At 72.8% G+C, this 53080-nt stretch carries 45 protein-coding genes and 1 pseudogene; 23 read left to right on the top strand and 23 right to left on the bottom strand.

Translation table 11 applies throughout. The features are described 5' to 3' along the window. Positions 1–82: 82 nt before the first annotated feature. The 4 genes from ACFWB8_RS22495 to ACFWB8_RS22510 form a co-directional block, all read right to left on the bottom strand. Positions 83–1321 (bottom strand): branched-chain amino acid ABC transporter substrate-binding protein, encoded by a 1239-nt coding sequence (locus tag ACFWB8_RS22495; RefSeq protein ID WP_385229798.1) that lies wholly within the window; start codon positions 1319–1321, stop codon positions 83–85. A gap of 542 nt (positions 1322–1863) precedes the next feature. Beyond that, positions 1864–2262 (bottom strand): hypothetical protein, encoded by a 399-nt coding sequence (locus ACFWB8_RS22500; protein ID WP_385229801.1) that lies wholly within the window; start codon positions 2260–2262, stop codon positions 1864–1866. A gap of 236 nt (positions 2263–2498) precedes the next feature. Beyond that, complete coding sequence (locus ACFWB8_RS22505) at positions 2499–2969, bottom strand: PaaI family thioesterase (protein ID WP_385229804.1); 471 nt, start codon at positions 2967–2969, stop codon at positions 2499–2501. Positions 2970–3023: 54 nt separating this feature from the next. Continuing rightward, positions 3024–5291, bottom strand: a complete 2268-nt coding sequence (locus ACFWB8_RS22510) for an FdhF/YdeP family oxidoreductase (RefSeq protein WP_385229807.1) — start codon at positions 5289–5291, stop codon at positions 3024–3026. A gap of 124 nt (positions 5292–5415) precedes the next feature. Here ACFWB8_RS22510 and polA point away from each other — a divergent pair, with 124 nt between their 5' ends. After that, positions 5416–8136, top strand: a complete 2721-nt coding sequence (gene polA / locus ACFWB8_RS22515; RefSeq protein WP_385229810.1) for a DNA polymerase I — start codon at positions 5416–5418, stop codon at positions 8134–8136. A gap of 68 nt (positions 8137–8204) precedes the next feature. Here polA and ACFWB8_RS22520 read toward each other — a convergent pair whose 3' ends face one another. Beyond that, on the bottom strand, positions 8205–9062 hold the full coding sequence (locus tag ACFWB8_RS22520; RefSeq protein WP_385229813.1) for a DUF4184 family protein: 858 nt from the start codon (positions 9060–9062) through the stop codon (positions 8205–8207). Positions 9063–9235: 173 nt separating this feature from the next. Between ACFWB8_RS22520 and ACFWB8_RS22525 the strand changes: the two genes are divergently transcribed. Continuing rightward, entirely contained in the window at positions 9236–9376 is a 141-nt protein-coding gene (locus ACFWB8_RS22525) for an SPW_0924 family protein (RefSeq protein ID WP_385229816.1), read from the top strand. Between the two features lie 13 nt (positions 9377–9389). Then, the gene (locus tag ACFWB8_RS22530) at positions 9390–10403 is read left to right on the top strand and encodes a DUF3068 domain-containing protein (protein WP_385229819.1); all 1014 of its coding nucleotides are present in this window, start codon (positions 9390–9392) and stop codon (positions 10401–10403) included. Here ACFWB8_RS22530 and ACFWB8_RS22535 read toward each other — a convergent pair. Then, a complete protein-coding gene (locus ACFWB8_RS22535) occupies positions 10393–13002 on the bottom strand; it encodes an ATP-dependent RNA helicase (protein ID WP_385229822.1) in 2610 nt (869 codons plus the stop codon). The two genes, ACFWB8_RS22530 and ACFWB8_RS22535, sit on opposite strands and share 11 nt — an antisense overlap. 4 nt (positions 13003–13006) lie before the next feature. Continuing rightward, positions 13007–13855, bottom strand: coding sequence for a class I SAM-dependent methyltransferase (locus ACFWB8_RS22540; RefSeq protein ID WP_385229825.1), 849 nt, complete (start codon positions 13853–13855; stop codon positions 13007–13009). A gap of 411 nt (positions 13856–14266) precedes the next feature. On the opposite strand from ACFWB8_RS22540, the gene rpsA reads away from it, so the two are divergent. The 4 genes from rpsA (at position 14267) to ACFWB8_RS22560 (ending at position 18098) form a co-directional block, all read left to right on the top strand. Further along, a complete protein-coding gene (rpsA, locus tag ACFWB8_RS22545; protein WP_385229828.1) occupies positions 14267–15778 on the top strand; it encodes a 30S ribosomal protein S1 in 1512 nt (503 codons plus the stop codon). A gap of 226 nt (positions 15779–16004) precedes the next feature. Then, positions 16005–16943 carry a PAC2 family protein gene (locus tag ACFWB8_RS22550; protein WP_385229831.1) on the top strand — a complete coding sequence of 313 codons (939 nt, stop codon included), beginning with the start codon at positions 16005–16007 and terminating at the stop codon, positions 16941–16943. 58 nt (positions 16944–17001) lie between these two features. Next, positions 17002–17643 (top strand): dephospho-CoA kinase, encoded by a 642-nt coding sequence (coaE, locus tag ACFWB8_RS22555; RefSeq protein WP_385229834.1) that lies wholly within the window; start codon positions 17002–17004, stop codon positions 17641–17643. A gap of 50 nt (positions 17644–17693) precedes the next feature. After that, a complete protein-coding gene (locus tag ACFWB8_RS22560; protein WP_385229837.1) occupies positions 17694–18098 on the top strand; it encodes a tetratricopeptide repeat protein in 405 nt (134 codons plus the stop codon). 38 nt (positions 18099–18136) lie between these two features. Here the strand turns inward: ACFWB8_RS22560 and ACFWB8_RS22565 are convergent, their stop codons facing one another. Together ACFWB8_RS22565 and ACFWB8_RS22570 are read right to left on the bottom strand one after the other, a co-directional pair. Then, entirely contained in the window at positions 18137–18397 is a 261-nt protein-coding gene (locus tag ACFWB8_RS22565; protein WP_385229840.1) for a DUF6343 family protein, read from the bottom strand. Positions 18398–18459: 62 nt separating this feature from the next. Then, positions 18460–19101, bottom strand: coding sequence for a hypothetical protein (locus ACFWB8_RS22570; protein WP_385229843.1), 642 nt, complete (start codon positions 19099–19101; stop codon positions 18460–18462). Between the two features lie 171 nt (positions 19102–19272). On the opposite strand from ACFWB8_RS22570, the gene ACFWB8_RS22575 reads away from it, so the two are divergent. The 3 genes from ACFWB8_RS22575 (at position 19273) to ACFWB8_RS22585 (ending at position 24619) form a co-directional block, all read left to right on the top strand. Further along, on the top strand, positions 19273–20421 hold the full coding sequence (locus ACFWB8_RS22575; protein ID WP_385229846.1) for a helix-turn-helix domain-containing protein: 1149 nt from the start codon (positions 19273–19275) through the stop codon (positions 20419–20421). Positions 20422–20537: 116 nt separating this feature from the next. Next, positions 20538–23417 carry an SNF2-related protein gene (locus ACFWB8_RS22580; protein WP_385229849.1) on the top strand — a complete coding sequence of 960 codons (2880 nt, stop codon included), beginning with the start codon at positions 20538–20540 and terminating at the stop codon, positions 23415–23417. Then, on the top strand, positions 23414–24619 hold the full coding sequence (locus ACFWB8_RS22585; protein ID WP_385229852.1) for an SWIM zinc finger family protein: 1206 nt from the start codon (positions 23414–23416) through the stop codon (positions 24617–24619). The genes ACFWB8_RS22580 and ACFWB8_RS22585 overlap by 4 nt, the downstream gene beginning before the upstream one ends. Here ACFWB8_RS22585 and ACFWB8_RS22590 read toward each other — a convergent pair. Further along, positions 24600–25148 carry a hypothetical protein gene (locus ACFWB8_RS22590; protein WP_385229855.1) on the bottom strand — a complete coding sequence of 183 codons (549 nt, stop codon included), beginning with the start codon at positions 25146–25148 and terminating at the stop codon, positions 24600–24602. The genes ACFWB8_RS22585 and ACFWB8_RS22590 overlap by 20 nt on opposite strands. Before the next feature lie 163 nt (positions 25149–25311). Between ACFWB8_RS22590 and ACFWB8_RS22595 the strand changes: the two genes are divergently transcribed. Next, the gene (locus tag ACFWB8_RS22595) at positions 25312–25992 is read left to right on the top strand and encodes a chaplin (protein WP_385229858.1); all 681 of its coding nucleotides are present in this window, start codon (positions 25312–25314) and stop codon (positions 25990–25992) included. Between the two features lie 21 nt (positions 25993–26013). Here ACFWB8_RS22595 and ACFWB8_RS22600 read toward each other — a convergent pair whose 3' ends face one another. Then, the gene (locus tag ACFWB8_RS22600; protein WP_385229860.1) at positions 26014–26682 is read right to left on the bottom strand and encodes a DUF2293 domain-containing protein; all 669 of its coding nucleotides are present in this window, start codon (positions 26680–26682) and stop codon (positions 26014–26016) included. Between the two features lie 228 nt (positions 26683–26910). Between ACFWB8_RS22600 and ACFWB8_RS22605 the strand changes: the two are divergent. After that, positions 26911–27120 (top strand): annotated as a pseudogene (locus ACFWB8_RS22605) (cupin domain-containing protein); the annotation flags it as partial. Positions 27121–27259: 139 nt separating this feature from the next. Here the strand turns inward: ACFWB8_RS22605 and ACFWB8_RS22610 are convergent. Further along, positions 27260–28705 carry a WGR domain-containing protein gene (locus ACFWB8_RS22610; RefSeq protein ID WP_385229863.1) on the bottom strand — a complete coding sequence of 482 codons (1446 nt, stop codon included), beginning with the start codon at positions 28703–28705 and terminating at the stop codon, positions 27260–27262. 92 nt (positions 28706–28797) lie between these two features. Between ACFWB8_RS22610 and ACFWB8_RS22615 the strand changes: the two genes are divergently transcribed. Then, complete coding sequence (locus tag ACFWB8_RS22615; protein ID WP_385229866.1) at positions 28798–29445, top strand: uridine kinase; 648 nt, start codon at positions 28798–28800, stop codon at positions 29443–29445. Positions 29446–29470: 25 nt separating this feature from the next. Here ACFWB8_RS22615 and ACFWB8_RS22620 read toward each other — a convergent pair whose 3' ends face one another. After that, entirely contained in the window at positions 29471–30454 is a 984-nt protein-coding gene (locus ACFWB8_RS22620; RefSeq protein ID WP_385229869.1) for a carbohydrate kinase family protein, read from the bottom strand. Then, positions 30451–31389 (bottom strand): pseudouridine-5'-phosphate glycosidase, encoded by a 939-nt coding sequence (locus ACFWB8_RS22625; RefSeq protein ID WP_385229872.1) that lies wholly within the window; start codon positions 31387–31389, stop codon positions 30451–30453. Before ACFWB8_RS22625 ends, ACFWB8_RS22620 begins: the two co-directional genes overlap by 4 nt. A gap of 138 nt (positions 31390–31527) precedes the next feature. Between ACFWB8_RS22625 and ACFWB8_RS22630 the strand changes: the two genes are divergently transcribed. Beyond that, entirely contained in the window at positions 31528–32244 is a 717-nt protein-coding gene (locus tag ACFWB8_RS22630) for a class I SAM-dependent methyltransferase (protein WP_385229875.1), read from the top strand. Between the two features lie 94 nt (positions 32245–32338). Next, on the top strand, positions 32339–32749 hold the full coding sequence (locus ACFWB8_RS22635; protein ID WP_385229878.1) for a cupin domain-containing protein: 411 nt from the start codon (positions 32339–32341) through the stop codon (positions 32747–32749). Here ACFWB8_RS22635 and ACFWB8_RS22640 read toward each other — a convergent pair. The 3 genes from ACFWB8_RS22640 to ACFWB8_RS22650 form a co-directional block, all read right to left on the bottom strand. Further along, on the bottom strand, positions 32739–34037 hold the full coding sequence (locus tag ACFWB8_RS22640) for an MFS transporter (protein ID WP_385229881.1): 1299 nt from the start codon (positions 34035–34037) through the stop codon (positions 32739–32741). The two genes, ACFWB8_RS22635 and ACFWB8_RS22640, sit on opposite strands and share 11 nt — an antisense overlap. Positions 34038–34196: 159 nt before the next feature. After that, complete coding sequence (locus ACFWB8_RS22645; protein WP_385229884.1) at positions 34197–34760, bottom strand: methylated-DNA--[protein]-cysteine S-methyltransferase; 564 nt, start codon at positions 34758–34760, stop codon at positions 34197–34199. A gap of 67 nt (positions 34761–34827) precedes the next feature. Continuing rightward, complete coding sequence (locus tag ACFWB8_RS22650; RefSeq protein ID WP_385229887.1) at positions 34828–35712, bottom strand: glycerophosphodiester phosphodiesterase; 885 nt, start codon at positions 35710–35712, stop codon at positions 34828–34830. A 320-nt stretch (positions 35713–36032) separates the two neighbouring features. Here ACFWB8_RS22650 and uvrB point away from each other — a divergent pair, with 320 nt between their 5' ends. The 4 genes from uvrB (at position 36033) to ACFWB8_RS22670 (ending at position 42054) form a co-directional block, all read left to right on the top strand. Then, entirely contained in the window at positions 36033–38183 is a 2151-nt protein-coding gene (uvrB, locus tag ACFWB8_RS22655) for an excinuclease ABC subunit UvrB (protein WP_385229890.1), read from the top strand. Positions 38184–38293: 110 nt separating this feature from the next. Beyond that, positions 38294–38872 (top strand): TerD family protein, encoded by a 579-nt coding sequence (locus ACFWB8_RS22660; protein ID WP_385229893.1) that lies wholly within the window; start codon positions 38294–38296, stop codon positions 38870–38872. A gap of 28 nt (positions 38873–38900) precedes the next feature. Beyond that, complete coding sequence (locus ACFWB8_RS22665; protein WP_385229896.1) at positions 38901–40829, top strand: TerD family protein; 1929 nt, start codon at positions 38901–38903, stop codon at positions 40827–40829. Between the two features lie 232 nt (positions 40830–41061). Then, positions 41062–42054, top strand: coding sequence for a TerC family protein (locus ACFWB8_RS22670; RefSeq protein WP_385229899.1), 993 nt, complete (start codon positions 41062–41064; stop codon positions 42052–42054). 16 nt (positions 42055–42070) lie between these two features. Here the strand turns inward: ACFWB8_RS22670 and ACFWB8_RS22675 are convergent, their stop codons facing one another. The 3 genes from ACFWB8_RS22675 to ACFWB8_RS22685 all read right to left on the bottom strand — a co-directional run bounded on the left by ACFWB8_RS22675 (position 42071) and on the right by ACFWB8_RS22685 (position 44916). After that, the gene (locus ACFWB8_RS22675; RefSeq protein ID WP_385229902.1) at positions 42071–43396 is read right to left on the bottom strand and encodes an MFS transporter; all 1326 of its coding nucleotides are present in this window, start codon (positions 43394–43396) and stop codon (positions 42071–42073) included. Positions 43397–43557: 161 nt separating this feature from the next. Next, positions 43558–44214, bottom strand: a complete 657-nt coding sequence (locus ACFWB8_RS22680) for an MBL fold metallo-hydrolase (RefSeq protein WP_385229906.1) — start codon at positions 44212–44214, stop codon at positions 43558–43560. A gap of 9 nt (positions 44215–44223) precedes the next feature. Beyond that, the gene (locus ACFWB8_RS22685) at positions 44224–44916 is read right to left on the bottom strand and encodes a maleylpyruvate isomerase family mycothiol-dependent enzyme (protein ID WP_385229909.1); all 693 of its coding nucleotides are present in this window, start codon (positions 44914–44916) and stop codon (positions 44224–44226) included. Between the two features lie 187 nt (positions 44917–45103). Here ACFWB8_RS22685 and uvrA point away from each other — a divergent pair, with 187 nt between their 5' ends. Next, a complete protein-coding gene (uvrA, locus tag ACFWB8_RS22690) occupies positions 45104–48106 on the top strand; it encodes an excinuclease ABC subunit UvrA (protein ID WP_385229912.1) in 3003 nt (1000 codons plus the stop codon). A gap of 121 nt (positions 48107–48227) precedes the next feature. Here uvrA and ACFWB8_RS22695 read toward each other — a convergent pair whose 3' ends face one another. Both ACFWB8_RS22695 and ACFWB8_RS22700 read right to left on the bottom strand, forming a co-directional pair. Beyond that, positions 48228–48878, bottom strand: coding sequence for an NAD(P)-dependent oxidoreductase (locus tag ACFWB8_RS22695; protein WP_385229915.1), 651 nt, complete (start codon positions 48876–48878; stop codon positions 48228–48230). Positions 48879–48996: 118 nt separating this feature from the next. After that, complete coding sequence (locus ACFWB8_RS22700; RefSeq protein WP_385229918.1) at positions 48997–49893, bottom strand: carbohydrate kinase; 897 nt, start codon at positions 49891–49893, stop codon at positions 48997–48999. A gap of 100 nt (positions 49894–49993) precedes the next feature. Between ACFWB8_RS22700 and ACFWB8_RS22705 the strand changes: the two genes are divergently transcribed. Beyond that, entirely contained in the window at positions 49994–50452 is a 459-nt protein-coding gene (locus ACFWB8_RS22705) for a Rieske (2Fe-2S) protein (protein ID WP_385229921.1), read from the top strand. 39 nt (positions 50453–50491) lie between these two features. Here the strand turns inward: ACFWB8_RS22705 and ACFWB8_RS22710 are convergent, their stop codons facing one another. Continuing rightward, positions 50492–51436: a hypothetical protein gene (locus ACFWB8_RS22710; RefSeq protein ID WP_385229923.1), complete on the bottom strand. Its 945-nt coding sequence runs from the start codon at positions 51434–51436 to the stop codon at positions 50492–50494. A 249-nt stretch (positions 51437–51685) separates the two neighbouring features. On the opposite strand from ACFWB8_RS22710, the gene ACFWB8_RS22715 reads away from it, so the two are divergent. Then, positions 51686–52285, top strand: a complete 600-nt coding sequence (locus ACFWB8_RS22715) for a papain-like cysteine protease family protein (RefSeq protein WP_385229925.1) — start codon at positions 51686–51688, stop codon at positions 52283–52285. 5 nt (positions 52286–52290) lie between these two features. Then, positions 52291–53080, top strand: a 790-nt coding sequence (locus tag ACFWB8_RS22720) for a hypothetical protein (RefSeq protein ID WP_385229927.1), incomplete at its 3' end; no start/stop codon positions are given.

Raw genomic sequence — 53080 nt, forward strand, 5'->3', positions numbered from 1 at the left:
AGGGCGCTGTTTGCGCCCTCGCGCGGCTGGTTCTTTTGGTGAGGGGTGGTCCGGTCGGCAGGACTGGACCGGTGCTACGGGATTACTGGTTGAAGGTGTCGCTCTTGACGTCGATCCACTTGCCGCCCTCGACCTTGTAGACCGTGAGCTGCTTGTTGGTGGTGTCGCCGTACTGGTCGAAGGCGACCTTGCCGGTCACGCCCTCGAAGGAGACCTTGGCGAGTGCGTCGACGACCGCGGCGCGGGCGCCGTCGGCCGGGAGCTTGCCGTTGTTGGCGGCGACGACGGCCTTGACGGCCTGGATGACGGACCAGCCGGCGTCGTAGGAGTAGCCGCCGTAGGCCGCGTACGGGTCCTTGTAGCCGCCGGCCGCGTAGTCCGAGATGAACTTCTTGGCGGTGTCCAGCTTCTCGACCGGGTAGCCGATGGAGGTGGAGAGGTCGCCCTCGTTGGCCTCACCGGAGGCGCTGATGAAGGCGGGGTCCTGGATGCCGTCGCCGCCCATGAGCGGGATCTTGGCGCCGGTCTTCTTGATCTGGTCGGCGAGCAGGCCGCCCTCGGGGTACTGGCCGCCGAAGTAGACGGAGTCGGCGCCGGAGGTCTTGACCTTGTCGGCGGTGGAGGAGAAGTCGGTCTCCTTCACGGTGACGTGGTCGGTGCCCGCGATCTCGCCGCCGAGCTTCTTGAACTCGTCGGAGAAGATCGCGGCGAGGCCGGCGCCGTAGGTCTGCTTGTCGTCGACGACGAAGACCTTCTTCTTGCCGGCGTCCTTGAAGAGGTACTGGGCGGCGAACTTGCCCTGGACCACGTCGGTGGCGGCGGTGCGGAAGTAGGTCTTGAAGGGGCGCTTGAACTCGCCCTTGCCCCAGTTGTCGCCCTGGCTGAGCGAGGGGTTGGTGTTGGCGGGGGAGACCTGCGCCAGGTTGGCGGAGGCGAAGACGCCCTGCATCTGCTGGGCGACGCCGGAGTTGAGCGGGCCGACGACGCCGATGACGTCCTTGTTGCCGACGAGCTTGGTGGCGTTGGCCTGACCGGAGGCGGGGACCGCCTGGTCGTCGAGGCCCTCGACCTTGAACTCGATGCCGGGGACCTCGTTGTTCTTGTTGGCCGTTTTGGCCGCGAGGTCGACAGAGTTCTTGATGCCCTGGCCGAGCGCGGAGAGCGAGCCGGTGAGGGGGGCGTCCACGCCGATGACGACGACGGTCTTGGCTCCGTCGCCCTTGTCCCCGGTCTTGCCCTCGTCGCGCGATCCGCAGGCGGTGAGGGTCAGTGCACCCGTGGTGATCACGGTGGTGAGGACGAGCAAAGAACGGTGTCGCACGTTTCTTCCTTTCCCTGGCGCGGCCGCCTCAGGTGAGGTGCCGATGGTTCGCCGGGCCGCACTGGGAGGTCCACGGCCGTGCTGAGTCGCACCTTGCGGCGCGGTGACTGGCCGTGACTCTAGGCCCGAGGTGGCGAATGCGGGGAGGCGGGAAAGGAGGATGTGACGCTCTTGTTATGCCAAGGCCAAGAATGTGTGGCGGTAGTACGGACAGATCGGGCGTTTAGCGACCTCGGGGAATGACCACATGCTGAGAAATCCCCGTTCCCCTAAGGGGCTTGAGGCCCTCATGGTCCTGTCATAGATCGAAACGGGCCGAATGTCGCACGCTGTGTCCGAAAGAATCCGCCGGGTGGCATTCTCGAGCGGAAAAGGCGGATTCCGTAGGGCTCGGGCATTACTGAGGGTAATTGAAGTCCTTGATCCACTCCGTGGTGGTGGATCTTGCGCGGGCCGCCAAAGGGCCTTCGACCTGCGGTGGGGTCGTACGTCCACGGGTGCCCGGAAGCCGGACACCGCACGTCCGATTCCGGTCACCCGGCTCACTGCGGCGGCCGCCAGTTCTCGGAGCTCCAGGTGGCGCCGTTCTGCTCGGTGCAGCGCTGCGCCACGAGCCGGTCGATCGCCTCAAGTCCCTTGTCCTGTCCGTGGATTGCCGCCTCGGCCCGGCCCGCGGCGACGGCTTCCTCGTGGATCGCGTACTGGTCGTTGGACAGGCCCTTCTGCTCCCAGTCCAGTCCGGACCACTTCGTCCCCTTGAGGGTCTCTTTCGCCCAGTACGAGACCAGGGCCGTGCAGATCTGCGCAGGTGAGGAGGGTGTGGGCGAGGGGCTGGAGGAGGCCGGGGCGGCGCGCGGGGCGGAGTTGGAGCATCCGGGCAGGGCGAGCGCGGCGAGCAGGGCGGCGGCGTACCGGATCGCGGTGCGTGGCGGGGTCCCCATGGGGGGACGGTAGGCCGTCACCATCGGTGACACAACAGCGTGGGCGGAACGCGCGCGGACTGGCGGATTCCGGGCGGGTGGCGGGGCGCCAGGGGTCCGCGGGGAACGGCGCAGGCCCGGACCCCTGCCCGTGGGACGGGCGGTGTCCGGGCCTGCGGCGGGTCCGATCCGGCTGCCCTCCGGCTGCCTCCGGGTCCGATCCGGTCCGATCCGGGTCCGATCCGGGTGTGGCCGGGTCAGGCCCCGGCGGCCGCGTCGGCGTCGCGCAGCATGCAGGTGAGGCGGGCCGTGCACAGCCGGCGGTCCTGCTCGTCGGTGATGACGACCTCGTACGTGGCGGTGGAGCGGCCCCGGTGCACGGGGGTCGCGACGCCGGTGACCAGTCCGGACCGGGCGCCCCGGTGGTGGGTGCAGTTCAGGTCCACTCCGACGGCGACCTTGGTGATGCCGCCGTGCAGCATGGCGCCGACCGACCCGAGGGTTTCGGCCAGTACCGCGGAGGCCCCGCCGTGCAGCAGTCCGTAGGGCTGGGTGTTGCCCTCGACCGGCATGGTGCCCACGACCCGGTCGGCCGAGGCCTCCAGGATGCGGATGTCCATGCGCTCGCCGAGGTGGCCCGCCGAGAACAGCGAGGGCAGGTCGATGCCCAGGGCCGCGTACTCGTCGAGGACCTCCTGCGGGAACTTCACAGCGTGCTTGTCGCCCATGGGCCGGCTCCGTTCGTCAACGCTCGTTAACCTTCTTGTCCTGAGGTCGTTCTATCAGGCCGGTTCGAAGCGCACGACGACGGACTTGCTGGCAGGGGTGTTGCTGGTGTCCGCGGTGGAGTCGAGCGGCACCAGCACGTTGGTCTCGGGGAAGTACGCGGCCGCGCAGCCGCGCGCGGTCGGGTAGTGCACGACACGGAAGCCGGGGGCGCGCCGCTCCACGCCGTCCTTCCACTCGCTGACGAGGTCGGTGCAGGAGCCGTCGGCGAGTCCGAGCTCGGCCGCGTCCTCGGGGTTGACCATGACCACGCGGCGCCCGCCGGTTATCCCGCGGTAGCGGTCGTCGAGCCCGTAGATGGTGGTGTTGTACTGGTCGTGGCTGCGCAGGGTCTGCAGGAGCAGGCGGCCCTCGGGGATCTTCGGGTACTCCACGGGAGCGGCGGTGAAGTTCGCCTTGCCGGTCTTCGTGGGGAAGCGGCGCTCGTCGCGCGGGGCGTGCGGGAGCTGGAAGCCTCCGGGGCGGGCGACGCGTGCGTTGAAGTCCTCGAAGCCGGGGACGACGCGGGAGATCCGGTCGCGGATGGTCCCGTAGTCCTTCTCGAACTCCTCCCACGGCGTGCGCGAGGCCTCGCCGAGGACGGCGCGGGCCATCCGGGCCACGATCGCGGGCTCGGAGAGCAGGTGCGGGGAGGCGGGGGCGAGGTTGCCGCGGGAGGCGTGGACCATGCCCATGGAGTCCTCGACGGTCACGAACTGCTTGCCGGCGGCCTGTACGTCCTTGTCGGTGCGGCCGAGGGTGGGCAGGATCAGGGCGCGCCGGCCGGTGACGGCGTGGGAGCGGTTGAGTTTGGTGGAGACGTGCACGGTCAGACGGGCGCGGCGGATCGCGGCCTCGGTGACCTCGGTGTCGGGGGTGGCGCCGACGAAGTTGCCGCCCATGGCGAAGAACACCTTGGCCTCGCCGTCGCGCAGGGCCTGGATGGAGCGGACGACGTCGAAGCCGTGCTCGCGCGGCGAGGTGATGTGGAACTCGCGGTCGAGGGCGTCGAGGAAGGCGGGGGCGGGGCGCTCGAAGATGCCCATGGTGCGGTCGCCCTGGACGTTGGAGTGGCCGCGGACCGGGCAGACGCCGGCGCCGGGGCGGCCGATGTCGCCGCGCAGCAGCAGGAGGTTGACGACCTCGCGGATGGTGGCGACGGCGTGCTTGTGCTGGGTGAGGCCCATGGCCCAGCAGACGATCGTGCGCTTGGAGGCCAGGACCATGGCGAGGGCGCGCTCGATCTCGGGGCGGGTCAGGCCGGTGGCCTTGAGGGTCTCGTCCCAGTCGGCTTCCTTGGCGGTGGCCGCGAACTGCTCGTATCCGTGGGTGTGTTCGCGGATGAAGGCTTCGTCGGTGGCGCCGGCCTCCAGGACGAGCTTGTTGAGGAGGCGGAAGAGGGCCTGGTCGCCGCCGATGCGGATCTGCAGGAACAGGTCGTTGAGGGCGGTGCCCTTGAGCATGCCGAGGGGGGTCTGCGGGTTCTTGAACCGCTCCATGCCGGCCTCGGGCAGCGGGTTCACCGAGATGATCTTCGCGCCGGCGGATTTGGCCTGCTCCAGCGCGGAGAGCATGCGCGGGTGGTTGGTGCCCGGGTTCTGCCCGGCGACGATGATCAGGTCGGCCTGGTGGAGGTCTTCGAGGGAGACGCTGCCCTTGCCGATGCCGATGGTCTCGGTCAGTGCGGAGCCCGAGGACTCGTGGCACATGTTCGAGCAGTCGGGGAGGTTGTTGGTGCCGAACTCGCGGGCGAACAGCTGGAAGAGGAACGCGGCTTCGTTGCTGGTGCGGCCCGAGGTGTAGAAGAGGGCTTCGTCGGGGGAGCCGAGCGCGCGCAGTTCCTCGGCGATGATCGCGAAGGCGCGCTCCCAGTTGACCGCCTCGTACCGGTCGCCGCCCTCGGGCAGGTACATCGGCTCGGTGATGCGGCCCTGCTGCCCCAGCCAGTAGCCGGAGCGGGTGGCGAGGTCGGCGAGGGGGTGCGCGGCGAAGAACTCCGGGGTGACCCGGCGCAGCGTGGCCTCCTCGGCGACGGCCTTGGCGCCGTTCTCGCAGAATTCGGCGGTGTGCCGCTTGTCGCCCTCGGGCCAGGCGCAGCCGGGACAGTCGAAGCCGTCCTTCTGGTTGACCTTGAGGAGGGTGCGGGTGGCCCGGACCAGGCCCATCTGCTCCTGCGCGATCTTCAGCGTGTGCCCGATGGCGGGCAGGCCCGCCGCCGCGCGCTTGGGGGGCGCGACCTGCGGCGCGTCCTGTACGGGATCACCTGCGGGCGGCTTGGCGGCCATGTCGCTCCCCTTCGAGCTTCGCAGCTGCGGTGCTGCGCGAATTCGCGTTCACGTCCGATCCTGTCACGCTCCGCGGACATCACCGACGCCGGAATTGTCAGTGGGGCCGCCTAGGATCGGGGGCGTGGCAGATTCAGCATCGAAGAAGACCGACCAGACGACCGCAGCGGACCGCCCCCGCCTGATGCTCATGGACGGGCACTCCCTGGCGTACCGGGCGTTCTTCGCGCTGCCCGCGGAGAACTTCACGACCGCGACCGGCCAGCCGACGAACGCCATCTACGGCTTCGCGTCGATGCTGGCGAACACGCTGCGCGACGAGGCGCCCACGCACTTCGCGGTGGCGTTCGACGTGTCCCGCAAGACGTGGCGGTCCACCGAGTTCCCGGAGTACAAGGCGAACCGCTCCAAGACGCCCGACGAGTTCAAGGGGCAGGTCGAGCTGATCGGCGAGCTCCTGGACGCGATGCACGTGCCGCGTTTCGCGATCGACGGCTTCGAGGCCGACGACGTGATCGCGACGCTGGCGACGCAGGCGGAGGCGCTGGGCTTCGACGTGCTGATCGTCACCGGCGACCGCGATTCCTTCCAGCTCGTCTCCGAGCACACCACCGTGCTCTATCCGACCAAGGGCGTCTCCGAGCTGACCCGCTTCACCCCGCAGAAGGTCGAGGAGAAGTACGGTCTCACCCCCGCCCAGTACCCCGACTTCGCGGCGCTGCGCGGCGACCCGTCGGACAACCTGCCGGGCATCCCGGGCGTCGGCGAGAAGACCGCCGCCAAGTGGATCACCCAGTTCGGGTCGTTCGCGGAGCTCGTCGAGCGGGCCGAGGAGGTCAAGGGCAAGGCCGGGCAGAACTTCCGGGACCACCTGGAGGCCGTGAAGCTCAACCGGGTGCTGACCGAGATGGTCAAGGACGTCGAGCTGCCCAAGACCCCGGCGGACCTGGCCCGCGCCCCCTACGACCGCTCCGCCGTGACGGGCGTGCTGGACGTGCTGGAGATCCGCAACGCCTCGCTGCGCGAGCGGCTGCTGGCCGTGGACCCGGGCGCCGCCGAGGAGGCCCCCGCTCCGGCCGCGCCCGGTGTGGAGCTCGACGGCTCCGTGCTGGGCGCGGGCGAGCTGGCGCCGTGGCTCGCGGCCCACGCGGACGCGCCGCTCGGCATCTCTACCGTCGACAGCTGGGCGCTGGGCCAGGGCAATGTCAGCGAGATCGCGCTGGCCTCGGCCTCCGGTGCGGCCGCCTGGTTCGAGCCGTCCGTGCTGGACGAGGCCGACGACCGGGCCTTCGCGGCCTGGGCAGCCGACCCCGCGAAGCCGAAGGTGAGCCACAACGCCAAGGGCCTGATGCGGGTCTTCCCCGAGCACGGCTGGAGCCTCGCCGGCGTCACCATGGACACCGCGCTCGCCGCGTACCTGGTCAAGCCGGGCCGCCGCTCCTTCGACCTGGACGTGCTGTCCAACGAGTACCTGCACCGGGAGCTGGCGCCCGCCGCCGCCGACGGTCAGCTCGCTTTCGGCGCCGACGAGACGGCCGAGGCCGAGGCGCTGATGGCGCAGGCCCGCGCCGTCCTGGACCTCGGCGACGCGTTCGCGGTCAAGCTGCCGGAGCTGGGCGCCGCCGAGCTGCTCCACGACATGGAGCTGCCGACCTCCGAGCTGCTGGCGCGGCTGGAGCGGGCGGGCATCGCCGTCGACCGCGACCACCTGGAAGGCATGGAGCAGCAGTTCGCGGGCGCCGTGCAGCAGGCGGTCAAGGAGGCGCACGCGACGGTCGGCCACGAGTTCAACCTCGGCTCGCCCAAGCAGCTCCAGGAGGTGTTCTTCGGCGAGCTGGACCTGCCGAAGACGAAGAAGACCAAGACCGGCTACACCACGGACGCGGACGCGCTGGCCTGGCTGGCCACGCAGACCGACCACGAGCTGCCGGTGATCATGCTCCGCCACCGGGAGCAGGCCAAGCTGCGCGTCACCGTCGAGGGCCTGGTCAAGACGATCGGCGCCGACGGCCGGGTGCACACCAGCTTCAGCCAGACCGTCGCCGCGACCGGACGCCTGTCCTCCACCGACCCCAATCTGCAGAACGTGCCGGTGCGCACCGACGAAGGCCGCGCCATCCGCCGCGGTTTCGTCGTCGGCGAGGGCTTCGAGTCCCTCATGACCGCCGACTACAGCCAGATCGAGCTGCGCGTCATGGCCCACCTCTCCGAAGATGCGGGCCTGATCGAGGCGTTCGCGACCGGCGAGGACCTGCACACCACCGTCGCCTCCCAGGTGTTCGGGGTCGAGCGGTCCGCGGTCGATGCGGAGATGCGGCGCAAGATCAAGGCGATGTCCTACGGTCTTGCGTACGGGCTCTCCGCCTTCGGCCTCGCCCAGCAGCTGAACATCGAGCCCGCCGAGGCGCGCGGCCTGATGGAGACCTTCTTCGAGCGGTTCGGCGGGGTCCGCGAGTACCTCCAGCGCGTGGTCGACGAGGCCCGGGCCACCGGGTACACGGCGACGGTCTTCGGTCGCCGCCGCTACCTGCCCGACCTCAACAGCGACAACCGCCAGCGCCGCGAGGCCGCCGAGCGGATGGCGCTGAACGCCCCGATCCAGGGCACGGCCGCCGACATCGTCAAGGTCGCGATGCTGCGCGTGGACAAGGCGATCGTGGCGGCCGGGCTGAAGTCGCGGATGCTGCTCCAGGTCCATGACGAAATCGTGCTGGAGATCGCCCCGGGCGAGCGCGAGAAGGTCGAGGAACTGGTGCGCCGCGAGATGGGCGCCGCCGTCGAGCTGCGGGCCCCGCTGGACGTCTCGGTCGGCGTCGGCCCCGACTGGGAGTCCGCCGCGCACTGATCCCCGTACGCACGGATCCTCGTACGCACGGATCCCGGTACGCACGGATCGCGCAGCGCCCGTCCCCGCTATGCGGTGGGGACGGGCGTTCGCGTGTCGTCGTCCGTACGGTCCCGGTCCCGGTCGCGCCGCTGGCGCAGCCGTACGAGGAAGCCGTACAGCAGCAGTGCCACGCACAGGCCGCCGCCCGCGCCGAAGCAGACGGTCGGGACCAGGTCGAGCGGGGTGTCGACCCGGTCGAAGAAGGTGAAGAAGCGGAGCACGCGCGTCGTGACCCCGGCCGCCACGCACACGAGGACCAGCGCCAGAGCGCCCCACAGCTCGGCCCGGCCGAGCACGGGAACGGACTTCGGGGCGTCCACGGCGGGCTGTCGGCGCAGCGCGGTCGTCGTGAACCACACCAGGACGCCGGCGGCCAGGGCCGAACTGCCGTACTGGAGATAGGTGTAGAGGGGGAAGCCCCCGTAGTAGGCGGAGAGCTCGGGCACGGCGTTCGTCCCGTACCGGTCCAGGTGCGTGAAGCTGTCCCAGGCGACGTGGGTGAGTGATCCCGCGACCGCCGACAGGTAGAACCAGAGCGCGAGCGAGGGGAGTTGACGCTCGCGCCGCCAGTCCTCGCCGCGCACGAAGCCGTAGACCCGGCCCCGCCAGGGGCGCGGCAGCAGCGCGGCCAGCGGTTCGCGCAGCAGGAGCCAGAAGGCCACCAGCGCGGCGGTCAGCAGCGCGTCGGCGGTGACGACGCCGACGAGGGAGTGCGTGAACTCCCCGTACCGCATGACACCCGACACCACGGCGTCCAGGAAGTAGAAGGCGTCGGGCGCGAACGAGCCCATGACCAGGGCCGAAGCCACCAACGGTCCCCGGCCGCGACCGCGTCGGCGGATCCCCGGCAGCACCGCGGCCGCGTGGCTCAGTGTGAACGGCATGGCCTGTCTCCTCGCTCTGCGTGCGGGCCCAGTATGCGTGACCTGCGGGCCAGGGCATCGGTCCCCCGCCGCCCCGCCCCCACCGAAACCCCGTAGTCAAACGGTTCTCATCTCACTCGCGCATTGCTACGGTGCCCCCTCCCTGACACCCCATCAGATCTCGGAGGCCCGGCATGCGCGCACTCGTCGCCGCCGCCATCGGGCTGGCCGCCGCGCTGGCCCTCGTCTTCGCCATCACGGCGGTCGGGGTGCCGGAAGGCAAGACCTCGCCCAAGCCGCTGCTCACCACCGCGCCCGCCGCGCCCGGAAAGTAGAGGAGGCCCGGCCATGCGACGCAGAGCGAGCCTCGTCCTGCTTGCCGCAGCCGTGTTCTGCGCAGCCCTCGCACCGCTGCTGCGCTGGTACGCGTACCCCCGGCTGGCGAAGATCCCGCCGAGCCAGTACCAGGAGATGGTCCTGGAGGCCAAGGACGCGACCCTCCTCGACTACACCGCCGGCATGGAGCCGAAGAAGGTCGACAAGGTCACGATCGTCCAGACCCTCAAGGGGAACGTCGAGGCGTCGAAGGAGATCGAGGCCAGCGCCGGCAAGGACGTCGTCGTCTGGGACACGCTGTCCCACATCATGGGGCCGGACGGGAAGACGGTCTCCCAGATACCCGAGCGCTACATCTTCGACGCCCACACCCAGGACCCGGTGCACGCCACCGGCGAGATGGTGGACGGGGACCCGGTCAAGCGCGAGGGCATCGAGTTCAAGTGGCCGTTCTTCACCGAGCCGCGCGACTACCTCTACTTCGACGCGCAGACCCGTAGCTCCTCGCCCATCCACTACGTGGGGCCGCGCCGGTTCAAGGGCATGGAGGTCTACTACTTCGAGCAGACCGTCCCCTGGACGAAGGTCTCCCTGCCCAAGAAGATGCCGATCGAGGGCATCGACGCGAAGACCTTCGAGCAGACGACCGGAACCACCCTCTGGTACACGGTCAAGGCGATGTTCTGGGTCGACCCGGTCACCGGCGCGCCCGTGAACGCCGAGCAGATCATCCAGCAGGAGATGCGCGGCGGCATCGCGTCCGGCGGCCCCGACGGCAAGCTCACCGTCTTCGCCGGGCACGTGAAGATGCGCGAGGACTACGCCAAATACACGCTCGACCTGGTCAAGTCGAACCGTACGAAGGTCCTCGCGCTGCACACCTACGCGCCGATCGGCCTCGCGGCCGGCGGGCTCGTGCTCTTCGGGATCGCGCTGTGGCTGGAGGCGCGCGGCCGGCGGCCCGAACGGGGCGGGCCGGCCGGCGAGGGCGGGGAGGGCGGGGAGGCGCAGGCGTTCAGCGCTTGAGGCGGGCGTTGGTGTACCGGGTGGGCTCGGCGGTCGCCGGGTCCTCCGGCCACGGGTGCTTGGGGTAGCGGCCGCGCAGCTCGGCCCGCACCGCCCGGTACCCGCCCTGCCAGAACGAGGCGAGGTCCGCGGTGACCGCCGCGGGCCGCCCGGCGGGCGACAGCAGGTGCACGAGTACGGGCACCCCCGCCACCCGCGGTGTCTCGGCCAGCCCGAACAGCTCCTGGAGCTTCACCGCGAGCACCGGCTGCTCGGCGGTGTAGTCGACCCGGATCCGGGAGCCGCTGGGCACCTCGAGCCGCTGCGGAGCCAATTCCTCCAGGCGGGCGGCCTCGCCGGTCGCCCAGGGCAGCAGCCGGTTCAGCGCCTGCCCGGCGTCGATCCGCCCGAGGTCGGCGCGGCGGCGGGCCCGCGAGAGCTCGGGTTCGAGCCAGTCGTCCGCGCGGTCCAGCAGCGCCCGGTCGTCCTGTACGTCGGGCCACGCGCCGCCGAGCGTGCGGTGCAGGAAGCCGAGCCGGGCCCGGAGCCCTTCCGCGTCGGGGGACCAGCGCAGCAGCCCGAGGCCTTCGGCGCGCAGCCCCTCCAGGAGGGCGGCCCGCACGAGCGCCGGGTCGGGGCTCCGCAGCGGCCGGGCGGCGAGCTCGATGGCCCCGAGGCGCTGGGCCGCACGGGCGACGAGGTCGCCGTTCTCCCAGTGCACCTCGTCGGTGTCGGTACGGAGGTGGGCCGCGGCGGCCCGGGCGGTGTCCTCGTCGACGGCCGCGGCCAGCCGGATCCGTGCGGAGGCGGAGTGCGGGGGCCTGTCGGCGACGGCGACCGCCAGCCAGGGGGCTCGGCGCAGCGGTGAGCCGTCGCCGAGCTCGGCCGCGGTGCCGGAGGCCATGAGGAAGGTGCCCTCGCCCTTGGCCTTGGCGACGCGCTCGGGGAACGCGAGGGCCGCGATGAGCCCGGCGGCGGCGTCATCCGGGACGGCGCCCGACCCGGGGCTCCGCCCCGGACCTCGCGCCTCAAACTCCCCCGGACTCCGTCCGGGGGGACCCCCGGGGGCCGGATTTCGGCTGGTGCCGCCCGTTCGCGGGGCCGCCGCAGGGTCCTGCGCGGCGCGCTCCAGGCGGCGGGTTTCCGCGCGCCAGCGGGCCGCGTAGGCGTCGCCGCCCTGGCGGGCCCGGCGCCAGGCCGCGGCCAGGTCGTCCCCGTACTCCCGCGGCGGCTCCTCGCTCAACAGCGCCACCACCTCGGCCGCACGCCGCGCCCCGAGGGCCGACGCGCCGTCGAGCAGCGCCCGCGCCAGCCGCGGGTGCAGCCCGAGCCGGGCCATCCGCAGGCCGCGCGGCGTGGGCCGCCCGTTCGGCTCCACCGCGCCGACGGCCACCAGCACCTCCCGCGCGGCGGCCATCGCCCCGGCCGGCGGCGGGTCCAGCAGCGCCAGCCCGGCCGCGTCCGGGTCGCCCCAGCAGGCGGCCTGCAGGGCGAACTGCGCCAGGTCGGCGATGCGGATCTCGGGGGAGGGGTAGGACGGGAGCCGCAGGTCCTCGGCCTCGCTCCAGCAGCGGTACACCGCCCCCGGCGCCTCGCGCCCGGCGCGGCCCGCCCTCTGGCGCCCGGCCGCGCGCGACGCCCGTACCGTCGCCAGCGCGCCGAGCCCCCGGGCATGGTCGACGCGGGGTTCGCGCGCCAGCCCCGAGTCCACGACGACCCGTACGCCCGGCACCGTCAGGCTCGACTCCGCGACCGCCGTCGCCAGGATCACCCGGCGGTGCGCGGCGGCAGACAGCGCCGCGTCCTGCACGGCCGCCGGGGCGCGGCCGTGCACCTGGAGCACCTCCGCGTCCACCCCGGCCAGCTGCCCGGCGACCCGGGCGATCTCGCCGACGCCGGGCAGGAAGCACAGGACGTCGCCGGAACGTTCCGCCAGCGCCCGCCGCACCACCGAGGCCACGTGCGTCAGCTGCGCCGGATCCACCCGCATGCCGTGCGGGGGCCGCACCGGCCGGGCCGGCGGGGCCCAGACGGTCTCGACCGGGTACGAGATCCCCGCGGCCTCCACCACCGGCGCGCCGCCAAGGACCCGGGCCCAGCCCGCCGCGTCGGTGGTCGCCGAAGCCGCCACGAGGCGCAGCTCCGGCCGCAGGGTTTCCCGTACGTCCAGGAGGAAGGCGGCGACCGTGTCGGCGTCGAGGTGCCGCTCGTGGCACTCGTCCAGGACCACCACGTCCACGCCCGCGAGCTCCTGGTCGCGCTGGAGCCGCTGGAGCAGGACGCCGGTGGTGACCACCTCCACGACGGTGTCGGGGCCCGCCACCCGCTCCCCGCGCACGGTGAAGCCCACCGAGCCGCCGACCTGCTCGCCGAGCAGCCAGGCCATCCGCCGTGCCGCGGCCCGGGCGGCGATCCGCCGGGGCTCGGCGACCACGACCCGGCGGCGCGGCCCGCCGCCCACCAGCCCCGCCAGCACCAGCGGCACCAGCGTGGTCTTGCCGGTGCCGGGCGGCGCGCAGAGCACGGCGGCGCCGTGGCCGTCCAGCGCGGACACGAGCGCGGGCACGGCCTCCCGTACGGGAAGGGAGTCGAGGTCGGAGGTACGGACGGGGGAGGTCAAGGAGTCAGTCCCTCTCGCACACGAAGATCGCGGTGCCCGGGATCAGGTTTCCGCGCAGCGGGGACCAGCCGCCCCACTCCTGGCTGTTCCACTCCGGCCACTCGGGCTCGACCAGGTCCAGCAGCCGGAACCCGCCCGCGACCACGTCCCGGACCCGGTCGCCGATCGTGCGGTGGTGCTCGACGTACACCGCGCGGCCCTGCTCGTCCTGCTCCACGTACGGGGTGCGGTCGAAGTAGGAGGCGGAGACGGACAGCCCCTCGGGACCGGGCTCGTCGGGGAAGGCCCAGCGCAGGGGGTGGGTGACGGAGAAGACCCAGCGGCCGCCGGGGCGCAGGACGCGGCGCACCTCGCGCATGACGTTGACGGGGTCGGCGACGAAGGGGACGGCGCCGTACGCGGAGCAGGCGAGGTCGAAGGAGCCGTCGCGGAAGGGCAGCCGTCCGGCGTCGGCCTCGACCAGCGGGACGTCATCGCCGATCCGCAGGGCGTGCTGGAGCTGGCGGTGGGAGAGGTCGAGGGCCACCGGGCGGGCGCCCTGGGCGGCCAGCCAGCGCGAACACTGGGCGGCGCCGGCGCCGATCTCCAGGACGTCCTTGTCCTTGAGGGAGGCGGAGGGTCCGAGGAGGGCGGCGTCCGCCTCGTCCAGGCCTTCCGGTCCCCACACGAAGCGGTCGTCGCCCAGGAAGGAGCCGTGTTCGCTCTGGTACTCGTCGGCGTTGCGGTCCCACCAGCTCCGGCTGGCGCGGCTGCTCTCCGCTTCCCCCGCGTCACGGCGCGTGGCTTCGGCGTCGTCCTCGGCGGCGGAGTCGGCTCCGTGCGCTTCTTCGGGGGCGTAGTCCTCTTGGTTCATGGGGCCCGTCGTCGTAGTCTGCGAATGTCTGGGTGACTGCCGTGGCCGCCGCGGGGGAGTCAGCCGACACCCCCGCGCCTCCGCGGAGGTCCGCACATTCGTCGGGAGACCCCATCAGGGCCAGCCCACACACGAATTGTGCCGGTTATGCGGCGATCCGCCCGGGGTGTGCGCCTTCGCGCATTGACCCTGCTGGGCTGCCCCCGTATGCTACAAGTTGCGCTGCGAGCCTGTGCTCCTCAGACCTAGCAGGCTGCGCTTGCTTCTGTTGATGTCCCCTCGGTTTTCGAGGCCCTACCGCTCCTGCGGATTCGGGGCTTCCTTGGCTGTCCGGCTTCGGCAGATGCCGATAAGGGCTCCCGGCGTAGCAGTACCTACGACTTTCTGTCCGTAACCGGAGCCCTTTCCCACATGACGAGCAGCACCGAGACCACCGCCACCACTCCTCCGCAGGTAGCGGTCAACGACATCGGCGACGCGGAAGCGTTCCTCGCGGCGATCGACGAGACGATCAAGTACTTCAACGACGGCGACATCGTCGACGGCGTCATCGTCAAGGTGGACCGGGACGAGGTTCTCCTCGACATCGGTTACAAGACGGAAGGCGTGATCCCGAGCCGCGAGCTCTCGATCAAGCACGACGTCGACCCGAACGAGGTCGTCAAGGTTGGCGACGAGATCGAGGCCCTGGTTCTCCAGAAGGAGGACAAGGAAGGCCGCCTGATCCTGTCCAAGAAGCGCGCCCAGTACGAGCGCGCCTGGGGCACGATCGAGAAGATCAAGGAAGAAGACGGCATCGTCACCGGTACCGTCATCGAGGTCGTCAAGGGTGGTCTCATCCTCGACATCGGCCTCCGCGGCTTCCTGCCGGCCTCCCTCGTCGAGATGCGTCGCGTCCGCGACCTCCAGCCCTACGTGGGCAAGGAGCTCGAGGCGAAGATCATCGAGCTGGACAAGAACCGCAACAACGTGGTCCTGTCCCGCCGCGCCTGGCTCGAGCAGACCCAGTCCGAGGTTCGCCAGACGTTCCTCACCACCCTGCAGAAGGGTCAGGTCCGCTCCGGCGTCGTTTCCTCGATCGTCAACTTCGGTGCCTTCGTGGACCTGGGTGGCGTCGACGGTCTCGTTCACGTCTCCGAGCTGTCCTGGAAGCACATCGACCACCCGTCCGAGGTTGTCGAGGTCGGCCAGGAGGTCACCGTCGAGGTTCTCGACGTTGACATGGACCGCGAGCGCGTCTCCCTGTCGCTGAAGGCGACGCAGGAGGACCCGTGGCAGCAGTTCGCCCGGACCCACCAGATCGGTCAGGTCGTCCCGGGTAAGGTCACCAAGCTGGTTCCGTTCGGTGCGTTCGTCCGCGTGGACGAGGGCATCGAGGGTCTGGTCCACATCTCCGAGCTGGCCGAGCGCCACGTGGAGATCCCGGAGCAGGTCGTCCAGGTCAACGACGAGATCTTCGTCAAGGTCATCGACATCGACCTTGAGCGTCGCCGGATCTCGCTGTCGCTGAAGCAGGCCAACGAGTCCTTCGGTGCCGACCCGGCGTCGGTCGAGTTCGACCCGACCCTGTACGGCATGGCCGCGTCTTACGACGACCAGGGCAACTACATCTACCCCGAGGGCTTCGACCCCGAGACCAACGACTGGCTCGAGGGCTTCGACAAGCAGCGCGAGGCCTGGGAGTCCCAGTACGCCGAGGCGCAGCAGCGCTTCGAGCAGCACCAGGCCCAGGTCATCAAGAGCCGCGAGGCCGACGAGGCCGCCGCTGCCGAGGGTGCTGCCGCCCCGGCCGCCACCAGCAACGCCGGTGCGGGCATCTCGGGTGGTTCGTACTCCTCGGAGTCGGACGAGACCTCCGGCGCCCTGGCGTCGGACGAGGCCCTGGCCGCGCTCCGCGAGAAGCTGGCCGGCGGCCAGAGCTGATCGCAGCGCGCACCACACTCCGGTGTGAGCAGAGCTGAGCAAGGCTGAACGGTGAGGCCCGTCCCCTTCGGGGGGCGGGCCTCACCGCGTTCTCGGCGCCGACGTCCGCGCCGTCGTCCGCGCAGCCGCCCGGCTCATTGCGTTCCTGTGAAAGCGGCCAACTGGGGAATGGTGGCGCCGCCTTGGACGTTCTTGCCTGAGAACGCGGCGAGGAGGAGCGGTGACGGTGCTTGATCCACAGGGTTTGTACGAATGGGACGCCAAGGGCCTGGCGGTGGCCGACCTGGCGCTTGCCCAGGACTCGGCCGGGCTGGTCATGCTCTACCACTTCGAGGGGTACATCGACGCGGGTGAGGCAGGGGAGCAGATCGTCGAGCGGCTGCTCGACACGCTGCCCCACCAGGTCGTCGCCCGTTTCGATGCGGACCGGCTCGTGGACTACCGGGCCCGGCGCCCCCTGCTGACCTTCCAGCGCGACCACTGGACCGAGTTCGAGGAGCCCCTCCTGGAGGTGCGCCTCGTCCAGGACGCCACCGGAGCGCCGTTCCTGCTGATGTCCGGGCCCGAACCGGACGTGGAGTGGGAGCGCTTCGCCGTCGCCGTCCGGCAGATCGTCGAGCGCCTCGGCGTCCGGCTCTCGGTCAACTTCCACGGGATCCCGATGGGCGTCCCGCACACCCGGCCCGTCGGGATCACCCCGCACGGCAACCGCACCGACCTCATGCCCGGCCACCGCAGCCCCTTCGACGAGGCGCAGGTCCCGGGCAGCGCCGAGTCGCTGGTCGAGTTCCGCCTCGGACAGGCCGGGCACGACGTGCTGGGCGTCGCCGCCCACGTCCCGCATTACGTGGCCCGCTCGCCGTACCCGGACGCGGCGCTGACCGTGCTGGAGGCGATCACGGCGGCGACCGGGCTGGTCCTGCCGGCCGTGGCGCACGCGCTGCGGACCGAGGCCCACCGGACGCAGACGGAGATCGACCGCCAGATCCGCGAGGGCGACGAGGAACTGGTCACCCTGGTCCAGGGGCTGGAGCACCAGTACGACGCCGCGGCGGGCGCCGAGACCCGGGGCAACATGATCGCGGAGCCCGCGGAGATCCCCTCGGCGGACGAGATCGGCCGCGAGTTCGAGCGGTTCCTGGCGGAGCGCGAGGGCGAGGGCTGATTCCGGCGCGGTCAGGGGGCTGTACGGCGGCCGGGGTGCCTCGTCTAGGCTGCCCGTCATGCTGAAGGTTGGCCTGACAGGCGGAATCGGTGCCGGTAAGAGCGAGGTCTCGCGGCTGCTGGCCGGGTACGGAGCGGTGGTCGTGGACGCCGACCGGATCGCGCGGGAGGTCGTCGAGCCCGGCACCCCCGGGCTCGCGGCGGTCGTGGAGGCCTTCGGGGAGTCCGTACTGACCCCCGAGGGCACGCTGGACCGGCCGAAGCTGGGGTCCGTGGTCTTCGCCGACCCGGCGAAGCTGCAGACCCTCAACGCGATCGTGCACCCCCTGGTCGGGGCCCGGTCCGCCGAGCTGGAGGCCGCCGCCGGGGCCGGGGCGATCGTGGTGCACGACGTACCGCTGCTCGCGGAGAACGGGCTGGCGCCGCTGTACGACCTGGTGGTCGTGGTGGACGCGGCCCCCGAGACCCAGCTGGCGCGGCTGACGGCGCTGCGCGGGATGGCCGAGAACGAGGCGCGGGCCCGGATGGCCGCGCAGGCCACGCGGGAGCAGCGGCTGGCCGTGGCCACGCTCGTGATCGACAACGACGGGCCGCTGGAGGCACTGGAACCGCAGGTGCGCAAGGTGTGGGCGGAGCTCACGGAGCGTGCGCGCGCCCAAGGCGCCGCCGGGACCGCGGGGCCTGACGTGCACATGGAATAGCGGGCCCGGTGAGGGGCGTTGAACGCGGCTGTAGAGGGAAGGAACAGACCGTGTCCGACACCACGCCCCCGCCCCCGCCCCCGACTCGGCCGTCCGGCTCCGCGAGCCCGGAGACGCACGTCATCGACTACCGGGCCGCCGAGCACTTGCTCGCCGCCCGCGACCCGCGCGGTGCGGTGAAACTGCTCGACTCGGTCATAGCCGCCCACCCCGAGAACACGGCGGCCCGGCTGCTGCGCGCCCGGGCCTTCTTCGCCGCGGCCCAACTGCGTCCGGCGGCGCTGGAGTTCGAGCTCGTACTGGAGCGCGAGCCGGACAACGCGTTCGCCCACTTCGCGCTGGCCCGCACCCACGAGCGTTCCGGCCGGCCCGACCAGGCGCGCAGGCACTTCCGCCTGGCGGCCGCCCTGGACCCCCAGCCGGAGTACCTGGAAGCGGCACGCTTCGAGGACTGAGTCCCCGGCCGCCGAGACCTCTCGCCCGCGGTGATCTCTCAGCCGCGGCGCGGAGGCTCGTACGGGGGGACGTCGGGGCCCGGCTGGTAGTGCGCGCCCTGGTGGATGTGGTGGCGTACGACGATCAGGTCCGCGGCCGCCAGCAGCGCGAGCGCCCCGCAGGCGGCAGCCCAGCCGGGGCGGCCGGCCAGCGAGAAGACGGCCGTCCCGGCGGCAGCCCAGATCAGACCCCACAGGCTCAGCCAGAACCGGAGCCGCAGTGGACTGCGGGCGGTCACCGGCTCGTTTCCCGATCGCATGGACATCGCCTCGGCTCACCTCGGCCTGCCTGACTCATATCCATGGTCCCACCGCGGCGGCTTTACGGGTTGAGCTTGTGCACGGCCGTGGTGGTCGTCTTCCTGAACGCGGGGACGGGGGCGTCGGTGAGGTTGCCCATCTGCCCCCACCGCACGACGGTCACGGTGGAGCCGTCGCGTCCGATTCCGTACAGGTGGACGCCGGGCTCGGAGTCCGGGATGGAGGCGTGCACCCCGTAGACGTGCGCGCCCTCCTCGACGGCGAGCGTGCCGTAGTCCTGCCAGGAGGCCGTACCGCCGGGGTTCGTGCGCAGCCAGTCGGCGGCGCACGCGGCGACCTTGCGCTCCAGGGCGGCGGCCAGCTTGGCGGCGGCCGTGGCGGAGGCGGAGCGCACCGAGATCTGGACGGCGCCGGTGTCGTACTCGGTGCCGAAGCCGCGGTGCCAGCTGCCCGGCGCCGGGAGCACGCCCTCCAGGCAGAACGGCGCGGACTCGGGCAGGCCCGGGGTGACCTTGCCGGGGTACCAGGGCGAGGTGGGGTGCGGCGGCAGGTCCGTGCCGTCGATGAACCCGGGCGCGGTCGCGGTCGCGGTGGCGGCCGTGGCGGCGGTCGGGGCCATGAGGGTGGCGGCCGCGGCGAGGGCGGTGGCGGCGGCCGCGGTGGCGGCGGCGGTGGCGGTACGGCGGAACGTGCGTCGGAACATGGTCGGTACTCCCCGTGTCATCGGTGCGGCGGTGTGCGTGAAGAGCCTTTCCCCGGCTCGGGGTGTCGGAGCGCGGATTGCGGCGGATTCGGGACACTGGAACAGCCGTACGTGCGCTCACCTGGGGGAACACCCCCTGCATGGAACGGAGTCACGGGACGGGGGAACGCCGTGGGCGAGGCGGAGCGGTCGGCCGAGACGCAGATGTTCGCGCGGCTGATGCGGGAGCTGAAGGAACGCGCGGGTCTGAGTTACGGGACCCTCGCGCGTCGGCTGCACACCAGTACGTCGACCCTGCACCGCTACTGCAACGGCGAGGCGGTGCCGACGGAGTTCGCCGCCGTGGACCGCTTCGCCCGGGCCTGCGGCGCCTCGCCGGGGGAGGCGGTGGCCCTGCACCGGGCCTGGCTGCTCGCGGACGCGCGGCGGCGGGCCCTGGCGCGGGTCCAGCCGGCTCAGGCGCGGGCCGAACCCGCGGCGGCGGTCGCGGTCGTCCCGGCAGCGGCTCCCACGCGGCCCGCGGACCCCGCGCCCTGGTACCGGAGGCGGCGGGCGACGGCCCTGGCAGCCGCCGGCGTGACGGCCGTGGCCGTGGGGGTGGCGGCCCTGGCCCTGGCGCTGGCCGCGGCGGACCCCGGCGGCCGCACCCCCACGGCCGGGCCGGGGGCGGGCCGGACGGCGCCGACCGGCGCGTCGGCTCCGGCTTCGGCTGCGCCCCTGCGGGCGGTCGTTCGGACACACGTGTGGGCCGCGGGCTGCGACCACGCCTACCTCTCGGCGCAGGGCCCCGGGGCGGTGCCCGCGCCGCCCGTGGAGGCGGACGCGCCCGGCTGGGCGGCCGGGCGGGCGGCCGTGCACGCCGGGACGCAGATCGTGGAGGTGACCCTGCACGGCACGGGCGCCGGCAGCGTGGTCCTCCAGGACCTGGAGGTGCGGGTCGGCGCCCGCCGCACCCCGCTGCCGTGGAACGTGTACCAGATGTCGCAGGGGTGCGGCGGGGCGCTCACCCCGGCCGTCCTCGCGGTTGATCTGGACGCGCCGCGTCCGCTGGCCAGGCCCGTCGCCGGGAACGACGCGGGGGACCCGATCCCGGCCCCGGCCTTCCCCCTGCGGGTCTCGGCGGCGGAACCGGTGGTCCTGCGGGTGGAGGCCGCCACGACGGGCTGCGACTGCGATTGGTCCCTCGACCTGCGCTGGAGCGGACCGTCCGGGTCCGGAACCCTCCGCATCGACGACGGGGGCCACCCGCTGCGCACGAGCGCGGCGGTGAACCGGCCCGTCTACGGCTACGCGGCGGAACAGGGCCGCTGGGGCCGCTGACCGGCCGCCGCCTCCGACTGCACAGGGTGTTTTCGCAGGTCGTCGGCGTTGTCAGTGGCCCCGCCTAGACTCGGTGGCGCAGGAGAGCCGTATCTACCGGGGAGGGGGAAGACGCCATGACAGCCGAGTCGCGGGTATTCGCGCAGCCGGCCGCGCAGCCGTTCACGCAGTCGTCCGCGCACGCGTTGCTGCGGCACGCCGCCGTGTTCCTCCCCGCCGCCGTGCCCCGGGAGGGGCGCGTCGCCTTCTGGGCACCCGACGGCGATCCGCTGCCCGACGTGGGGACCCGGTCACCGCTGACCGTCGTACGCCCGCACGGCGACAGCGGCGGCGTCCGCAGCCGGACCGTCCCCGCCGTCACCCTGCCCGTGACCGCCGCCCTGCCGCTGCTCGCACGGGCGCCGCGCAGCGCCGCCGCGCACCCCGCCACCCGCGCCTGGGGCACCGCCGCCACCCAGGCGCTCACCCTCGTCGCGCGCGGCCGCCTGCTGCCCGGGCTCACCCCCGACGGCGTCGACGCGTGGCGGGCCGGGCCGCTCGACGCCGAGGACGTCGGCCACCTCCGCGCGGTCGCCGCCGCCCTCCCGCACGAGGCGTACGCCACCCCGCTGGCCGGCCGCCGCCCGCTCCAACTGCCCGAACCGGAGGCGCTGGTGCGGGCGTTCCTCGACGCCGTCGCCGACAGCCTCCCCCGTACTCCGGCCGCGCCCTTCGCGGCCGGGCTGCCCTTCGCCGCGCAGGAGCCGCAGCGCGTTCCCGGGATACGGGACTGGGCCGCGCAGGTGGCCGCCGGAGCCGACACCGGGGTCGGGATCTCGCTGCGGCTCGACCTGTCCTCCTTCCGCCTGTTCGACGAGTCGGAAGAGGACGACGCCCGCCGCGCCGGCGCGGCCGTGGTCCAGGTGCACAGCCTCGCCGACCCGACCCTGGTCACGGACGCCGCGCTGCTGTGGGCGGGGGCGGCCGCCGCCGGGTTCGGTCCGCGCGCCCGGATCGACGCCGTGCTCGCGCTGCGCCGTGCCGCCCGCGTCTGGCCGCCCCTGCTGCGCCTGCTGGACCAGCCGGTCCCCGATGTGCTGGCGCTCTCGGACCCGGAGCTGGAGGACCTGCTGGGCGCGGTGGTGCCCCGGCTGGCCGCGGCCGGGGTGCTGGTCCACTGGCCGCGCGATCTGGCTCGTACGCTGTCCGCGACCGCCGTCGTACGGTCCACCGCACCCGGTTCCGCCACCGACGGCACCGCCTTCTTCGACGCCGACCACCTGTTCGCCTTCTCCTGGGAGCTGGCGCTGGGCGGCGACCGGCTCACCCCGGGGGAGATGGACGCGCTCGCGCAGGCCCACCGCCCGGTGGTGCGGCTGCGCGACCAGTGGGTGCGGGTCGATCCGGAGCTGGTGCGCAAGGCGCGCAAGCGGGAGCTGGGCCTGCTGGACCCGGTGGACGCGCTGGCCACCGTACTGACCGGGACGGCCGAGGTCGACGGGGAGCCCGTGGCAGCGGTTCCGGTGGGAGCGCTGGCGGCCCTGCGCGAGCGGCTGACGGCGGAGTTGGCCCCGCTGCCGCAGCCGGCCGGGCTGAAGGCCACCCTGCGCGACTACCAGGCGCGCGGCCTGGCCTGGCTGGACCTGATGACCTCGCTCGGCCTCGGCGGCTGCCTCGCCGACGACATGGGCCTGGGCAAGACGGTCACGCTGATCGCGCTCCACCTGCACCGGGACCGCCCCGAGCCGACCCTCGTCGTCTGCCCGGCGTCCCTGCTGGGCAACTGGCAGCGGGAGATCGAGAGGTTCGCGCCCGGCACGCCGGTGCGCCGCTTCCACGGCGCGGGCCGCAGCCTGGAGGACCTGGCCGGGGGCTTCGTCCTCACCACGTACGGGACCATGCGGGCGGCGGCCGCCCGGCTGGCCGAGCAGAGCTGGGGCATGGTCGTCGCGGACGAGGCCCAGCACGTGAAGAACCCGTACTCGGCGACCGCCAAGGCGCTGCGCACCATCCCGGCGCCGGCCAGGGTGGCGCTGACCGGCACCCCGGTGGAGAACAACCTCTCCGAGCTGTGGGCGCTCCTCGACTGGACCACGCCGGGGCTTCTCGGCCCGCTCACCGCGTTCCGGGCCCGCCACGCCCGCCCGGTGGAGCACCAGCAGGAGGAGGACGGGGGCAATGAGGCGGCCGTCGCCCGGCTGGCCGCGCTCGTACGGCCGTTCCTGCTGCGGCGCAAGAAGTCCGATCCGGGGATCGCCCCCGAGCTGCCGCCGAAGACAGAGACCGACCACCCCGTCTCCCTCACCCGGGAGCAGGCCTCGCTCTACCAGGCCGCGGTGGACGAGGCGATGGCCGTGATCGAGGCGAGCGAGGGCATCGAGCGACGCGGCATGATCATGAAGTTGCTGGCCTCGCTCAAGCAGATCTGCAACCACCCCGCGCAGTATTTGAAGGAGGACGTGCAGCAGGGGCCGTCCCGGATCGCGCACCGCTCGGGCAAGCTCGCGCTGCTCGACGAACTGCTCGACACGATCCTGGCCGAGGGCGGTTCGGTGCTGGTCTTCACGCAGTACGTGACGATGGCCCGGATCCTGGAGAAACACCTCACCGCGCGAGGGATCGCCTCCCAACTCCTGCACGGCGGCACCCCGGTGCCCCGCCGCGAGGAGCTCGTCGACCGCTTCCAGGCCGGCGAGGTCCCGGTCTTCCTGCTCTCCCTCAAAGCCGCCGGCACCGGCCTCAACCTCACCCGCGCCGGACACGTCGTCCACTACGACCGCTGGTGGAACCCCGCCGTCGAGGAACAGGCCACCGACCGGGCCTACCGCATCGGCCAGACCCAACCCGTACAGGTCCACCGCATCATCGCCGAGGGCACCGTCGAGGACCGCATCGCCGAGATGCTGGAGGCCAAGCGGGCCCTGGCCGACGCGGTGCTCGGCTCCGGCGAGTCGGCGCTGACCGAGCTGACCGACCGCGAGCTGGCGGACCTCGTGTCCCTGCGGAGGCCCACATGATCACCGCGCGGGACGACCGCCGCCGCACCTTCGAGACCGTGCCCGCCGGGGTGGAGGCCGTCAGCTGGTGGGGCCGGGCCTGGGTGTCCGCCCTCGAAGCGGTGTCCCGGGACCCGGCCCGCCTGGCCCGGGGGCGCACGTACGCCGCCGAAGGCCATGTCGACGCCGTCACGATCACCCCCGGCCGGATCGTGGCGTACGTCCGGGGCAGCCGGCCCCGTCCGTACCGCACCGAACTGTCCCTGCCCGCCTTCGCGGACGGCGAGTGGCGTGACCTGCTGGAGGAGGTGGCGGCCGACCCGACGGCTCTGGCGGCGCTGCTGGAGCGGGAGGTGCCGCAGTCGCTCGCGGAGACGATCCTGCCCGGCGCGGGCGAGCTGGTCCCGCGCTGCTCCTGCCCGGACATCGCGCGCCCGCCGTGCAAGCACGCCGCCGCGCTCTGCTACCGGGCCGCGCGGCTGCTCGATGCCGACCCGTTCGTCCTGCTGCTCCTGCGCGGCCGGGGCGAGCGGGAGCTGCTGGACGAGCTGGCCCGGCGCAGCGCCGCGCACGCCGCACGGGAACAGCCCGACGCGGCAACGGACTTCCCCGGGGTGGCGGCCCGCGCGGCGCTGGCCCGCACCAGCCTGCCGCTGCTGCCCGCCCCCCTGAGTGCGCCGGTCTCCGTCGGGCTCCCGCCGGCGTACCCGGCCGACCCCGCGGCTCCGGATCCGCTCGCCCTGGACCAGCTCGCCACCGACGCGGCCGCCCGGGCCCTGGCCCTCCTCACCACCGCCGAGGACCCGATCGGCGGCCTCACCCTGTGGCAGGACGCCGTCCGGCTGGCCTCCGCGCACCCCACGGCCGGGCTCACCGGCGCGGCCCGCGGCCTCTACCGGGATCTGGCCCGCGCGACGGGGCGCAGCACCACCGACCTCGCCCGGGGCGCCGCGGCCTGGCGGCAGGGCGGCCTCCGTGCCCTGGCCGCGCTGGAGGAGCCCTGGGATCCCCCGGCCGGTCCCTTCGACCGGGCCCGCCCGGCGCTCCTCGCCGCCTCGCAGGGCTCCTTCCGGCCCGACCGCAACCGCCTCACGGCCCGCACCCGCCAGCTCCGCCTGGGCCGCGACGCCCTCTGGTACGCCTACGAGTCCCGCCCGGACGACGAGGACTGGTGGCCCACCGGCCGCCCCTCCCCGGACCCGGTCACCGCCCTGCTCCGCTGACTCCGGCCGCCCAGCGGGTCAACGTCGTGAAGTCGCGCTCGCGCAGGCCGTGGCGGGGGTGGATGCGCAGGAGGAGGGCCGGGGCGGGGTGGTGGGCGGCGATCCAGGCACGGTCGCGCGGGTTGATCATGTCGTCCACCCATGCGAAGGGGCGGCAGGCCGCCCAGTCGAGGAGGGGGCGCGTCTTCCAGGAGAGGCCGTCGGGGTCGCGGGCGAAGAGTTCCGGCCATTCGATGACAGGAAGATCAGCGGGAAGTCCGATGCGCGGGGCGATCATCGTGTTGGCTTGGTGCATCCAGGTGGTGGCCCAGGCGAGTTCGTAGGGCAGGGCCAGCAGCCGGGCTCCGTGGGAGGGGTGCAGGCGCACCCTCAGTCCGCGGCGGGCGCTGCGGGAATCGGGGGCGCGCCGGGCCAGCCAGACCTCCGGGCGCATCCGGTGACTCGTGTATCCGCGCAGGCCCGCGAGGTGGGACCGGAAGGGGTTCAGGGGGCCGTCCACGTCGAGGAGCAGCAGTGGGCGATCAGTCATGAAGTACGGAGTACCCAGTACACGATGGAGTGAAATGAGTACTGGCTCTATAACCCATATGGGTTTAGGGCGTTGTTTCCGGTGCGGGTGCAACACCCGCTGAATCCTCCGGAAGGCAGGAAAGCTGATGCGTCACAGTCGTCGGAATGGCTTGATCGCGGCGGTGGTTGCGGGAGGTGGACTGGCGGTCGCGGGGGTGGGCGGCTTCGCCCACGCCGACGCGGGCGCGGGGGGCCAGGCCGAGCGCTCACCGGGGCTGCTCTCGGGGAATCTCGTGCAGCTGCCGGTGCACACCCCGGTGAACGTGTGCGGGAACACCGTGAGCGTGGTCGGCGTGCTGAACCCGGCCGCCGGGAACCAGTGCGCCAACCAGGGGCCGGGCAAGGGCGGCGGACATCCGGAGCCCCGGCCCTCGCATCCGTCGTCCGGGTCCGCACACGACTCGAAACCGGGCTTCGGCAGGGGTGCCGCGAATCGCGGGGGAGCGGTCGCCGAGGTGCGCGGAAAGGATTCTCCGGGGCTGCTGTCCGGCAACGGGCTACAGCTCCCCGTCGACGTACCGCTGAACATCAGCGGCAACGCGGTGAGCGTCGTCGGGCTCGGCAACTCCTCCAGCGGCAACACGTCCGTCAACGGCAACACCTCCGTCAACGACGAGACCCCCACCGGCGGCAAGCCCGCCCAGCCGCCGGCCGTCGTGCGGCCCGTCACCCCGCCGGTCCCGCCGCAGGCCCCCGGGGCGCTCGCCCACACCGGGGCCGACGGCGTCGGCTACCTGCTGCCCGGCGGCGGTGCGCTGCTCCTCGGCGGAGTGCTGCTCTACCGCCGCTTCCGCCTCAACTAACCCTGTGGCCAGGCCAAAGAGCTAGGCCGCCTCCCGCGGGGCCGCCGCCCGCCAGCCGTCCAGGATCGCGTCGATCTGCGCCACCAGCCGGGCCCGGGCAGTGAAGCGCGGGACCCCCGCCATCAGTAGCGCGTCGTACTCGGTGTCGGTGTGCCGCACGGCCGCCCGTACCGCCACCGAGACGGCCGGCTCGTCGAGGGCCCGGCCCGCGGCGGTGCGGCCCACCCGGCCGCTGCCGCGCAGCGAGGCGTGGGCGGCGATCGCCGCCGCCCGGTCGGCCGGGCAGCGGGGGAACAGCCTCAGGATCTCGGCGGTGAAGGCCGCGGTGAACCGGGAGTCCTCGGCCGCCCGGCGCAGCCGGTCGCGCTCCCGGCGGCGGGCCCGCGCCTCGGCGTCCGCGAGGCAGGCGCGTTCGGCGCGGGCGAGGGCGGCGTCCTCGACGAGGAGCCCCAGGCGCTCGTAGCGGCGCCGGCGCTTGTGGAAGCGGACGACGACGGCGCAGAGCGAACTGGCTTCGCGCGCCCGGCGGGTGAGGGCGACGTCGCCGCGCGGGAGGTAGACGAGGTGCCCGAGATCGGCGCATTCCAGGCAGCGGGGCACGCCGGCCTCGCGGACGAGGCGCCGGAGCGGGCCCTGCCGGCATTGCGCGCAGTGGATCTGCTTCAGTGACTCGAAGACCACCAGGCTCATGCCGAAGTGATACCGCCGTCCGGGCCGTATATCACCTTGTAGAACTGGATAGTTGTGCTTTCACCGACTCTTCCCCTACCTGGTGATGTCCTCATACCGTGAAGCGAGTGGGCCGGCGGGCCCATGGAGGAGGAAGACATGGCGGGACGGCAGGCGACGGCGCGGCGGCCGAAGAGAGGGGCGGCGGCCAGGGCGGCGGCCATCAGGGCGGCGGCCACCGGGGACCTCATGGGCCGGGAGGTCGTCATAGAGCCCGGCGGGTGCACCGGGTGGCACTACCACCGGGTCCCGCTGATAGCCGTCGTCAAGTCCGGGACGCTGACCAGGATCCTGCACGACAACACGGTCGAGGTGCACCGCACCGGCGCCAGCTTCGTCGAGCCCGCGGGCCGGCGCCACGTCCACCTCGGCCGCAACCTCGGCGCCGAACCGGTCGTGCTCTACGTGACCTGCGCGCTGGCCGAGGACGCGCCCTTCGCCGTACCCGCCGAGGCCCCGCCCGCTGCCACGCCGTGCGCGTGCTCGAAAAGCCCCGGTGAACCGGCCCGCGGCGCGCAGGCCCATTCCCCGGCCGGGCTCACACGAGGCGGCGTATCTCCCCGCGGACGCGGTAGAAGCCGCCTGAGGACGCGTGCAGTCCGTCGACCACGTACCGCGCGCCGGCCTCCCGGATCCCCCGGGGGAACTGCACGTTCCACGACGGCTCGTAGCCGCCCGACACCACCTGCACGCGCATCCGCCCGCCCTGCTGCACGCACTCCACCACCACGCCGCCCGCGGGCGCCGCGGCCACCGAGACCGTCGCCACCGCGGCCGCCGACGCCGCCGGGGTGAACACCGGCAGGGCCGCGGCGGACTTCACGTCCACCGCCGTCGGCACCGAGCCCTGCCGGGCCGCGGCGATCGCCGCCTCGCTCGCGTCCACGCAGACCAGGGAGCCGTCGGTGGTCACCAGGTACAGCCGCTCGTCCAGGTACTGCATGGACAGTGCGGCTCCGCTGCCCGTGCCCAGCTTCCACAGCCGGCGCCCGTCCGCGTCGAAGCAGTACACGGACGAGGCGAGGTCGCCCGCGAAGACGTGCCGGCCGTCCGGCGAGGTCGCGCACGAGTACACCGCCGCATCGCACCGGTACGCGGCCTCCACCGCACCCGTGGCCTTCGACAGCCGCTGCACGGTGTTGCGCCCCGTTCCGGCGTAGACCGCGCGGTCCTCCTGCCAGCCGAACAGCACCGATCCGGCGGTCGCCGTGTGCCACAACTCCCGCCCGCCGTCGGGGGCGTACGCCGTGACCCCCTGGCTGTGCCCGTGGTAGACGGCGTCCCCGTCCGCACGCACCATCCAGGCATTGGAGCCCGCCGACCGCCGCGACCACTGGAACTCGTCCTCGTGGTCGATGACCGTCAGACCGCCGTCGCGGTCCGACACATTCAGCACGCCCTCGCGGATGTCCAGCCAGAAGATGTCCACGTCCGCCGCGATGTCGTACGCCCCGAACGGAACCTTCGACGACAGGTCGTACACGGTGCCGTCGTCACAGCCCGCGTATATCCAGAACTCGTCCGCCACCAGGCACTTCACCCCGTCCGGCAGCGAATAGCGGGCCAGCACTTCACCGCCGTGGCTCACCGTGTAGACGTCCCCCGCCTGGTTGCCGACCCAGCAGCGGTCCTCGTCCACATGGATCCCGAAGGCCGAGGAACCCGTACGGAACCGCCACAGCACCGGGGCCACCGCGCGCGCCGTCGACGGAGCCGACGTCACCTGGCGACGGGTCACCGACCGCGCCGCGCGGGCGCCGCGCACCGCCGGGGCGTACCCCTTGCGGACCTTCTCCCCGATCTTCTTCGCGGCGGCCGCGCGGGCCTTCTCGGCGGTCGGGAAGGAGGAGTTCTGCAACTGGCCGTCCGCGCCGATGCGCCCGTACCGCACCGAGACGGCCGTGCCGTCCACGGTCACCTCATAGAACTTGTGCGCGCCGCCGTCATCCTGCGACAGCTCCAGGTACGTCGTCTCCCGAGCCATGACAGACCCCTCCCCAAAGGCCGGGCCACCGGCCCCTGTGCGCCGCTGATCCCTCGTGAAAAACGCTAAGGGGCACCACTGACAATGGACTCGTGCAGCTGGAAGCGATCACATGGCAGCGGATGGCCGAGCGCCTCGCCGGCCACCTCGACGAGCGCGGCGCCGCTCCCGGACAGCCGGCCTGGCAGCGGGTGGGCATCGACGGCGCCCCCGCCGCCGGCACCGGCGTGCTGGCCGGGGAGCTCGCCGACGCCCTGCGCCTGCGCGGACGTTCGGTCCTCGTGGTGTCGGCCGAGGGCTTCCTGCGCCCGGCCTCGCTGCGCTTCGAGTTCGGCCGCGAGGACGTGGACTCCTACCTCGGCGGCTGGTACGACACGGCCGCGCTCTGGCGCGAGGTCTTCGGCCCGACCGACCCGGGCGGCACCGGACGGGTGCTGCCCGACCTGTGGGACCCGACGACCGACCGGGCGACCCGCAGCCCGTACGCCGAACTCCCGCCGGACGGCGTGGTGATCGTGCACGGCCCGCTGCTGCTCGGCCACTGGTTCCCCTTCGACCTCGGCGTGCACATCCGGCTCTCCCCGGGGGCGCTCGCCCGCCGCACCGAGGAGTCCGCGCGCTGGACCCTGCCCGCCTTCGAGCGGTACGAGGCCGAGACCGACCCGGCGTCCCTGGCCGACGCCGTGGTCAGGGCGGACGACCCGCGCCACCCGGCGTGGACCGGCATCCGCGCCGGGTGACGGGCCGGACGGGTACTACCGGGTACTACGGCCGTCCGCCCAGCCGGGTGACCGCCAGCGCCGCCGCCCGGCAGCCGGCCCCGGCGGCCCGCGCGGGCCCCGCCCCGGCCAGCAGGGCGGCGAGGAACCCGCCGGTGAACGCGTCCCCGGCGCCCGTGGAGTCCACCGCCCGCGCGGTCTCGGCGGCGACCTCGGCTGTCACCCGTCCCCCTTCGGCGACCAGGGCGCCGGCCGCGCCCCGGGTCACCACCACCAGCGGCACCCGCCGGCTCAGCTCCGCCGCGGCCCGCGCCGCCCCGGCCGGCTCCGGCAGCCCCGCGAGCAGCCGGGCCTCGTCCTCGTTCGGCAGCAGTACGTCGATCCCCGCCACGGCGTCCAGGAAGCGCTCCGGACCCAGCGCGGCCAGGAACCCCGCCGAGGCCGGGTCCACGCTCACCGCGATCCCCCGGCCGCGGGCGGCCCGCAGCGCCATCGTGGCCAGCTCCCGGCTGCTGTCGGCGAAGTACAGATAACCGGACAGGTGGAGACGGGCGGCCCCGTCCAGCAGGTCCGGCGCCCAATCGGCGGGGCAGAGCCTGAGCGAAGCCCCGCTGTCGGTCAGGAAGGTCCGCTCCGCGTCCTTGCCGACCAGCGCGACCACCGTCCCCGTCGGCTCGGCCGGGTCGACCACCAGCCGGGGCCGCACGCCCGCGTCGAGCAGCGCCTGCTCGTGCCACCGGGCCGATTCGGTGCCCACCCGCGCGAGGAGCCGCACCTCCGCGGCGCCCGAGCGGACCGCCCAGCAGGCCGCGTTGGCCCCGGCGCCGCCGGGGAGCGTGCGGATCCGGGCCGCGGTGTCGGTGGCCGGAGCCAGCGGCTCCGGATGCACCGCGACCACGTCGGTCACCACGTCGCCGACGACCACCAGGGCCCGGGGCGGGGCCCCGGGCCGGACGCCGTCCGCCGCCGGCGCCTCTGCTGACGCCGCCGCCGGTCCCCCCGCCCCCGGCTCCGCCCCCGCCCGGGTCATGCCCGCGCCGCCCAGGCCCCCGCGATCCGGGCCCCGAGCCGCACATTGCCCCGTACCGCCGCGAGGTTGGCCTCCAGCGAGGCCCCGCCCGTGGCCCGTACCAGGAACCCCAGCAGGAACGGCGTCACCGCCTGCCCCGTGATCCCGCGCTCCCGGCACTCCTCCAGGGCCTCCGCGAGGACCCGGTCGTGCAGCTGTGGGTCCAACTGTTCGGCCTCCGCCACCGGATGGGCGACCAGCAGCGCCGACTCCGGCCCGCCCAGCGCGTCCTGGGCCGCCATCACCGCGGCCACCTCCTCGGGCCGGTGCACCGTCCAGTCCACCGGTTCCCCCGAATCGGTCAGGTAGAAGCCGGGGAAACGTTCCGTCCCGTACCCGAGCACCCCCACCCCCAGCGTCTCCAACCGCTGCAGCGTGGCCGGCACGTCCAGGATCGACTTCACCCCCGCGCACACCACCGTGATCCGGGTCCGGGCCAGCAGCGACAGGTCCGCCGACTCGTCCTGCGTCTGCGCCCACTCCCGGTGTACGCCGCCCAGCCCGCCCGTCGAGAAGACCCGCAGCCCCGCACGGGCGGCCAGGAACGCCGTCGCGGACACGGTCGTCGCGCCGGTGGCCCCCGTCGCGAGCGCGGGCGCGAGGTCCCGGTGGCCGAGCTTGCGTACGCCCTCGCCGCCCGCGATCCGCTCCAGCTGCGCTTTGTCGAGGCCGGCGTACGCCACCCCGTCGATGACCGCGATCGTCGCCGGAACCGCCCCTTCCGACCGGACCAGGGCCTCCAGTTCGAGGCCGACCGCCAGATTGCGGGGACGGGGCAGACCGTGCGCGATGATCGTCGACTCCAGGGCCACCACGGGCCGGCGCCGGGCGAGAGCCTCGTGTACCTCTTCCGACAGGACCGGGACCTGTGATGCGGATGCAGTGTGCTGTGACATGTCCCCATCCATGGCACGGGATTCACCTGCCCAAACGCGCTCGGCGCACACCGGGGAGAACGTGTCCGAGTAGCGTTCCCCCGTGAATCCCGGGACACGCGCCGTTTCTACGACGAGCCGGCCGACCGCTACGACCTGATGTACGCGGACCGGGCCGCGAGCACCACCCGCCAGGGCGGCGCCCCGGACGCCCTGCTGACCACCGCCCTCGGCCCCGGACCGCACCGGATCCTCGACAGCGCCTGCGGGATCGGCACCCGGGCGCTGGGCCTGGCGGCCTTGGGCCACAAGGCCACCGGCACCGACCTGAGCCCCGCCTCCACCGCCCGCGCGGGCCGGGAGGCAGCCGCCCGGGGACTCGTACTGCCCGTCGCGGCCGCCGACATGCGGGCCCTGCCCTCCGGCGCGTGCTCCTCCGACGCCGTGGTCTGCGCCGACAACGCGCTCCCGCACCTGCTGACGGCCCGCGACGTACGCGCCGCCCTGGCCGAAACGCCGCGGGTGCCGCGCCCGGGCGGCCTGTTGCTCCTCTCCACCCGCCCGTACGGCGAACTGCGCCGGGCCCGCCCGCGGAGCGGGGCCCCGCACGGGCGCACCGGCCCCGACGGGCGGACCATCACGTTCCAGCTGCGGCACTGGCACGCCGACGGGGAGCGCTACGGCCTGGAGCTCTTCCAGCTGCTGCCGACCGGGCAGACGTGGACCACGCGGACGTCGAGCGCGACCTACTGGGCGCTGCCCGAGGAGGAGACCGCCGGCTTCGCCCGGCAGGCGGGCTTCGGGCGGACGCGCCGGCACGCTCCGGCGGACACCGGCTTCCACCAGCCGGTGCTCGGTGCACGGCGCCCCGGGTGAGCGAAGTGCTGGACAGGGTGACTGGCCGACAGGGGCTTTGCTGGACGCTCTGGTCGCCCCGTCGCGCGGGGTGTCCGGATTAGGCTGGCCCGCCATGAGCACCAGTGACCACGGCGCCGCGCCCGCCGCCCCCGCCTCCTCAGCCGCCTCGTCGGCCCCCTCCTTCGCCGTCTCCGTAGCCGATGTCCCGGACTCGGAACTGGAGGTGGAGGAGCTCGACCCCGCGCAGATCGTCTCCGGCGAGCCCGTCGTGACGGGCCGGGTGCTGTGGGAGGCCGAGGACGGCTCGCAGGTCCGCGGGATCTGGCAGATCACCCCGGGCGTGGTCGTGGACGTGGAGGCCAACGAGCTGTTCGTGGTGGTCAGCGGCCGCGCCACCATCGCGGTCGAGGGCGGCGCGACGCTGGAGGTGGGCCCCGGTTCGGCCTGCGTGCTCCGGGAGGGCGACAAGACCACCTGGACGGTGCACGAGACGCTCCGCAAGGCCTACCACATCAGCTACTGATCACCTTGGCGGCGACGACGGGGTGGCGGCGGGCGGTGAACAGGGCGAGGGCCGCCATCGGCAGCAGCAGGCCGGCGCCGATCGCGTTCAGCCAGCCGTAGCCGGCCTGGGACATGACCAGGCCGGCGGCAGCGCCGCCGACGCCCGCGGCCGTGTTCATGGTGAGGTCGCTCAGCCCCTGTACGGCGGCCCGTGCGGGCTGCGGCACCGAGTCGGTCAGCAGGGCGGAGCCGGACACCATGCCGGCGGACCAGCCGAGGCCGAGCAGGAAGAGGCCGACCGCGCTCTGGGTGTGGCTCGGCCCGGCCGTGCCGGCGAGCAGCGCGGCGACCGAGAGCAGTCCGGCGGCCAGCCCGATCACGGTCAGCCGGCCGAGGCGGTCCGCGAGCCATCCCATCAGCGGCGAGAAGGCGAACATGCCCGCGATGTGCCCGCTGATGACCAGGCCGATGAGCTCCAGCCGGGCACCGTGGTGGGCCAGGTCCACCGGGGTCATCACCATGATCGAGACCATGGTGGTGTGGGACACGGCGACGGCCAGCAGCGCGAGGCGGGCCCGCGGCGAGGCCTTGACGGCAGCGAGCCCGGCGCGCAGCGAGCGCCCCGCGCGGGTCTGTTCCTCGGGCGCCGCCAGGGCCCGGGCCGTCAGCAGCGGGTCCGGCCGCAGGAGTACGCCGATCAGGGTGCCGGTCAGGACGAAGACGGCGGCGGCCCAGACGAAGGGGCCCGCCGTCTGGGGTATGGAGGTGCCGGCGAAGCTGCGGCTGGCCGGGGCGGAAAGGTTGGGGCCGAGCACCGCGCCGACGGTGGAGGCCCACACGACGACGGAGATCGCCCGGGCCCGGCGCTCGGTGGGCGCGAGGTCGGCGGCGGCGAACCGGGCCTGGAGGTTGGCGGAGGAGGCGGCGCCGAAGGCGGCCATGCCCAGCATCAGCAGCGGGAAGTTCTTGATCGTGGCGGCGAGGACGACCAGCCCCGCGCCGACCGTGCCGATCGCGTACGCCACGACCAGCCCGGGCCGGCGCCCGCGCGCGTTCATCAGGGCGGCGAGCGGCAGCGAGACCAGGGCGGTGCCGATCACCGAGGCGGTCGAGGCGAAGCCGGACATCGCCTCGGTGCCGCTGACTTCGGTCGCGAGCACGGGGGCCAGGGCGATGCTGACGGGCACGCCGAGGCCGCCCAGCATCTGGCTGGCGATGAGCACCCCGGAGGTGCGCCGCTGGAGCCGGGGCAGGTCCGCCGGGTCGACGGGGCGCAGCGGGCGATCGGTGCGGGGCGGGACCGTCACGCGGTACACCCCCTGCGCGGGTGTGGGCGGCATACGGGCGCTGCGGGGCCTGCGGCGGCGGGAGTACTCACCGCGGCAGTTTCGCACCCCTTACCGCCCGGCGGAACCGGGTTGTCGCGCGACGGAACCGGGAGTGCACCCGGGGCAGTCGCCGGCCGCTCAGAACAGCGGCTGCGGAAGCACGCCCTCCAGCGCGAGCAGGATGCGCTTGGTCTCCACCCCGCCGCCGAAGCCCCCGATTCCGCCGTTGTTCTCCACGACGCGGTGGCAGGCCACCACCAGGGGCAGGGGATTGGAGCCCATGGCATTGCCGACGGCCTGGGCCGCGCCCGGCTGCCCGGCCCGGGCGGCCAGTTCCCCGTACCCCACGACGGCCCCGTACGGCACCGAGCGGTCCAGCTCCTGCAGCACCTGCCGGTTGAAGCCGGAGCTGAGCCGCCAGTCCAGCGGCAGGTCGAAGCGCCGCAGGGATCCGGCGAAGTAGGCGGTCAGCTGGCGTATCGGCTCGGCCAGCAGGACCTCCGCACCCGGCGGCGGACGCCAGGCGTCGGCGCCCAGCCGGGAGACCAGCGATCCGATCATCTTCTCGGCCCGGTCCGGCCCGGCATGGAACTCGACCCGGACCAGACCCTCCGGGGTCGCGGCCAAGAGCAGGGGGCCGATGTCGCTGTCGACGACGGTCCATTCGAGGTGCGGCCCGCGGGGCCGCTCGGTGCTGTCCACGCATCCACCGTACGGCCCGCCACCGACAGCCCGGCCCCTGTGGTCCCGCGGGCCCCTGCGGCGCCCGTCAGTAGCCGCCCACCGCTTCCCGTACGACGTCGGGCTTGTTGGTGATGATCCCGTCCACGCCCATCGCCTGGACCTTCAGGGCGGTCGCCGCGTCGTCCACGATCCAGGTGTCCACCTCCATGACCCTGCCGTGCGCACCGCGCAGATCGTGCACCGCCGCCACCCAGTCGCCGGAGATCGTGGTGTGCCAGGGATTGATCCGGTCGGTGAAGGCGGCGTACCGGGGCAGGTCGGCGACCGCGGGGGTGCCGAGGAAGGCCGTCACGATGTCGGGGCGCAGTCCGTGCACGATGCGCACGGAGTCGGCGCTGAAGCTCTGCACGACCAGGCGGCGGGACACGTGCTGCTCGTCGAGCCAGCCCGCCTCGCCCAGCACCCGCAGGGTCTGCTCCTCGATCCCGGGGTAGAGCTCCGGCTTCTTGATCTCCAGGAGCAGACGCTGCTGGTTGCGCTGTACCCGGTCGAGGTACTGCCGCAGCGTCGGCACGCGGGCCCCCGCGAACTCCTCGCCGAACCAGCTGCCCGCGTCCAGCCGGGCGATCTCCGCCGCCGTGAAGTCGCCGACCCGCCACGGCCCCCGGTCCGGGAACACCTGCTCGACGTCGGTCGTGCGGGCCAGGGTGTCGTCGTGCACCACGACCAGCTCGCCGTCCTTGGTGCGCTGGACGTCGTTCTCCACCCAGTCGAAGCCCAGCCGCATCGCCAGGTCGATCGCATCGAGGGTGTTCTCCGGGGCGTATGCCGAAGCCCCCCGGTGGGCGTACACGATCGGGTTGGAGATTCCGTCCGGTCCGGGGGCGGCGGAGGAGGCCGAGGCGCCCAGCACGCTGAGGGTGAGGCCCAGGAAGGCGGCGGTGGCCGCGGAGGCGGGTCGGAGGTACATGCGCGTTCTCCTCGGGTCGTGAGACCGGCTCCCGCCTCAAACGGGCGCGAAGCGACAGACGTTGCGGCGATGCACGTGCGTGATGCTTGTTCAGAAGAGAGCTGCTCCATGGCGATCATGGGGTTGAAGATCACCTGGCCGCCACCGAACTACGACAAACGGACCAGACCCGACCAGACCCGATCGGGTTTGATGGGGCCTGATGGATCCCGATCGGACCGGGCGCGGTTCTCGACCGGGCCGCGATCGGACCGGACCCGCGGGACACCGGAGGCCCGTGCGGGCGGCAGAGTGTCAGTGGGGGGTCGTACGGTTGACCCATGCGGCCCGTATCGAAGATCGAACGCACGGTGGCGCCTTTCGAGGTCGTCAGCCCCTACCAGCCCAGCGGCGACCAGCCGGCGGCCATCGCCGATCTGGAGAAGCGCATCCGTGCAGGTGAGAAGGATGTCGTGCTGCTCGGCGCGACCGGCACCGGCAAGTCGGCGACCACTGCCTGGATGATCGAGAAGCTCCAGCGCCCCACGCTGGTCATGGCACCCAACAAGACCCTCGCCGCCCAGCTGGCGAACGAGTTCCGCGAGCTCCTGCCGAACAACGCCGTCGAGTACTTCGTCTCGTACTACGACTACTACCAGCCCGAGGCTTACGTTCCGCAGTCGGACACCTACATCGAGAAGGACTCCTCGATCAACGAGGAGGTGGAGCGGCTGCGCCACTCCGCGACCAACTCCCTGCTGACCCGGCGCGATGTCATCGTCGTCGCCTCCGTGTCCTGCATCTACGGCCTCGGCACCCCCCAGGAGTACGTCGACCGGATGGTCGCGCTCAAGGTCGGCGAGGAGATGGACCGCGACCAGCTGCTGCGCCGCTTCGTCGACATCCAGTACACGCGCAACGACGTGGCCTTCACCCGCGGCACCTTCCGGGTGCGCGGCGACACCATCGAGATCTTCCCGGTCTACGAGGAACTGGCCGTCCGCATCGAGATGTTCGGCGACGAGATCGAGGCCCTCTCCACCCTCCACCCGCTGACCGGCGAGGTCATCAGCGAGGACCGCGAGCTCTACGTGTTCCCCGCCAGCCACTACGTCGCCGGCCCCGAGCGCATGGAGAAGGCGATCGCCGGCATCGAGGCCGAGCTCGCCGAGCGCCTCGCAGAGCTGGAGAAGCAGGGCAAGATGCTGGAGGCGCAGCGGCTGCGCATGCGCACCACCTACGACCTGGAGATGATGCGCCAGATCGGGTCGTGTTCCGGCATCGAGAACTACTCGCTGCACATGGACGACCGCGAGCGGGGTTCGGCGCCCAACACGCTCATCGACTACTTCCCCGAGGACTTCTTGCTCGTCATCGACGAGTCGCACGTCACCGTGCCGCAGATCGGCGCGATGTACGAGGGCGACGCCTCGCGCAAGCGGACCCTGGTCGACCACGGCTTCCGGCTCCCCTCCGCGCTCGACAACCGGCCGCTGAAGTGGGAAGAGTTCCAGAAGCGGATCGGCCAGACCGTCTACCTGTCGGCGACCCCCGGCAAGTACGAGCTCTCGCGCGGCGACGGCTTCGTGGAGCAGATCATCCGTCCCACCGGCCTCATCGACCCCGAGGTCGTGGTCAAGCCCACCGAGGGCCAGATCGACGACCTGGTGCACGAGATCCGCCAGCGGGTCGAGAAGGACGAGCGGGTCCTGGTCACCACCCTCACCAAGAAGATGGCCGAGGACCTCACCGACTACTTCCTGGAGCTCGGCATCCAGGTCCGCTACCTGCACAGCGACGTGGACACGCTGCGCCGCATCGAGCTGCTGCGCGAGCTGCGGGCCGGCGAGTACGACGTCCTGGTCGGCATCAACCTGCTGCGCGAGGGCCTCGACCTGCCCGAGGTGTCACTGGTGGCGATCCTCGACGCCGACAAGCAGGGCTTCCTGCGCTCCGGCACCTCCCTGATCCAGACCATCGGCCGCGCGGCGCGCAACGTCTCCGGCCAGGTCCACATGTACGCGGACAGCATCACCCCGGCGATGGCCCAGGCGATCGACGAGACCAACCGCCGCCGGGAGAAGCAGGTCGCCTACAACACGGCCAACGGGATCGACCCGCAGCCGCTGCGCAAGAAGATCAACGACATCGTGGCGACGATCGCCCGCGAGGAGCTCGACACGGAGCAGCTCCTGGGCACCGGCTACCGGCAGGGCAAGGACGGCAAGGGCGCCAAGGCTCCCGTCCCCGCGCTCGGGGGCAAGGCGGCGGCCCCGGGCAAGGCGGGCGGCAAGGGGGCCAAGGGGGCCAAGGCCGCCGAGGTTCTGACCGACCGTCCGGCCGCGGAGCTGGCCGCGCTCATCGAGCAGATGACCGAGCGGATGCGCGGGGCTGCCGCGGAGCTGCAGTTCGAGGTCGCGGCCCGGATCCGGGACGAGGTGAGCGAGCTGAAGAAGGAGCTGCGACAGATGAAGGAAGCGGGCCTCGCCTGACCCGGGGCCGGTCAGTAGGGTTGGGCCGGGGAGTGTTGCCGACACGCCCCGAGCCGCAGGTACACACTGCGCACCCGTTATTGGGGCGGGCTACGGAGAGGGGACAGCGCGTGACGGTCAACATGACCAAGGGTCAGGCCATCAGTCTGCAGAAGTCGGACGGGGGCACGCTGACCGCGGTCCGGATGGGCCTCGGCTGGCAGGCGGCCAAGCGCCGCGGGCTGTTCGGCTCGCGGACCCGGGAGATCGACCTGGACGCCTCGGCGGTGCTCTTCGCCGACAAGCAGCCCGTGGACGTCGTGTTCTTCCGGCACCTGCAGAGCGACGACGGCTCGGTCCGGCACACCGGTGACAACCTCGTCGGCGGCGTCGGCCAGGGCGGCGACGACGAGTCGATCCTCGTCGACCTGCAGCGCGTGCCGGTCCACATCGACCAGATCGTCTTCACGGTGAACTCGTTCACCGGCCAGACGTTCCAGGAGGTGCAGAACGCGTTCTGCCGCATCGTCGACGAGACCAACGGCCAGGAACTGGCCCGCTACACCCTCGACGGCGGCGGCAATTACACCGCGCAGATCATGGCGAAGGTGTCGCGCGTCGGCGGCGGCTGGCAGATGACGGCCCTGGGCAACCCGGCCAACGGCCGTACCTTCCAGGACCTGATGCCGTCGATCCTGCCGCACCTGTAAGCGAAGAGGAACGGGGGGAGACGAGGCGATGGCGGCCGAACTGGTCCGGGGGCAGAACCACGCCCTGTCCGAACACCGGGTGCGGATCACGGTCTCGGCGGGTGCGCCGGTGCTCGCCCTGGCCTCGCTCGGGGACGAGCGGGGCGCCGTGACCGGCCCGGAGGGCGTCGCGCACCCCGGTGCGCGCGGCCTTCCGGGGGTGGAGGCACCCGAAGGGGCCGCCGCCCGCCACCGGTTCGCCGTCGACCTCGACGCGGTGGCCGCCGAGGTGCACCGGGTCGCCGTCCTGCTCTCGCTGCCCCCCGGCGGCCCCGACCGGTTCGGTGCCGTCGCGGCCTCGCACGTCGCCGTCGCGGGCACGGACGGCACCGAACTGGCCGAGTACACCCTGACCGGGCTGGACGCCGAGACCGCCGTGGTGGCCCTGGAGCTCTACCGCCGCCAGGGGGCCTGGAAGGTCCGCGCCGTCGGCCAGGGCTACGCCGACGGGCTCGCCGCCCTGTTCGCCGACCACGGGCTCGCCGCCCCCGTCGCCTCCGACCTGGCCGCGCGCGTGCACGCCTGCGTCGCGGCGCCGGTCGCGCCGGACCCCGTCCCGGCGGCCTGCGACCCGGTGCCGGTGTCCGGAGCCCCGTACCCGGGCACGCCGGACTCCGCTCCGGCGCCGGGCGTGCCCGCGCCGGGCCCCGCGCCCGCCTCGGTGCCCGCGGGCGACACCACCATCAGCTACGCCCACCCGCGCCGTCGGCGCACCAGCACCGAGCCGCCCGAGCCGGCCCCGCAGCCCGCCCCGCAGGCGGCTCCGTCGCAGCAGCCCGGCGAGGCCCCGCGTCCCGTCGCCGGCGACGCCGCCGGCTGGTCCATGGAGGAGCGGCTCTACAACCAGGTCTGGGGCATGTTCGAGGACCTGGCCCGCGCGGTTGCCGCCTACCGCGGCGCCGTCGACTTCGCGGACTCCCGGATGGAACGCGAGCTCGACGAGGTGCTGTCCGACCCCCGCCACCGCCTCGGCGGCCCGGCCAACGCCGGCCGTGACACCGCCCGGGCCCGCCGTGACGAGCTCGTCGAGCGGGCCCGGGCCGTGCTCGACCGGGACCTCGCCCAGCTCGTCGCCGAGTCCGAGGTGATCGAGCCCGCGCTGCCGGCCTCGTACGCCCGCTGGGACAACCCCGTCTGGCACGACGACCGGTCGGCCGGGCTGCCCGAGGAGGCGCCGCTCGCACTGCGCCTCGGGGACCTGCACCTGCCCGAGCGGCCCGCCCTGCGCATCCCGATGCTGGTCCGGCTCCCGCTGGAGCGCGGCCTGTGGATCGACAACGGCCGCACCGGCTCCGAGGCGGCCATGGCCATGGACACCGACCGGCTGCGCCGGGCCGCCATGGACATGGCCGTCGCGCACGCCGTCCGGCTGCTCGCGGTCCACCCCGCCGACCGGTTCTCCGTCCACGTCATAGACGCGGTCGGCGGCGGAGCCGCCTCGCTGGCGCCGCTGGTACGGGCCGGGGTGCTGGCCGCGCCGCCCGCTGCGGGGCCCGCGGGCGTCACCGAGACCCTGGCGCGGCTGACCCGGCGCGTGGACCTCGTACAGATGGCGGTGCGGGCCGGGGCTCCGGAGGACCTCCCGTCCGATGTGGACACCGCTGACCAGTTGCTGATCGTGCACGACTTCCCGCACGGCTTCGACGACCGGGCCGTCACCCAGCTGCGTTACCTGGCAGACGAGGGCCCGGCGGTGGGCGTGCACCTGCTGATGGTCGCCGACCGCGACGAGGCCTCGGCGTACGGGCCGCTGCTGGACCCGCTGTGGCGCTCGCTGATGCGGCTGTCCCCGGTGTCGGACAACCACCTCGCCGACCCGTGGGTCCACCATGCCTGGACCTTCGAACCCGACCTGCCGCCGCAGGGCAGCCGGGTCCTCGAACAGGTCCTGGAGCGGGTCGGGGCGGCCCGGCGATGACCAGCCTCTGACCTGTTCTTGGGATTCCCTTTACCTTACGGGGTCGTTACCGGTACGCTTTTGTGTGCGGAGGGGAGTATTCCTGCTTTCCTGCTACGGCGTGCCCGTCAATACGGACTGCAATCGGTCCCGGGGCGCCGGCCCACGGCCTCCAGGCCGCCCGGGTGGAAGAGACCTCCGGCAGCGATGACGCTGACGAAGTGCTTAGCCATCCGCCGGAGGCGTGTTCACCATGGAAGTTTCCTGGACCCTGTGGGCGCTGACCATTCTTGGTCTCTCCCTGCTCATCGGCGCCGATTTCTTCATCGGCCGCAAACCGCACGACGTATCGATCAAGGAAGCGGGCACCTGGACGGTCGTCTGGATCGCCCTCGCCGGACTCTTCGGGCTCGGCCTGTGGTACTTCGGCAACGGCCAGGCCTCCCAGGAGTTCTTCGCGGGCTTCATCACCGAGAAGTCCCTGAGCGTCGACAACCTCTTCGTCTTCGTCCTGATCATGGCGAAGTTCGCGGTGCCCTCGCACCTCCAGCAGCGCGTACTGCTCGTGGGCGTGCTGATCGCCCTGGTCCTGCGCGCCATCTTCATCGCGGCCGGCGCGGCGATCATCGCCAGCTTCTCCTGGGTCTTCTACATCTTCGGCGCGTTCCTGATCTACACCGCGTGGAAGCTGATCCAGGAGGCGCGCAAGGACGAGGGGTCCGCCGAGGAGGACGAGTTCGAGGAGAACCGCCTCCTGAAGTCCGTCGAGAAGAAGTTCGGCGTCGCCGACAGGTACCACGGCACCAGGCTCTTCATCGAGAACAACGGCAAGCGCGTCCTGACCCCGCTGATGGTCGTCATGCTCGCCATCGGCACCACCGACGTGCTGTTCGCCCTGGACTCGATCCCCGCGATCTTCGGCCTCACCCAGGACCCGTACATCGTCTTCACCGCCAACGCCTTCGCCCTGATGGGGCTGCGCCAGCTGTACTTCCTCATCGGCGGCCTGCTCAAGAAGCTGGTCCACCTCAGCTACGGACTGTCGGTCATCCTGGGGTTCATCGGCGTCAAGCTGGTGCTGCACGCCCTGCACGAAAGCGGGCTGCACGTCCCGGTCATCTCGATCCCCGTCTCCCTGGGCGTCATCTGCGGCGTCCTGGTGATCACCACGATCACCAGCCTGATGGCCTCGAAGAAGCGGGCGGCGGCCGAGGCCACCGCCCGCCCCGAGAGCATCGACAGCTGATCCGCGGCGTGCGGAGCTAGCGGAGCCGTACGGGGGCGGCCGCTTCGGCCGCCCCCGTTCCCGCGTCCGCGTCCGCGCCCGTCCGGGCCCGTACGACCGCCGGATTCGTCTCGGGCAGCAGCGCGAAGCAGGCCAGCGAGACGAGGGCGATCCCCGTCAGGTACGCGGCCACACCCCACGGCGGACCCGAGCCCTCCGCCAGCGCCGTCGCGACGATCGGGGTCAGCGCCCCGCCCAGCACGCCGCCCAGGTTGTAGCCGACGGCCGCGCCCGTGCAGCGGATGCGCGGGGCGTACAGCTCCGGCAGGTACGCGCCGACCACCGCGAACATCGTCACCATGCCGAACAGGGCACCCACGAAGCCCAGCGTCATCAGCAGCGGATCGGCCGTGCGCAGCAGCGCCACGAACGGGAACATCCACACCGCGCAGGCCGCGCAGCCGATCAGGCACAGGGGCCGCCGGCCGTGGCGGTCGCCGAGCAGGGCCACCAGCGGGGTCACCAGGCCCTTGAGCGCGACCGCCGCCATGATGCAGGCGAGCATCGGCGTGCGGTGCACCCCGAGGTGCTCGGTGGCGTACGCGAGGGACCAGGTGGTGACCGCGTAGAAGACGGCGTACCCGACCGCGAGCGCCCCGCCGGTGAGCAGCAGCAGCCGCCAGTGGCCCCGTACGACCTCCGCGAGCGGGGCCTCGGCCCGGCGGCCGGTCTCGGTGAGGGCGCGGAACTGCGGGGTCTCCTCCACGGTGCGGCGCAGCCACAGCCCGGCCAGTGCCAGCAGTCCGGCCGCCCAGAACGGCACCCGCCAGCCCCAGGACCGGAACTGCCCGTCGGTGAGGGTGGCGGACAGGGTCAGCATCAGGCCGTTGGCCAGCAGGAACCCCACGGCCGGGCCGATCTGGGGGAAGCTCGACCACAGCCCGCGCCGCCCCTCGGGAGCGTGCTCGGCGGTCAGCAGCACCGCGCCGCCCCACTCGCCTCCGAGTCCGAGGCCCTGCAGGAAGCGCAGCAGGAGCAGCAGGATCGGGGCGGCCGCGCCGATGGAGCCGTACGTCGGCACGCAGCCGACGGCCACGGTGGCGACGCCGGTGAGAAGCAGGGAGCCGAGGAGCACGGGGCGGCGGCCGTGGCGGTCGCCGATGTGGCCGAACAGCGCGGAGCCCAGCGGGCGGGCGAGGAAGCCGATCCCGAAGGTGCCGAAGGCGGCGAGGGTGCCGGCGAGCGGCGAGAACGACGGGAAGAACAGCGGGCCGAGCACCAGGGCCGCGGCGGTGCCGTACACGAAGAAGTCGTAGAACTCGATCGCGGTGCCGGCGAGGGAGGCCGAGGCGAGCCGCAGCATCGAGGGGGACGGAGAAGGGGCCGGAGAGGGGGACGGGGAAGGGGCTTTTGGCATGGTGCAGCAATTACCCCGTCCCCGGCCCTCAGGACGTGCGTTCGGTCAGCATCGACCGAAAGGAGTGCCCGGGGCTCGCGGTGTTGACCGCGGCCCCGTGGCCGCCGCTACCAGCCGCGCTCGCGCCACTCGTCCAGGTGTGGCCGCTCGGCGCCGAGGGTGGTGTCGTCGCCGTGGCCCGGGTAGACCCAGGCCTCGTCGGGCAGCTGCCCGAAGAGCTTGTTCTGGACGTCGTCGATGAGGCTGGCGAAGGCCTTCGGGTCGCCCCCGGTGTTGCCGACGCCGCCCGGGAAGAGACAGTCGCCGGTGAACACGTGCGGGTGGCCGTGCGGGTCGTCGTAGACGAGCGCGATCGAACCGGGGGTGTGCCCGACCAGGTGCCGCGCGGTCAGTTCGACCCGCCCCACGCGCACGGTGTCGCCGTCGGCGACGAGCACGTCGGTCGCCACCGGGATGCCCTCGGCGTCGTGGGCGCCCGCGTAGGTCCGCGCGCCGGTCGCGGCGACGACCTCCTGCAGGGCGCCCCAGTGGTCGCCGTGCCGGTGGGTGGTGACGACGGACGCGATGCCGTCGTCGCCGATCAGGTTCAGCAGCGTGGCCGCCTCGGCGGCCGCGTCGATCAGCAGCTGCTCGCCGGTGGCCCGGCAGCGCAGCAGGTAGGCGTTGTTGTTCATGGGGCCCACCGCGACCTTGGAAATCATCAGGTCCGCGAGTTCGTGCACGTCGGCAGCACCGCCGACCTTGACCGCTCCGCTGTACGTCATGGCTCGATCCTAGAGCGCCGGGAGGGCGGGGAGGGGGCCGCCTTCGACGGACAGGCGGGCACCCTTGAGGCCGCGGCCGGCCAGCCAGCCGAGGAGCTCGTCCGCGGGGCCGGTGAGGGTCACGGGGGCGCCCTCGGTGCCGCCGGTGTGCCAGGTGCGGTCGCCGGCGGTCGCCCTCAGCGTGACCGGGGGCACCTCGGGGCGGCCGGACCAGCGGTCGGCGAGGAAGTCGATCTCGCGGGCGGTGAACTCGGCGGGGAGGTCGGAGAGCTCGTAGCCGATGTTCAGGTCGACGTGGTGCAGATCGACCTCGACCCAGCGGCGGAAGGGCACGTTGGCGGCGAGGTCGGTGACGCCGCCCCGCAGCTCGACCGTGCGGGACCAGTCCTGGTCGTGCTCGGTGGTGGCGAGGAAGCGGGCCGCGGAATCACGGACGTCCGCCAGTTGTTCTTCCAGGGGCCGGTCGGCGTCGCGCTCGATGTCGGCGTCGCGTGCGGTGGCGCTCTCGTACATGGGACGCCCCTCGAAGACGTTGACGAGGGCGTCGGCGTTGCGGGCGAGGTGTGCCAGGACGTGGCCGCGGGTCCAGCCCGGCAGGTGTGACTGCTCGGCCAGGGCGGCGTTGTCCAGTTTCGCGGCCGCGGTCAGCAGCCGCTCCGTGGCTTCACGTACAGATCGCAGGTCGTGCACATGATCATTCATGGTTCGAGCCTAGTGGTTCCCGAGTGCGGGGCCACACGATCGGGTGAAGCGGTCTGCGGAGTGCCGTAAATCGAATGTGCGTGCTATACGCTCGGTAGTCCAGACAGCAACTCCATCGCAGAGGCGCCCCCCATACCCTGGGACGGGGGCCCGTGCCCCCGCTCTCTCAAGAAAGGTGCGGACCGGCGTGACCGACCGTCTCATCGTTCGTGGCGCTCGCGAGCACAACCTCAAGAACGTCTCGCTCGACCTGCCCCGCGACTCACTCATCGTCTTCACCGGACTCTCCGGGTCGGGCAAGTCCTCCCTGGCCTTCGACACGATCTTCGCCGAGGGCCAGCGCCGCTACGTCGAGTCGCTCTCCTCGTACGCCCGCCAGTTCCTCGGGCAGATGGACAAGCCCGACGTGGACTTCATCGAGGGCCTCTCCCCGGCCGTCTCGATCGACCAGAAGTCCACCTCGCGCAACCCGCGCTCCACCGTGGGCACCATCACCGAGGTCTACGACTACCTCCGCCTGCTCTTCGCGCGCATCGGCAAGCCGCACTGCCCCGAGTGCCGCCGCCCGATCTCGCGCCAGTCGCCCCAGGCGATCGTCGACAAGGTGCTCGCGCTCCCCGAGGGCAGCCGCTTCCAGGTGCTCTCACCGCTCGTGCGCGAGCGCAAGGGCGAGTTCGTGGACCTCTTCGCCGATCTCCAGACCAAGGGCTACAGCCGGGCCCGGGTGGACGGGGAAACCATCCAGCTCTCCGAGCCGCCCACCCTGAAGAAGCAGGAGAAGCACACCATCGAGGTGGTCATCGACCGCCTCACCGTCAAGGACGGCGCCAAGCGCCGGCTCACCGACTCCGTCGAGACCGCCCTCGGGCTGTCGGGCGGCATGGTGATCCTGGACTTCGTCGACCTCGCCGAGGACGACCCCGAGCGTGAGCGGATGTACTCCGAGCACCTCTACTGCCCGTACGACGACCTGTCCTTCGAGGAGCTGGAGCCGCGCTCCTTCTCCTTCAACTCGCCCTTCGGCGCCTGCCCCGAGTGCACCGGCATCGGTACGCGCATGGAGGTCGACCCGGAGCTGATCATCCCGGACGAGGACAAGTCCCTGGACGAGGGCGCGGTCTCGCCGTGGTCGCTCGGCCACACCAAGGACTACTTCCAACGGCTGGTCGGCGCGCTCGCCGGGGAGCTCGGCTTCCGCACGGACATCCCGTGGGCCGGCCTGCCGATGCGGGCGAAGAAGGCCCTGCTGTACGGGCACAAGACGCAGATCGAGGTCCGCTACCGCAACCGCTACGGGCGGGAGCGCGCGTACACGACGGCCTTCGAGGGCGCCGTGCCGTTCGTCAAGCGCCGGCACTCGGAGTCCGAGAGCGACGCCAGCCGCGAGCGCTTCGAGGGCTACATGCGCGAGGTGCCCTGCCCCACCTGTGAGGGCACCCGGCTCAAGCCGATCGTGCTCGCCGTGACGGTGATGGAGAAGTCCATCGCCGAGGTCGCCGCGATGTCGATCAGCGAGTGCGCGGACTTCCTGGGGCAGATGCGCCTCGACGCCCGCGACAAGAAGATCGCCGAGCGGGTCCTCAAGGAGGTCAACGAGCGGCTCCGCTTCCTCGTGGACGTCGGCCTGGACTACCTCTCGCTGAACCGCGCCGCCGGCACCCTCTCGGGCGGCGAGGCGCAGCGCATCCGGCTGGCCACGCAGATCGGCTCCGGCCTCGTCGGCGTGCTGTACGTACTGGACGAGCCCTCCATCGGCCTGCACCAGCGGGACAACCACCGGCTGATCGAGACGCTGGTGCGGCTGCGGGACATGGGCAACACCCTGATCGTGGTCGAGCACGACGAGGACACCATCAAGGTGGCCGACTGGGTCGTGGACATCGGTCCGGGCGCGGGCGAGCACGGCGGCAAGGTGGTGCACAGCGGTTCGCTGAAGGACCTGCTGAAGAACCCCGAGTCGATGACGGGCCAGTACCTGTCGGGCAAGCGGTCCATCCCGCTGCCGGACGTACGCCGTCCCGTGAACGGAGAGCGCAAGCTGACCGTCCACGGCGCCAAGGAGAACAACCTGCGGGACATCGACGTGTCCTTCCCGCTGGGTGTGCTCACCGCCGTCACCGGTGTGTCGGGTTCGGGCAAGTCCACTCTCGTCAACGACATCCTCTACACGCACCTGGCGCGCGAGCTGAACGGTGCCCGCTCGGTGCCGGGGCGGCACACGCGGGTGGACGGGGACGACCTGGTCGACAAGGTCGTGCATGTCGACCAGTCGCCGATCGGACGGACGCCGCGGTCGAACCCGGCGACGTACACCGGTGTCTTCGACCACGTGCGCAGGCTCTTCGCGGAGACGATGGAGGCGAAGGTGCGCGGCTATCTGCCGGGCCGCTTCTCCTTCAACGTGAAGGGCGGCCGGTGCGAGAACTGCTCCGGCGACGGCACGATCAAGATCGAGATGAACTTCCTGCCGGACGTCTACGTCCCGTGCGAGGTGTGCCACGGCGACCGGTACAACCGGGAGACGCTGGAGGTCCACTACAAGGGCAAGTCCATCGCGGAAGTCCTGAACATGCCGATCGAGGAGGCGCTGGACTTCTTCGAGGCCGTGCCGACGATCGCCCGCCACCTGCGCACGCTCAACGAGGTCGGTCTCGGGTACGTGCGGCTCGGGCAGTCGGCGCCGACTCTGTCGGGCGGCGAGGCGCAGCGCGTGAAGCTGGCCTCGGAGCTTCAGAAGCGCTCGACGGGCCGGACGGTCTACGTCCTGGACGAGCCGACGACGGGCCTGCACTTCGAGGACATCTCCAAGCTGATCAAGGTGCTGTCCGGCCTGGTGGACAAGGGCAACACGGTGATCGTCATCGAGCACAACCTCGACGTCGTCAAGACGGCGGACTGGGTCGTGGACATGGGCCCCGAGGGCGGCTACGGCGGCGGGCTCGTCGTCGCGGAAGGCACCCCCGAGCAGGTGGCGTCGGTGGGCGCGAGCCACACCGGCAAGTTCCTGCGGGACATCCTGGGGGCGGACCGCATCTCCGACGCGGGGGCGCCTTTGGCGCGGACCGCGGCGAAGAAGGCCCCTGCCAAGAAGGCCCCCGCGAAGAAGGCGGTCGCCGCGAAGAAGGCGGTCGCCGCCGTGAAGAAGGCGGCTCCGGCCAAGAAGGCGACGGCGCGGGCCCGCAAGGCGTAGTCGCTGCGCCCAGCTCGGGCGGGAGGGGCTCGGCCTGGCGGCCGGGCCCCTCGTCGTGTGCGACGCCGTTGCCGGGACTCCGCCCCGGACCCCGCGCCTCACACGCCGGCAGGGCTGGATTTCAGGACGCGATGCCTACCGCCTGGTTCTTCGTTGCCGGGTCCGTCAGGGTGGTCAGGAGGGCGTCCGCGACGTCCGCGCGGGAGATGGTCCGGGCGTCGGGGACGTTGGCGCCGATCACCCGGCGGTACTTGCCGGTGCGCGGCTTGTTCAGCAGGCGCGGCGGGCGGATCACCGTCCACTCGGCGCTGCTCGCGCCGATCGCCGTCTCCATGACCGCCAGGTCCGCGTACAGGTCGCGCAGGGCCCGTCGCAGGATGGGCAGGAGCACCTTCCGGGCGATCACGCCGTCGCTCGGGACGTCCGGGCCGACGGGCGCCGCGCTGACCGCCGCCAGGCGGCTCACGCCCGCGCGGTCCATCGCCGCGAGGATGGCCCGTACCGCGGGGCCGGTGACCGGGCTGCGCTTGGCCTGCTTGTTGGTGCCCGCGCCCAGGGCGGAGATCACCGCGTCGCGGCCCACCAGGAGCGGGACGAGGGCCTGCGCGTCGGTGAGGTCGGGCACCACGGCCACCTCCAGCCCGTCGTGCGCCGGCACGCCCAGCCGGGCCGGATCGCGGACCACCGCCGTCACGTCGTGGCCCGCCGCCAGCGCCTGCCGGACGACCTCGCGGCCGACGCCGCCCGTGGCTCCGAACACCGTGATCTTCATCCCTGAGCTCCCGGACCAGAGGGGTGGGTGAGCGGTGGCTCACCCCTGTTGTGCCCCTCAGGGTGCCATCGCGCGCGAGGCCGCCGGCTCGGGGTCCGGTGGAGCGCGGGTCGAAGCGTCAGAGCTCCGCCGCGTACGGCGGCTCCGCGCCCGACCGCGTGCACGTCAGCGCGGCAGCGTGGGCGGCGTAGGCCAGTACGTCGGGCCAGTCCGCCGAGTCCGCCGAGTCCGCCGGGCCCGTTGATCCGGCGGGGCCCGAAAGCCGGTGCAGCAGCGCCGCGTTCACCGTGTCGCCCGCGCCGATCGTGTCGGCCACCGGCACCCGGCGCGCCGCCGCGGAGTACTCCGCACCGCCCCGCGTCCACACCGTCAGGCCCGCCGCGCCCTGGGTCAGCACCACCGCCGAGGGCCCCGCCGCCAGCCAGTCGGACACCCGGCCGCCCAGCCACGCCGCGTCCTCCTGCGACAGCTTGAGCACCGACACGTACGGCAGCCACTCCAGGAAGCGCGAGCGGTACGCCGGGGGGTCCCCGATCAGCGCCGGCCGGATGTTGGGGTCGAGCAGGGTCAGCAGCCCCCGCCCGGACTCCCGGCGCAGCAGGGCCTCGTACGCACTCGCCCCGGGCTCCAGCACGAGCGAACAGGTGCCGAGCGCGAGAGCCCGTACCCCGGCGGGCAGCGCGGGCGGCAGCTCGAACAGCCGGTCCGCCGTGCCCTCGACGTAGAAGCGGTACGCGGCCGATCCGTCCGGGGCCAGCGAGGGCACGGCGAGGGTGGTCGGCTCCGGGCCGCGCTGCACCAGCGACAGGTCGACCCCGGCCGCCCGCAGCCCGGACAGCAGGCTCTCGCCGAAGCCGTCCGCCGAGACCCGGGAACAGAAGGCGACCTGCGCCCCGAGCCTGCCGAGCGCGAGGGCGGTGTTGTACGGTCCGCCGCCCGGCCGGGGCAGCAGCGCGCCCGGCGGCTGCGCCACGGGCACCAGGTCCATCAGGGCTTCTCCGCCGACGACGATCACGCGGGGGAAGGTATCCCATCGGGCGGCGGTATCGTCGGGTGGGCCGAACCGTGCCGAGAGCGCCGGAAGCCGTCGAGAACGCCGAAAGTCAGGGAGCCCCATGTCCGCGTCGCAGTCTTCCCCCGGCAACCGCCGGGAGGTGCCCCCAGCCCGCCGTACCGTCCTCAAGGGCGCCGCCGCGCTCGCCGGGGCCGCCGGGGCCGGACTGACCCTCGCGGCCTGCTCCACCGAGACCAGCACCGGCTCCGGCGCCCCGGCGGTGCCCGCCGAGCCGGTGGAGCTCGGCGCCGCGAGCGAGGTCCCGGTCGGCGGCGCCAAGCTGTTCCGGAAGTCGAAGCTCGTCGTCAGCTGCAAGGAAGCCGGCCAGTACAAGGCCTTCAGCGCGCAGTGCACCCACGCGGGCTGTGTCCTGGACAAGATCGTCGAGGGCGAGGGCAACTGCCCCTGCCACGGCAGCCGTTTCGACGTGACGACCGGCAAGGTGCTGCGCGGCCCGGCCACCGACCCGCTGCCCGAGGTCCCGGTCAAGGTCGAGGGCGGCAAGATCATCGCCGGCTAGCCGAGGAGCCGCCGGGCTGCCGCCGGGCTGCCGCCGGGCTCACTCCCAGTCCCAGGCGATCCCGAGGATCCCGCGCCCCACGCACGGCTCGACCAGGTGCACCGCCCGGTGCCGCCCGCTCGGCGTCAGGTCCGACACCTGCCCCTGCGGCGCGTCCGGCCCGGTCCGGCTGAAGCGCCGGCAGCGCACCGGCAGGGCCGCCTCGTCGAAGCGGACCTGGAGCACGTACTGCCCGCCGGTGTAGGCGAAGCCGCGCACGTACTCGGTGCTGCGGCCGCCGGTGCCGTCCTCGAAGCCGTAGCCGAAGACGTAGGTGTCCCCGGCGCGCAGCCTGGCGTCGAAGAGGAGCTCGGCGACGACCACCCCGGCCTCGCGGTGCCAGCGCACGCGCCCCGTCCGGCAGTTCTCGTCGGCCCGCACCCGCACTCGGGCCGGGTCGCAGCCGGGGTCGCCGTGGTGCACGGCCACGTACCGGTCGATCCCGTCGCGGTGGGCCCGTACGACGTGCTGTGACTCGCGGCCCAGCAGCTGCCCGGCGGGTCCGACCCGTACCCGCTCCTGGTGGCCGACCGTGTGCAGGCCGCCGTCGGCGGGCAGCTCCATGGCCACGAGCAGCTCTTCGACGGCCGCGCCCACGCTGATCAGCGCCCGGTACGGGCGGGCCGACGGCCGGGCCCCCTCGGGTCCGGCGGCGGTCGCCCCGGGCGCGGCGAGCAGCCGCAGCAGGGTGCCGTCGGGCAGTTCCAGGATCTGCTCCAGCGCTTGTACGGCCTTCAGGGACTCGGGGCGGCGCGGTCGCCGGGCGCCTTGCTGCCAGTAACTCAGGCTCGTCACCCCGACCTTGATGCCGCGGGCGGCGAGCCGGTGCTGGACGCGGTGCAGGGGCAGTCCGCGGGCGGTGAGCGCGGCGCGCAGGGCGAGGTGGAAGGGTCCGGCACGCAGGAGGCGCGCCAGCTCGGGCGGGCTGTCCCCGGTCGGGCGCATGGCGGCTCCTCTTGTGAACGTTCACGCCCGATGGGGCGGGGTGTCCCGGCGGTGGCGTCCGGACCCAGGTGGGCCCAGGTGGGCCCGGGTGAATGGACGGCAGACGTTCACACCGCAGTCCCACCGTTCACACCTCGATGTCACGGCGTATTGAAGCGTGTTGACCTGCTCGCGACAACACCACGATGCTCCTCCACAGCGTCCGGACGCGCTCCTCCACCCCCCACTCCCCACCTCGGGAGGAACGCGATGCGCAACAGAAACCGGCGGCTCACCCTGGCCGCCTTCCTCACCACCCTGCTCCTCGCCCTGCCCACCGGCATCGCCACCGCCGCCGATGCCGCAACGGACAGTGCGGACAGCGCTCTCTCGTCCAAGCGCCTGAACATCACCATGCAGGCGCAAGCGAAGACCAACTGGTGCTGGGCCGCGAGTGGCAACACCATCGCCACCTGGTTCGGCCGCAACTACAGCCAGAACCAGTTCTGCAACGCGGCCTTCAACCGCCAGCAGGGCTACGACTGCCCCAACAACCAGGCCTCCCTCGGCAACGTCCAGACCGCCCTGGACTGGGCCGGCATCAACTCCGGTTCGTACGTGACCGGCTGGCTGCGCTACCCCACGGTGCAGACCGAGATCAATGCCGACCGCCCCATCGAGACCCGCATCCAGTGGGCCAACGGCGGCGGCCACATGCACGTCATCTACGGCTACGACACCGCCAACAGCTGGGTCTACTGGGGCGACCCGTGGCCTTCCAGCGACCGCTACAACTGGGCCTCGCACGCCTGGTACGTGGACAACAGCACCTTCTCCTGGACCCACTCGCTCTACCGGATCGGGGCGTGAGCACCATGGCCCACGCACCTCGGACGCCGCGCGCCGCCGCCGCGCTCCTCGCCGCCACCGCCGCTCTGGCCCTCGCTCCGCAGGCCTTCGCTCCGCAAGCCTTGGCGGCGCCCGTTCCGCAGCCCCAGTCCGCCACGGCCGAGACCAGGGCCGCGGCCGCGCAGGCGGCGGCCGCCCCCGACACCCTGGCGACCCTGTCCCGCTTCTTCGCCCGGGAGGGCAAGGTCACCCTCGCCGCCGCGCAGCCCCGCATCGAGGGCGAGGCGATCCCGGTCAACCACCTCTCCCCGGACTTCGTCGCGGGCAAGCCCGGGGCAAGCGTCGCCCGCCTGGAGTTCCTCGCGAGCAAGGCGGTCTCCTCCGACGGCCAGCAGGCCGCCCTGTGGACCGCCAAGACCGAGGCGGGCTGGCAGGTGGTGAACATCGCCACCGGCGACGACGAGTTCCGCTACGCACAGCTCGGCGCCGGCAAACTACCCGGCGGCACCGTGTTCCGGGAGCCGCAGATCGACGCCTGGTACGTGGCCCAGGGCAGCCGGGTGCTGCCGCTGGACGAGGCCGCCGTACGGGCGGTGGGCGAGCGGGGCACGACCCTGACCGCCTACCGCGCCCGGGTCACCAAGGCCTACGGCGACAAGCTCCCCGGCTCCGCCTACGCCAAGGGCGGCAAGGCCGGCGGCTACGCCGATCCGCAGACCGGAGCGGACGGCGCGGCCCTGGCGGCCGGGGCCGGGGCCGGGGCCGGAGCGGATGCCGACCGGGCCGTGCCCGCGGCCGCCGGCGCCGCGGCCGGCG

This window comes from Streptomyces sp. NPDC060031 (assembly GCF_042736805.1).
Lineage (GTDB): Bacteria > Actinomycetota > Actinomycetes > Streptomycetales > Streptomycetaceae > Streptomyces.

Coding starts and splice junctions, on each gene's coding strand:
- ACFWB8_RS22685 (WP_385229909.1), bottom strand. CDS start 44,916: ATGAATGATCATGTGCACGACCTGCGATCTGTACGTGAAGCCACGGAG.
- ACFWB8_RS22610 (WP_385229863.1), bottom strand. CDS start 28,705: ATGGCTCGGGAGACGACGTACCTGGAGCTGTCGCAGGATGACGGCGGC.
- ACFWB8_RS22695 (WP_385229915.1), bottom strand. CDS start 48,878: ATGAAGATCACGGTGTTCGGAGCCACGGGCGGCGTCGGCCGCGAGGTC.
- ACFWB8_RS22530 (WP_385229819.1), top strand. CDS start 9,390: ATGCGACGCAGAGCGAGCCTCGTCCTGCTTGCCGCAGCCGTGTTCTGC.
- ACFWB8_RS22665 (WP_385229896.1), top strand. CDS start 38,901: ATGGCGGCCGAACTGGTCCGGGGGCAGAACCACGCCCTGTCCGAACAC.
- ACFWB8_RS22600 (WP_385229860.1), bottom strand. CDS start 26,682: ATGAGCCTGGTGGTCTTCGAGTCACTGAAGCAGATCCACTGCGCGCAA.
- rpsA (WP_385229828.1), top strand. CDS start 14,267: ATGACGAGCAGCACCGAGACCACCGCCACCACTCCTCCGCAGGTAGCG.
- ACFWB8_RS22585 (WP_385229852.1), top strand. CDS start 23,414: ATGATCACCGCGCGGGACGACCGCCGCCGCACCTTCGAGACCGTGCCC.
- ACFWB8_RS22510 (WP_385229807.1), bottom strand. CDS start 5,291: ATGGCCGCCAAGCCGCCCGCAGGTGATCCCGTACAGGACGCGCCGCAG.
- ACFWB8_RS22630 (WP_385229875.1), top strand. CDS start 31,528: ATGTACGCGGACCGGGCCGCGAGCACCACCCGCCAGGGCGGCGCCCCG.
- coaE (WP_385229834.1), top strand. CDS start 17,002: ATGCTGAAGGTTGGCCTGACAGGCGGAATCGGTGCCGGTAAGAGCGAG.
- ACFWB8_RS22670 (WP_385229899.1), top strand. CDS start 41,062: ATGGAAGTTTCCTGGACCCTGTGGGCGCTGACCATTCTTGGTCTCTCC.
- ACFWB8_RS22540 (WP_385229825.1), bottom strand. CDS start 13,855: ATGAACCAAGAGGACTACGCCCCCGAAGAAGCGCACGGAGCCGACTCC.
- ACFWB8_RS22680 (WP_385229906.1), bottom strand. CDS start 44,214: ATGACGTACAGCGGAGCGGTCAAGGTCGGCGGTGCTGCCGACGTGCAC.
- ACFWB8_RS22715 (WP_385229925.1), top strand. CDS start 51,686: ATGCGCAACAGAAACCGGCGGCTCACCCTGGCCGCCTTCCTCACCACC.
- ACFWB8_RS22570 (WP_385229843.1), bottom strand. CDS start 19,101: ATGTTCCGACGCACGTTCCGCCGTACCGCCACCGCCGCCGCCACCGCG.
- ACFWB8_RS22620 (WP_385229869.1), bottom strand. CDS start 30,454: ATGACCCGGGCGGGGGCGGAGCCGGGGGCGGGGGGACCGGCGGCGGCG.
- ACFWB8_RS22705 (WP_385229921.1), top strand. CDS start 49,994: ATGTCCGCGTCGCAGTCTTCCCCCGGCAACCGCCGGGAGGTGCCCCCA.
- ACFWB8_RS22565 (WP_385229840.1), bottom strand. CDS start 18,397: ATGCGATCGGGAAACGAGCCGGTGACCGCCCGCAGTCCACTGCGGCTC.
- ACFWB8_RS22710 (WP_385229923.1), bottom strand. CDS start 51,436: ATGCGCCCGACCGGGGACAGCCCGCCCGAGCTGGCGCGCCTCCTGCGT.
- ACFWB8_RS22505 (WP_385229804.1), bottom strand. CDS start 2,969: ATGGGCGACAAGCACGCTGTGAAGTTCCCGCAGGAGGTCCTCGACGAG.
- ACFWB8_RS22500 (WP_385229801.1), bottom strand. CDS start 2,262: ATGGGGACCCCGCCACGCACCGCGATCCGGTACGCCGCCGCCCTGCTC.
- ACFWB8_RS22625 (WP_385229872.1), bottom strand. CDS start 31,389: ATGTCACAGCACACTGCATCCGCATCACAGGTCCCGGTCCTGTCGGAA.
- ACFWB8_RS22525 (WP_385229816.1), top strand. CDS start 9,236: ATGCGCGCACTCGTCGCCGCCGCCATCGGGCTGGCCGCCGCGCTGGCC.
- ACFWB8_RS22635 (WP_385229878.1), top strand. CDS start 32,339: ATGAGCACCAGTGACCACGGCGCCGCGCCCGCCGCCCCCGCCTCCTCA.
- ACFWB8_RS22675 (WP_385229902.1), bottom strand. CDS start 43,396: ATGCTGCGGCTCGCCTCGGCCTCCCTCGCCGGCACCGCGATCGAGTTC.
- ACFWB8_RS22590 (WP_385229855.1), bottom strand. CDS start 25,148: ATGACTGATCGCCCACTGCTGCTCCTCGACGTGGACGGCCCCCTGAAC.
- ACFWB8_RS22520 (WP_385229813.1), bottom strand. CDS start 9,062: ATGCCGTTCACACTGAGCCACGCGGCCGCGGTGCTGCCGGGGATCCGC.
- ACFWB8_RS22580 (WP_385229849.1), top strand. CDS start 20,538: ATGACAGCCGAGTCGCGGGTATTCGCGCAGCCGGCCGCGCAGCCGTTC.
- ACFWB8_RS22650 (WP_385229887.1), bottom strand. CDS start 35,712: ATGTACCTCCGACCCGCCTCCGCGGCCACCGCCGCCTTCCTGGGCCTC.
- uvrB (WP_385229890.1), top strand. CDS start 36,033: ATGCGGCCCGTATCGAAGATCGAACGCACGGTGGCGCCTTTCGAGGTC.